Annotated in this window: 54 protein-coding genes, 1 tRNA gene and 1 pseudogene (1 of these 56 running past the window's edge); 20 read left to right on the plus strand and 36 right to left on the minus strand. The window is 52.7% G+C overall.

The window, feature by feature from the left end; translation table 11 throughout:
- Positions 1–5,399, minus strand: a 5,399-nt coding sequence (locus I4V53_RS12375; protein WP_195986006.1) for a GLUG motif-containing protein, incomplete at its 3' end; no start/stop codon positions are given.
- 565 nt (positions 5,400–5,964) lie between these two features.
- On the opposite strand from I4V53_RS12375, the gene I4V53_RS12380 reads away from it, so the two are divergent.
- From I4V53_RS12380 to I4V53_RS12405, 6 genes are all read left to right on the plus strand, one after another.
- On the plus strand, positions 5,965–6,639 hold the full coding sequence (locus I4V53_RS12380) for a response regulator transcription factor (protein WP_195986007.1): 675 nt from the start codon (positions 5,965–5,967) through the stop codon (positions 6,637–6,639).
- 3 nt (positions 6,640–6,642) lie between these two features.
- Positions 6,643–7,650 (plus strand): sensor histidine kinase, encoded by a 1,008-nt coding sequence (locus I4V53_RS12385; protein ID WP_195986008.1) that lies wholly within the window; start codon positions 6,643–6,645, stop codon positions 7,648–7,650.
- A 125-nt stretch (positions 7,651–7,775) separates the two neighbouring features.
- Positions 7,776–8,543, plus strand: coding sequence for an ABC transporter ATP-binding protein (locus tag I4V53_RS12390; RefSeq protein WP_195986009.1), 768 nt, complete (start codon positions 7,776–7,778; stop codon positions 8,541–8,543).
- Positions 8,536–10,515, plus strand: coding sequence for an FtsX-like permease family protein (locus tag I4V53_RS12395; protein ID WP_195986010.1), 1,980 nt, complete (start codon positions 8,536–8,538; stop codon positions 10,513–10,515). The genes I4V53_RS12390 and I4V53_RS12395 overlap by 8 nt, the downstream gene beginning before the upstream one ends.
- Positions 10,516–10,605: 90 nt before the next feature.
- Positions 10,606–11,400 (plus strand): MerR family transcriptional regulator, encoded by a 795-nt coding sequence (locus tag I4V53_RS12400; protein WP_195986011.1) that lies wholly within the window; start codon positions 10,606–10,608, stop codon positions 11,398–11,400.
- Between the two features lie 189 nt (positions 11,401–11,589).
- Positions 11,590–12,000, plus strand: a complete 411-nt coding sequence (locus I4V53_RS12405) for an RrF2 family transcriptional regulator (RefSeq protein ID WP_195986012.1) — start codon at positions 11,590–11,592, stop codon at positions 11,998–12,000.
- Between the two features lie 9 nt (positions 12,001–12,009).
- Here the strand turns inward: I4V53_RS12405 and I4V53_RS12410 are convergent, their stop codons facing one another.
- Positions 12,010–12,600 (minus strand): nitroreductase family protein, encoded by a 591-nt coding sequence (locus I4V53_RS12410; RefSeq protein WP_195986013.1) that lies wholly within the window; start codon positions 12,598–12,600, stop codon positions 12,010–12,012.
- A gap of 247 nt (positions 12,601–12,847) precedes the next feature.
- Positions 12,848–13,516 carry a methyltransferase domain-containing protein gene (locus tag I4V53_RS12415; protein ID WP_195986014.1) on the minus strand — a complete coding sequence of 223 codons (669 nt, stop codon included), beginning with the start codon at positions 13,514–13,516 and terminating at the stop codon, positions 12,848–12,850.
- A gap of 261 nt (positions 13,517–13,777) precedes the next feature.
- Between I4V53_RS12415 and I4V53_RS12420 the strand changes: the two genes are divergently transcribed.
- From I4V53_RS12420 to I4V53_RS12430, 3 genes are all read left to right on the plus strand, one after another.
- On the plus strand, positions 13,778–14,197 hold the full coding sequence (locus tag I4V53_RS12420; RefSeq protein WP_195986015.1) for a YjdF family protein: 420 nt from the start codon (positions 13,778–13,780) through the stop codon (positions 14,195–14,197).
- Between the two features lie 160 nt (positions 14,198–14,357).
- Entirely contained in the window at positions 14,358–14,531 is a 174-nt protein-coding gene (locus I4V53_RS12425) for a hypothetical protein (protein WP_195986016.1), read from the plus strand.
- 13 nt (positions 14,532–14,544) lie between these two features.
- The gene (locus tag I4V53_RS12430; protein ID WP_195986017.1) at positions 14,545–14,790 is read left to right on the plus strand and encodes a spore coat protein; all 246 of its coding nucleotides are present in this window, start codon (positions 14,545–14,547) and stop codon (positions 14,788–14,790) included.
- Between the two features lie 139 nt (positions 14,791–14,929).
- On the opposite strand, the gene hcp is transcribed toward I4V53_RS12430, so the two are convergent.
- Positions 14,930–16,537 (minus strand): hydroxylamine reductase, encoded by a 1,608-nt coding sequence (hcp, locus tag I4V53_RS12435; protein WP_195986018.1) that lies wholly within the window; start codon positions 16,535–16,537, stop codon positions 14,930–14,932.
- Positions 16,538–16,557: 20 nt separating this feature from the next.
- The gene (locus tag I4V53_RS12440) at positions 16,558–17,256 is read right to left on the minus strand and encodes an ATP-binding protein (RefSeq protein ID WP_195986019.1); all 699 of its coding nucleotides are present in this window, start codon (positions 17,254–17,256) and stop codon (positions 16,558–16,560) included.
- Between the two features lie 1,292 nt (positions 17,257–18,548).
- Between I4V53_RS12440 and I4V53_RS12445 the strand changes: the two genes are divergently transcribed.
- Positions 18,549–19,433 carry a DUF4300 family protein gene (locus tag I4V53_RS12445; protein ID WP_195986020.1) on the plus strand — a complete coding sequence of 295 codons (885 nt, stop codon included), beginning with the start codon at positions 18,549–18,551 and terminating at the stop codon, positions 19,431–19,433.
- Between the two features lie 362 nt (positions 19,434–19,795).
- On the opposite strand, the gene I4V53_RS14075 is transcribed toward I4V53_RS12445, so the two are convergent.
- The 6 genes and pseudogenes from I4V53_RS14075 to I4V53_RS14235 all read right to left on the minus strand — a co-directional run bounded on the left by I4V53_RS14075 (position 19,796) and on the right by I4V53_RS14235 (position 25,744).
- A complete protein-coding gene (locus tag I4V53_RS14075) occupies positions 19,796–20,077 on the minus strand; it encodes a response regulator (RefSeq protein ID WP_353616526.1) in 282 nt (93 codons plus the stop codon).
- 211 nt (positions 20,078–20,288) lie between these two features.
- Positions 20,289–21,308: pseudogene (locus I4V53_RS14225) on the minus strand (sensor histidine kinase); the annotation flags it as partial.
- A 225-nt stretch (positions 21,309–21,533) separates the two neighbouring features.
- A complete protein-coding gene (locus I4V53_RS14085; protein WP_286167149.1) occupies positions 21,534–22,616 on the minus strand; it encodes a transporter substrate-binding domain-containing protein in 1,083 nt (360 codons plus the stop codon).
- A 34-nt stretch (positions 22,617–22,650) separates the two neighbouring features.
- Positions 22,651–25,284 (minus strand): hybrid sensor histidine kinase/response regulator, encoded by a 2,634-nt coding sequence (locus tag I4V53_RS12455; protein WP_195986021.1) that lies wholly within the window; start codon positions 25,282–25,284, stop codon positions 22,651–22,653.
- 77 nt (positions 25,285–25,361) lie between these two features.
- On the minus strand, positions 25,362–25,571 hold the full coding sequence (locus I4V53_RS14230) for a response regulator (protein ID WP_195986022.1): 210 nt from the start codon (positions 25,569–25,571) through the stop codon (positions 25,362–25,364).
- Complete coding sequence (locus tag I4V53_RS14235; protein WP_195986023.1) at positions 25,559–25,744, minus strand: response regulator; 186 nt, start codon at positions 25,742–25,744, stop codon at positions 25,559–25,561. The genes I4V53_RS14230 and I4V53_RS14235 overlap by 13 nt, the downstream gene beginning before the upstream one ends.
- Positions 25,745–25,937: 193 nt before the next feature.
- Between I4V53_RS14235 and I4V53_RS12470 the strand changes: the two genes are divergently transcribed.
- Positions 25,938–27,437: a GntR family transcriptional regulator gene (locus tag I4V53_RS12470; protein ID WP_195986024.1), complete on the plus strand. Its 1,500-nt coding sequence runs from the start codon at positions 25,938–25,940 to the stop codon at positions 27,435–27,437.
- 127 nt (positions 27,438–27,564) lie between these two features.
- On the opposite strand, the gene I4V53_RS14240 is transcribed toward I4V53_RS12470, so the two are convergent.
- From I4V53_RS14240 to I4V53_RS12555, 17 genes are all read right to left on the minus strand, one after another.
- Positions 27,565–28,191, minus strand: coding sequence for a hypothetical protein (locus I4V53_RS14240; RefSeq protein WP_353616522.1), 627 nt, complete (start codon positions 28,189–28,191; stop codon positions 27,565–27,567).
- A complete protein-coding gene (locus I4V53_RS12480; RefSeq protein ID WP_195986025.1) occupies positions 28,169–28,354 on the minus strand; it encodes a DUF4241 domain-containing protein in 186 nt (61 codons plus the stop codon). The genes I4V53_RS14240 and I4V53_RS12480 overlap by 23 nt, the downstream gene beginning before the upstream one ends.
- Positions 28,355–28,484: 130 nt before the next feature.
- Positions 28,485–28,853, minus strand: coding sequence for a hypothetical protein (locus I4V53_RS12485; RefSeq protein ID WP_286167150.1), 369 nt, complete (start codon positions 28,851–28,853; stop codon positions 28,485–28,487).
- Positions 28,854–29,299: 446 nt separating this feature from the next.
- A complete protein-coding gene (locus I4V53_RS12490; RefSeq protein ID WP_195986026.1) occupies positions 29,300–29,965 on the minus strand; it encodes an ABC transporter ATP-binding protein in 666 nt (221 codons plus the stop codon).
- Between the two features lie 10 nt (positions 29,966–29,975).
- Complete coding sequence (locus I4V53_RS12495) at positions 29,976–31,361, minus strand: ABC transporter permease (protein WP_195986027.1); 1,386 nt, start codon at positions 31,359–31,361, stop codon at positions 29,976–29,978.
- Positions 31,362–31,440: 79 nt separating this feature from the next.
- On the minus strand, positions 31,441–32,526 hold the full coding sequence (locus I4V53_RS12500) for a sensor histidine kinase (protein WP_195986028.1): 1,086 nt from the start codon (positions 32,524–32,526) through the stop codon (positions 31,441–31,443).
- Entirely contained in the window at positions 32,508–33,185 is a 678-nt protein-coding gene (locus tag I4V53_RS12505) for a response regulator transcription factor (protein WP_195986029.1), read from the minus strand. Before I4V53_RS12505 ends, I4V53_RS12500 begins: the two co-directional genes overlap by 19 nt.
- A 354-nt stretch (positions 33,186–33,539) precedes the next feature.
- A tRNA-Leu gene (locus tag I4V53_RS12510) sits at positions 33,540–33,626 on the minus strand.
- Between the two features lie 256 nt (positions 33,627–33,882).
- On the minus strand, positions 33,883–34,677 hold the full coding sequence (locus I4V53_RS12515; protein WP_195986030.1) for an RnfABCDGE type electron transport complex subunit B: 795 nt from the start codon (positions 34,675–34,677) through the stop codon (positions 33,883–33,885).
- 15 nt (positions 34,678–34,692) lie between these two features.
- Positions 34,693–35,301 (minus strand): electron transport complex protein RnfA, encoded by a 609-nt coding sequence (locus I4V53_RS12520; protein ID WP_207747913.1) that lies wholly within the window; start codon positions 35,299–35,301, stop codon positions 34,693–34,695.
- On the minus strand, positions 35,298–35,987 hold the full coding sequence (rsxE, locus tag I4V53_RS12525) for an electron transport complex subunit RsxE (RefSeq protein ID WP_502709372.1): 690 nt from the start codon (positions 35,985–35,987) through the stop codon (positions 35,298–35,300). Before rsxE ends, I4V53_RS12520 begins: the two co-directional genes overlap by 4 nt.
- On the minus strand, positions 35,984–36,562 hold the full coding sequence (locus I4V53_RS12530; RefSeq protein ID WP_195986032.1) for an RnfABCDGE type electron transport complex subunit G: 579 nt from the start codon (positions 36,560–36,562) through the stop codon (positions 35,984–35,986). The genes rsxE and I4V53_RS12530 overlap by 4 nt, the downstream gene beginning before the upstream one ends.
- Entirely contained in the window at positions 36,559–37,524 is a 966-nt protein-coding gene (locus tag I4V53_RS12535) for an RnfABCDGE type electron transport complex subunit D (protein ID WP_195986033.1), read from the minus strand. The genes I4V53_RS12530 and I4V53_RS12535 overlap by 4 nt, the downstream gene beginning before the upstream one ends.
- A complete protein-coding gene (rsxC, locus tag I4V53_RS12540; protein WP_195986034.1) occupies positions 37,524–38,867 on the minus strand; it encodes an electron transport complex subunit RsxC in 1,344 nt (447 codons plus the stop codon). The genes I4V53_RS12535 and rsxC overlap by 1 nt, the downstream gene beginning before the upstream one ends.
- Before the next feature lie 57 nt (positions 38,868–38,924).
- On the minus strand, positions 38,925–39,470 hold the full coding sequence (locus I4V53_RS12545; protein ID WP_195986035.1) for a Gx transporter family protein: 546 nt from the start codon (positions 39,468–39,470) through the stop codon (positions 38,925–38,927).
- Positions 39,467–39,892 (minus strand): NusG domain II-containing protein, encoded by a 426-nt coding sequence (locus I4V53_RS12550; RefSeq protein ID WP_195986036.1) that lies wholly within the window; start codon positions 39,890–39,892, stop codon positions 39,467–39,469. The genes I4V53_RS12545 and I4V53_RS12550 overlap by 4 nt, the downstream gene beginning before the upstream one ends.
- Positions 39,889–40,944: an FAD:protein FMN transferase gene (locus tag I4V53_RS12555; protein ID WP_195986037.1), complete on the minus strand. Its 1,056-nt coding sequence runs from the start codon at positions 40,942–40,944 to the stop codon at positions 39,889–39,891. Before I4V53_RS12555 ends, I4V53_RS12550 begins: the two co-directional genes overlap by 4 nt.
- Positions 40,945–41,250: 306 nt before the next feature.
- Here I4V53_RS12555 and I4V53_RS12560 point away from each other — a divergent pair, with 306 nt between their 5' ends.
- The 5 genes from I4V53_RS12560 (at position 41,251) to I4V53_RS12580 (ending at position 45,067) form a co-directional block, all read left to right on the plus strand.
- Positions 41,251–41,751 (plus strand): YbaK/EbsC family protein, encoded by a 501-nt coding sequence (locus tag I4V53_RS12560; protein WP_195986038.1) that lies wholly within the window; start codon positions 41,251–41,253, stop codon positions 41,749–41,751.
- A complete protein-coding gene (gene trmB / locus I4V53_RS12565; RefSeq protein ID WP_195986039.1) occupies positions 41,735–42,409 on the plus strand; it encodes a tRNA (guanosine(46)-N7)-methyltransferase TrmB in 675 nt (224 codons plus the stop codon). The genes I4V53_RS12560 and trmB overlap by 17 nt, the downstream gene beginning before the upstream one ends.
- Positions 42,410–42,533: 124 nt before the next feature.
- On the plus strand, positions 42,534–43,538 hold the full coding sequence (locus I4V53_RS12570; protein ID WP_195986063.1) for a methionine ABC transporter ATP-binding protein: 1,005 nt from the start codon (positions 42,534–42,536) through the stop codon (positions 43,536–43,538).
- The gene (locus I4V53_RS12575; RefSeq protein ID WP_195986040.1) at positions 43,528–44,187 is read left to right on the plus strand and encodes a methionine ABC transporter permease; all 660 of its coding nucleotides are present in this window, start codon (positions 43,528–43,530) and stop codon (positions 44,185–44,187) included. The genes I4V53_RS12570 and I4V53_RS12575 overlap by 11 nt, the downstream gene beginning before the upstream one ends.
- A gap of 40 nt (positions 44,188–44,227) precedes the next feature.
- Complete coding sequence (locus tag I4V53_RS12580; RefSeq protein WP_195986041.1) at positions 44,228–45,067, plus strand: MetQ/NlpA family ABC transporter substrate-binding protein; 840 nt, start codon at positions 44,228–44,230, stop codon at positions 45,065–45,067.
- A 74-nt stretch (positions 45,068–45,141) separates the two neighbouring features.
- Here the strand turns inward: I4V53_RS12580 and srtB are convergent, their stop codons facing one another.
- From srtB to I4V53_RS12615, 7 genes are all read right to left on the minus strand, one after another.
- Entirely contained in the window at positions 45,142–46,011 is an 870-nt protein-coding gene (gene srtB, locus I4V53_RS12585) for a class B sortase (RefSeq protein ID WP_195986042.1), read from the minus strand.
- Between the two features lie 32 nt (positions 46,012–46,043).
- Positions 46,044–47,255 (minus strand): AfsR/SARP family transcriptional regulator, encoded by a 1,212-nt coding sequence (locus I4V53_RS12590; RefSeq protein WP_195986043.1) that lies wholly within the window; start codon positions 47,253–47,255, stop codon positions 46,044–46,046.
- A 194-nt stretch (positions 47,256–47,449) separates the two neighbouring features.
- Positions 47,450–47,779: a branched-chain amino acid transporter permease gene (locus I4V53_RS12595; RefSeq protein WP_195986044.1), complete on the minus strand. Its 330-nt coding sequence runs from the start codon at positions 47,777–47,779 to the stop codon at positions 47,450–47,452.
- The gene (locus I4V53_RS12600; RefSeq protein ID WP_353616524.1) at positions 47,773–48,507 is read right to left on the minus strand and encodes an AzlC family ABC transporter permease; all 735 of its coding nucleotides are present in this window, start codon (positions 48,505–48,507) and stop codon (positions 47,773–47,775) included. Before I4V53_RS12600 ends, I4V53_RS12595 begins: the two co-directional genes overlap by 7 nt.
- Positions 48,508–48,519: 12 nt before the next feature.
- On the minus strand, positions 48,520–49,467 hold the full coding sequence (locus I4V53_RS12605; protein WP_195986045.1) for a DUF2207 domain-containing protein: 948 nt from the start codon (positions 49,465–49,467) through the stop codon (positions 48,520–48,522).
- Between the two features lie 25 nt (positions 49,468–49,492).
- A complete protein-coding gene (locus tag I4V53_RS12610; protein WP_195986046.1) occupies positions 49,493–50,818 on the minus strand; it encodes a lipopolysaccharide biosynthesis protein in 1,326 nt (441 codons plus the stop codon).
- Positions 50,819–51,280: 462 nt separating this feature from the next.
- On the minus strand, positions 51,281–51,868 hold the full coding sequence (locus tag I4V53_RS12615) for an ECF transporter S component (RefSeq protein ID WP_195986047.1): 588 nt from the start codon (positions 51,866–51,868) through the stop codon (positions 51,281–51,283).
- A gap of 148 nt (positions 51,869–52,016) precedes the next feature.
- Here I4V53_RS12615 and pdxR point away from each other — a divergent pair, with 148 nt between their 5' ends.
- Together pdxR and pepT are read left to right on the plus strand one after the other, a co-directional pair.
- Positions 52,017–53,393, plus strand: coding sequence for a MocR-like pyridoxine biosynthesis transcription factor PdxR (gene pdxR / locus I4V53_RS12620; RefSeq protein WP_195986048.1), 1,377 nt, complete (start codon positions 52,017–52,019; stop codon positions 53,391–53,393).
- Between the two features lie 77 nt (positions 53,394–53,470).
- Positions 53,471–54,688 carry a peptidase T gene (gene pepT, locus I4V53_RS12625; RefSeq protein ID WP_195986049.1) on the plus strand — a complete coding sequence of 406 codons (1,218 nt, stop codon included), beginning with the start codon at positions 53,471–53,473 and terminating at the stop codon, positions 54,686–54,688.
- 223 nt (positions 54,689–54,911) lie between these two features.
- On the opposite strand, the gene I4V53_RS12630 is transcribed toward pepT, so the two are convergent.
- Positions 54,912–56,279: an aldehyde dehydrogenase gene (locus I4V53_RS12630; protein WP_195986050.1), complete on the minus strand. Its 1,368-nt coding sequence runs from the start codon at positions 56,277–56,279 to the stop codon at positions 54,912–54,914.
- A gap of 184 nt (positions 56,280–56,463) precedes the next feature.
- On the opposite strand from I4V53_RS12630, the gene I4V53_RS12635 reads away from it, so the two are divergent.
- Positions 56,464–56,823 carry a BlaI/MecI/CopY family transcriptional regulator gene (locus tag I4V53_RS12635; RefSeq protein WP_195986051.1) on the plus strand — a complete coding sequence of 120 codons (360 nt, stop codon included), beginning with the start codon at positions 56,464–56,466 and terminating at the stop codon, positions 56,821–56,823.
- Positions 56,824–56,829: 6 nt separating this feature from the next.
- On the plus strand, positions 56,830–57,671 hold the 5' portion of the coding sequence (locus I4V53_RS12640) for a M56 family metallopeptidase (protein WP_195986052.1). The gene runs 784 nt beyond the window's last position; 842 of the gene's 1,626 nt are visible here — the first part of the coding sequence; its start codon is at positions 56,830–56,832; its stop codon lies off the right edge, out of view.

Below are 57,671 nucleotides of genomic sequence, written 5' to 3' on the forward strand. Positions count from 1 at the left end.
AGGCTGTCTCCTACCTTGACGTCTACTTCAAAGCTCGTCTGCAGCAGGCCGCCCACGTTGCTCAGCAGTACTGTGTAATGCACATATTTGTCAACCGGCTGATCTGTGACTTCGTCCACGCCTTCACCGACGCCAACTTCACACAAGACCGGATGACCATTGTTGATTGTAGAATCAAAGCCCCATTTTGCCCAGTTGGAATAACTGGAAGCATTGGTATTCAGCTCCAGGGCAAACGCATGGCTCTTCAGCTCTTCCGCCGTTTTTCCGGTGGACGTATCAGACAGGCTGGGAGAAACAAGTCCGCAGCCAGAAGATGCAGCATTGTTGTAATAGCCGTTGACGATCGCTGTTCCGCCGCCTTCCAGCGTACCGGTCAGGCCGCCGACCCACGTGGAGCCTTCGCCCGCATGGATTGCGCCGGAAGCAAAGCTGTTCTGAAGCCAGCCCTTTTCTCCGCCGCTGCTGCCGCTGATTGTACCGGTCAAACCGCCGATGCGCTTACCGGTTGCCGTAACCGTACCGGTCGCAAAGCTGTTGTTGATCTTCGCCTTCTGCGCATTGCCGACCAGGCCGCCGGTGTGAATATGACTTTCAACGTTTGTATTCGTCGAGGTCACGTCGCCGGTCGCATAGCAGTTGGTAATCTCAGTCTTGCTGTTGCCGCTGTAGCTGCCGACCAGGCCGCCCAGCTTGGCAATGCCCTGCACCGGGATTTCCGCATAGCAGTTCTTCAGGGTGGTACCAAGCGCAACGCCCGTCAGACCGCCGATTTCGCTGCCGGTGCCAACGACCTTGCTGTCCGCATTGGCCGCCTTGACACCACAGCCGATGAGAGTGGTTTCATTGGCGTAACCGATCAGGCCACCAACATAGGTCTTGCCATTTACGCTGACGACTTCCACCGTCAGGTTCCGGATCATCGTGCCTTCCGTGAAGCCGAAGAGTCCGGCATACATTGCATCGCCGGTATCCACCTTCAAACCGCGGATGGTCTTGTTGTTACCGTCAATGATACCGCCAAACCGATTGCTGCGTTCTGTGCCGATCGGCGTCCAGGTTTCCGCATAGTCGGAAAGATCAATATCGTTGACAATCTTAAAGTACTTGGGAGAATAGGTGCTGGACAGATTCCGGATTGCATTCAGTTCTTTCGCCGTGGTAATCATGTACGGATCTTCCTCCGTACCGGAGCCCTTCGGCATACCGGCCGGCGTCATTGTGATATGTGCGTCTCCGTACTTGGTCGGGTCATCCACAGAGGTCGCCCGGACGATAAAGATATCGTACGGCTCGTTCTCATCGACTGTCAGCAAACCATTTTCATCAATGGTCGTCTTGCTGTTCTGATGAGCGCCGACAATGCTCCAGGTGACGTTCTGCGTCACATTGGTTCCCTCTACGGTCGCCAGGAACTGCTCTGTTGTGCCCTTCTCGATTTTCTCGCTTGGATGGGTCACCTTGACGACGGTTACTTCCGGCTGAACTTCGCCGATTGTAATTCCCAGCGCTTTCGGGCTGCCGGACGGATACAATACTGCGTCTCCGGAGGCCGGAGCCAGATCCAGTGCGATCGGCGTAATCGTCTGATCGAGCGGAACGCTGCGGACAATATCCGGCAGATTATAGGCGCCTGTTACATCAAAGCCCGCCGCTTTGAGTTCGATTTCATTATGCTTGAATCCATTGTACTTGGTGCCGTCCAACTCAGTCAGATAGGTCGGATAGAAGCTCTTGCCGCTGGGAAGACGGATTTCCAACCGGAGATACGGATCCGGCGTGGGCTTTCCGTCAATGTAAGGCGGCTGGTACTTCTTCCACTGCACCGTTGCCGTTTTACCCTCTTCCAATCCGAGGGTGAACGCCTTTTCACCGTTGACAACAAAGTCATAATAGGCCTTGGGAGGCGGCACTCTCTTCAAAGTAAAGGTGATGACCGGCGCACCGGTTACGATCTTACCGTTAATTTTGATCTTGCCATCCAGCGTGTATTCCGCTGTGGCAGTCTGGACCGCCGGGTTGAGCAGATAGGCATCGGATGGGCTGACCGCCGTGATGGTCTTCGCCGGATCGCCCAAGTACAGGGTTTCCGTCGCCGTGCTGACCACTTCGTTATTCAGGGTGTACTGAATTGAGACTTCCTTCGTCTGTTCCGGGACATCGACTGTAAAGCTGACAGAGGACGGAATAGCAATGTCGTTTCCATCCGCGTCTCTGGTCACATTAATTGTTGTATAGGTCTTCCCGCTCAGTTTTGCGCCCTGATCCTTGTACTCGGGAATATCATTCAGCGTCGCGCCAACATAAAACTCACTGTCATAAAGACCCGCTACTCTCTGAACGGTTCCAAGGGTTTCACCGTTCTGATCCACGTATTGGACACTGAAGGGAACATCCGGCGACTTGCTGTTCGTCTGAATATCTGTTTCCGCCGGGGTTTCCGCCGTCGGGGAAAGGGTATATTCCGCCGGGTCCGGAATGGCACGGACCTTCTGCAATCCACCGACCACTTGTTTGTCGCCGCTGACCGGCATCGCAACCACCGGCGCAATTGCCGCTGCATCAAATGTAAGGTCGTTCCGCAGCATGGAACCGTTGATCGTCGGCACATAGCCGTTCTGCTCCTGAACCCATTCCCACTTGACAACCGCAGTCTCTCCTACAGGAACAATCAGGTTCATACAATTCTTCAAAAGATACGGATGGAAGATATACGCACGGGTTTCACCAGACGGTGTTGTCAGGCCCAGAACCGCATCCTCCAAAGCTTTCTTGGCATCGTCAACCTGCTGCTGGGTCGCATCGTTGTTTGCCAGCACCAGTCCGGCGGCTTCCAGCGCCGTGACAAACGCCTGCCAGGAAGACTGTGTATACCCGCCCTGCTCTTTGTCCTTATGAATGTTATAGAGCTCCTGCAGCGCATCCTTATTCACAGAAGGCGGCGTCGGCTCATCTGTGGCATACACATTGATTTCCTGCGCGCTGCCAAAGCTGTTGGCCGGATCTCCGTAGGTCGTCAGGCTTCTCAGACGAATCTTGTTTGCCTGCACCGGTGTTTCAGGCACAATCGTCTTGAGTACCGCGTCGTTCGCCCAAGTGCCATTTGCCACCTGCGTCCACGCACTGTCGGGCGTATCCGCAACCGAGGTCGCATCGTTGTTCACTTCCAGGACATACTGGCCAAAACGTCCGTTGGGGCTGCCGCCGGAAGTTCTGGGCTGGTACTCCACTTTTGCCACATAGTAAGATTCGGACAAATCATTGCTCAGGCCCCACGCAATCCAGTGATTGGGCTGAATATTCAGTGTCCAGTGGGAATGCCACCAGGTATCCTGTTTACCGTCAAAGGCCCATCTCGCAGGGCCGTCTCCGGAGGAACTGCTGGTGGTGTGCTCGCTGTCCGCTACAACTGTCGCGGCCATCGGCGCCTGATCCAGTTTGGTATACGAAATGGCAACCAGCGCGTCGATCGCAGCCTGCAGCGCATCATACGCCGCCAGATACTCCGCCGCCGTTGCAAAGCCGTTCTCCTGAACGGTACGGGCCGCATCCAGCTCATCCTGCAGCGCCGCGAGGGACTCAGCCGTATAATCGCCGCTCAGCAATGCTTCCGCCTGGTCACAGAGCTGGCCCAAAATGGCCTGTTCGTACGTTGCATCGTCGTCCGCCAGATAAGAAATAACCGGGCGCACATTTTTCACATCGTTGTCCACATTGCCAAACTGTGCGATGCGGATATAATCCCCTGCCGCAACTTCCGCAACCGTCAGATCGGCCGTTGCCGTGGTGGTCGGAGAATCATTCTTAACTGTATAGGTGCGCAGGATTTCTTCCACCGCGCTCTGGGTTCCCTTGGAAATCTGCACCGGCGCCTCATTGGGTTTGGTCGCCGTGATTTCGGTCTCAAAGGAAATACGGATGCGGCCGGCCTGCGGCGCTTTCCATGCATACGCTACGCCGTCATAGCTGGAGTTGGCGCCAAACAGGGATACCATGATATCCTGTCCGATTTTGCCCCAATCCGAACTGCTGCCAAAAGTCGTCTCCGCCCAGGCCGACTCGGACGTATTCCAGTTGGTAAAATCTGTCCAGCTCTTGTCCGCCTTGACCCTCTTCTGATAGAACCAGACCGGGCCGTCGTTATTGCCGTCCGTCTTCCACTCGCTGTAATGCGAATAGGATTCCAGCTCCGGACCGGGCTCTGCCGATTCAAAGTTTTCTCCCACGCCGAAAAGCGCCGGGAAGCCATTTTCATTGTACGTCCAATCGATCCAGCTTACGTCCACGGACGCATCGTTCAATTCCTCTACAAAGGCCTCGCTCTGCATCTCCTCTATGGACTTCGGGGTCAGATCTACGGGCTCCTCACATTTTTGCACTTGATTGAATCCGTTTTCAATTGCGTCATTATAATAGTTGACGCCCGCGCCGGTGCCTTCTCCAAAGAGATATGCAACCGCGCCCGCGCCGCCTTCCTGCACGGCGCCTGCAAAATAGCAGTTTTCCACCGTACCGGCATGCTTATAGCCCGTAGAGCCGACATTGTCGCTCTTCATGGAACCGACCAGGCCGCCGACAAACTGAGAACTGCTGCCATTTGTGCTGATGTTGCCTGTCGCAAAGCAGTTGAACATGCTCGCGCCGTTCAGCGCGCCGACCAGGCCGCCCGCGCTGCTGCTTCCGCTGCGCACATTGCCCGTGGTGAAGCAATTCTTGATTGCATCCTCCGTGCCGTATTCCATGTTGGTTTTTTCGCCGTTATAAGCGCCTACCAGACCGCCGACCGGGCTGCAGCTGACATCGCCCAGCACATCGATAGATGTGAAGCAGCCGTCGATCACCGTGCGGTGCGCTTCTCCGACCAAGCCGCCAAGGTTGGTATTTGTAGCGGAAATGTAGCTGTCTTCATCCATTCCCACCACGCCGCAGTTCAAAATAGCGCCGCCGACCGCATAGCCGGCGATGCCGCCCACCAGGTTATGACCGCTGATGAAGTCTACCTCCACCAACAGATTGCTGACGGACGCATCTCTCATGTAGCCGAACAGGCCCAGCCTGTCCGCATAGCGGTCGTCCTGTGTCAACCCGCTGATGGTGTAATTGGCTCCGTCAAAGGTGCCTTTAAATTCGGCGTCCATTTTGCCGATGGGCTCCCAGTTACCTTCCGGCAGAGTCAGACTTTTGCCCAAACGGTAAGACGCCTCCAGATCATTGCGGATCGCACGCAGCTGCGCGACCGTTGTGATCTCATACGGGTCTTCCACCGTTCCGGCTCCGCCCGCAAAGGCGGATGCTCCCGTGTCTTTTGCCGCGAACGCCATGGTGCCTGTAAAGGTACTCAAGAGCAATGTCAACGACAGAAACAACGACAGAAGCTTTGTTGAACGTTTTTGTCTCATTTCTTTCCTTTACCTCCTTCTTCGTATTTCCAAGATATCCTTCCGGCAGACATCTGTGTCCGCCAATTTTCCCTTCCCGCGCCATCCCTCCTTCTTAACGACTGCATTGTACATTAAAATCTATTCAAATTGAACGCTTATTTACAAACCCACGGTCCAGTATTTGTCAATTTACAATGGTTTTCCATTCAATTTACAGATAAGTTTTGTAGTATTTATATCCTTTGTATTATAACATTATATGGAAATTTTTATCAAGCATTGTCCATGGGGTGCGGACGAAAATGACAATTAATTCCTCAATCATGCACCATAGTTCCGCTACTGAATGAAATCATTTACCAGCCTTATCCTTACATGGCGTAATATTTAAAACACACCAAAACTGTTTCCATTTTTCTGGAAAAAGTCAAAATACATCAATATGGATAAAACGATCATTTCAGCATACGACTTTCGGCACCCTCCCGCTTTTCAGAACAGATAAATTATTGTAGAGAGGCGCAATCCATGTTATGATGAAACCTGCTGTAAAACATTATAGAATTGAGGATGTGCACCGCTTATGTATAAAATTATGATTGTGGAAGACGATCTCACCATTGCCGGCGTTCTGTCCCGCCATTTGGAAAAGTGGAGTTACCGGGTACAAACCGTCACGGACTTTGGAACGGTTTTAAAGCAATTTCAGGACAACCAGCCGCACCTGGTTCTTCTGGACATCTCCCTGCCGTTCTTCAACGGATACCATTGGTGCACGGAAATACGCAAAATCAGCCAGGCGCCCATTATTTTTATTTCTTCTTCAAAGGACAACATGAGCCTTGTAATGGCAATCAACCTGGGCGCGGACGATTTTATCGCCAAGCCGTTTGATCTGGATATTGTGACCGCAAAGGTCCAGGCCGTCCTGCGGCGCGCTTATTCCTTCGGAGCGGATTTCAATATTGTGGAACATAACGGCATGGTGTTTAATCTGGGGGACGCGACGATTTCCTACCAGGGACAGCAGGTGGAACTCACCAAAAACGAGTTTAAAATCATGCAGGTATTGCTGGAAAACCGGGGCAACACCGTACCGCGCGAGCACCTGATGCAAAAGCTCTGGGAAACGGAAAGTTTCATCGACGACAACACCCTGACGGTCAACATGACGCGCCTGCGCAAAAAGCTGGAGGGCATTGGGCTGGCGCATCTGATCCTCACCAAAAAAGGCATGGGTTATCTGGTGGAGGCATAGAACATGGGAAGAGAATTTTTAACCGACATTCTGGGATATATCCAGAGGCATTGGAAAACGCTTTTCCTGTTTCTCCTGTTTATCACGGTCCTTTTCGTCGTGTATGGCCTGTACGGGCTGCCTTGGGGGCCGGCCTTCTACACGGCGCTTTTATTCACTGCAGTCCTGATCCTGTTCAGCTTCTGGGATTTCCGGCATTACCGGCAGAGGCAGCAGCACCTGTATTTTCTACGCAAGCAGGCGCCCACTCACCTGGGTGCGCTCCCCATTGCGGCGGACCGGCAGGAACGCGCTTATCAGGAGCTTTTGCACCTGCTGGAAAAGCGCTGCCAGGACGCGGAAGAACGCTCGCGCCAGTCGGCTGAAACCGCCAAAGAGTATTATACGCTCTGGTCCCATCAGATTAAAACGCCCCTTGCCGCCATGCGGCTGCTTCTGCGCGAGGAAATGCCGGACCGCAGCGCGCTGGAACAGGAGCTTTTCAAAACCGAACAATATGTGGAAATGGTATTGCAATATCAGCGTTTGGGAAAAGGCCCGATGGACTTACTGTTTCAGGAATACTCGCTGGATTTTTTAATCCGGCAGGCCATCAAAAAAACTGCCACGCTCTTTATCCACAAAAAGATTGCTCTACATTTTGCAACCGTTTCCTGCCGGGTAATCACTGACGAAAAGTGGCTGGTTTTTATCCTGGAACAGCTGCTGACCAACGCCGTCAAATATACGCCGAAGGGTTCTGTCTCCATCTATTTACAGCCGGATGCGCCCGCAACGCTTGTCATTGAAGACACCGGTATCGGCATCCGCCCGGAGGACCTGCCCCGGGTTTTTGAATGGGGCTATACCGGCTATAACGGACGATTGGACAAGCGTTCTACCGGCGTTGGGCTGAGCCTCTGCCGCCAGGCACTGGCCATGCTGGGGCATTCCATTCAGATCACCTCTGAGGTGGGAAAAGGGACGCGGGTATTCCTGGACCTCTCCCGCGAAACGCTGGAGGTCGAGTAACCTTACAGCAATGTAAGAAACCAGCCGAAAACGTAAGCCAATCCGATGGATGAACGGTCCGACCTTTTTTATACTATAGGAGAAGTTCCCAACAACATCGATCGTTCTAAAAGGAGGCGCTTATCATGACCCTTTTACAGGTCAATCATTTAAAGAAAATTTATGCCAGCCGCATGGGCGGCAGCCTGGTGCAGGCTTTGACAGACGTCAATTTTTCCGTGGAGGAAGGCGAATTCGTCGCAATCATGGGCGAATCGGGTTCCGGAAAAACCACCCTGCTGAATATTCTGGCGGCGCTCGACAAGCCGACCGGCGGTGAAGTGCTGCTCAACGGCAACAACATCGCGGCCATTCCAGAAGGGCAGATGGCGGCGTTCCGGCGCAGCCACATGGGTTTTGTCTTTCAGGATTTCAATCTCCTCGATACCTTTTCCCTGAAAGACAATATTTTCCTTCCTCTGGTCCTGGCCCGCAAGGAATACCGGGAGATGGAAAAACGCATCGAGCCCATCGCACAGAGGCTCGGCATCAGTGAGCTGCTGAACAAATACCCCTACGAGATTTCCGGCGGACAGAAGCAGCGCGCGGCCGTTGCCCGCGCTTTAATCACACAGCCCAATATCGTCTTTGCCGACGAGCCGACCGGCGCGCTGGACTCCAAAGCGACGGAAAGCCTTCTGCGGGTTTTTGAAGAGATCAACCGGGAGGGCCAGACCATCCTGATGGTCACCCACAGCACGCGCGCCGCAAGCCACGCGGGACGCGTCCTGTTTATCAAAGACGGCCTGGTCTACCACCAGATCTACCGCGGCGGCCAGAGCAACGGCGAGCTGTACCAGAAAATTTCCGATACGCTGACGGTGCTTGCAACAGGGGGCGAACTGCATGAGTAAGTTATTCTATTCGCGCCTTGCTTTTACAAACATAAAGAAAAACAAAAGCATCTATCTGCCCTACCTGATGGCCAGCACCCTGATCGTCGGCTTGTGCTACATCCTGCGTTCCGTTACTATCATGGTCGAACAGAGCGGCGCAAAGGGCGCGGATTATATGTCCTTTATATTGGGGTTCAGCTTCTGGATCTTCGCCACAATCGCCATTCTGATCCTTCTGTACATCAACAGCTTCGTGATGAAGCGGAGAAAAAAGGAATTCGGGCTGTACAGTATCCTGGGAATGGAAAAACGGCACATTTCCATTGTGATCTTCTTTGAGGTGCTGTTTACCGGCCTGCTGAGCCTCGTCGTCGGTATCCTGGGCGGCGCGCTGCTGAGCCAGCTGATGTTCCTCCTGCTGCTCTATATCGTCGGTATTCCCTCCCCTCTCACCTTCAGCATCCCGCTGGACGCTGTCTCTATGACCATCGTGCTCTTCTTGTATATCTTTGCATTTATCCTGTTGTACGACATTGTCAGCATCTGCCGCACCAATCCAATCGACCTGCTGCACAGCAGCAAGGAAGGCGAACGGGAACCGAAGGCCCGCTGGCTGCTTGCGCTGGGCGGCGTCCTGACCCTGGGCGGCGGCTATGTTCTGGCGTGCATCGTGGGAAACCCGGCAGACGCACTGCTCATGTTTTTCCCCTGCGTCATGCTGGTCATCATCGGTACGTACCTGCTGTTTATCGCCGGCAGCATCGCTGTCCTGAAGCTGATGCGCAAAAATCGCAAATTCTATTATAAGCCGCAGAATTTTATCTCCGTTTCCGGCATGATCTACCGGATGAAACAAAATGCGGCCGGATTGGCGACCATCTGTATTTTATCCACCTGTGTGCTGACAACGCTTTCCTTTACGGTCAGCCTGTTTATCGGGGAAGAGGATACGCTCCGCTCCCAGTTTCCCCGGCAAATTCATGTGACTTGCACGGATGCGGACAAAGCCAGCGGCGCTTTAATGAATCAGGCCGCGCAGGACTACGCAAAATTCTACGGCTTTACGGTTGAAAATCCGTTTGGATATGCTGCGCTGGAATTCACCACTGTGAAAGACGGCAATCACTTTCAAAGTTCCGCCGATGATTTTTCAGGGCAATATTACAGCATCTCCTGCATCCCGCTGAGCGATTACAACCAGGCCAGTGGTTCCAACGAATCGCTTGCCCCTGATGAGGTCCTGTATTATGATTCCGACCTCACAGAGGAAATGGACAGCATCCAGATTGGAAACCTGACCTACCGGGTCAAAAAGGCCATCCCCTCTCCCGACCTTTTCAACAACACCATCGGCATGTCAAGGGCGACTGTCATTATGCCCTCACTGGACGAAGTAAACCGGCTTCTGGCAGATATAAACGGCAGCAGCGCTTCCTATCAGCGCATCACCCGCTATCATTACTATTTTGACGTGCAGGGCGACCAGAATCAGCTTCCCGCGTTTTATGAAAACCTGCGCGATGGGTTCAACAAGACCGTGCCGCATCTCTCTTTTATTAAAAACATTGACGATACGCGCGATGACTTTTATCAGCTTTACGGCAGCTTCCTGTTTGTGGGCGTCTTTTTTGTCGTGCTGTTTTTGATCGCTACCGTGCTGATCATTTACTATAAGCAGATCACGGAGGGCTTCGACGACCACGACCGCTTCCAGATCATGCAGAAGGTCGGCATGAGCGATAAGGAAGTCCGCCGCACCATCCAGAAGCAGGTATTGATGGTCTTCTTTCTGCCGCTGGGTATGGCGGTGCTGCATATGATCGTCGCTTACCCCGTTCTGTGCAAGATCATGACGGCATTCAGCATGACGGACACCACGCCGTTTTTCATCTGCACCATTGTCACCATTCTTCTGTTCGCCATCCTGTATTTCATCGTGTATCAACGGACGGCCCGCACCTATTACCGCATTGTGCAGAATATGAATTAAAAGAATCTGTTAAACCCTCTTGACCTTGACACTGTGTGAAGGTATATCCTTATGATAGAACCGGTTCAGAAAAGTAAAAGGAGGTTTGTCATGCTCACCATCGGCGAATTTTCTGCTCTTGGGCACATTTCAACGCGCATGCTGCGGCATTATGATGCGATTGGTCTGCTCCGTCCCGCCCATATCGGCGCGGAAAACGGTTACCGCTATTACGACCCGGCCCAGCTTTCCAGCCTCAAACAGATCGAAACGCTGAAAAACTATGGCTTTACTCTTGTGGAAATCGCCGGACTGCTGCCTCTTCCTCAAAAGGAGCTGGCACAGCGGATTTACGCGCGCAGGGTCCACGCTTATAAAGAGCTGAACGATATGCGCCGGTCGATTCGTCTGATGGAGGATGACATCATCCGTATGGAGGGAATCGGTATGGCAATGGAAAAATACGCGGTTATTGTAATGGAAGTACCGGAGCAAAAGGTCTTTGGCATTCGCAAAACCATCTCCATCAGCGAGGTGCATGAATTGTTCGCCCAGCTGCACCGTGAGATGGAGGCGCGCGGATACAAGCGCACCGGGGCGACACAGCTCATCTGTCACAGCGAGACATTTTCCTATGAAAGCATGGATGTGGAGGCACAGGCGGTTGTCAACACGGACGGACCGGATATCCAGACTGTCCCGGCAATGACCTGCGTTGCAACCACGCACATCGGTCCGTATGAAACAACCGCATGTGCATATGAAGCGCTCCGTTCCTGGTTCGCACAGCATCCGGAATACCAGGTGTGCGGTCCGGCAATCGAACGCTATCTGAAAGACGAGGGAATGGTAAACAGCCCGGAAGAATTGGAAACCGGCATCCTGTTCCCTGTAAAACGGATTTAACAATCCCCAAAGATTACAACAAACAAAATGGTTCCCCCTCCATATATGCATAGAGAGGGAACCATCTGTTTTTTTACGCTTTTTTACCAATCCCATCTATTTCTTTTTGGACAATATCATATTGACAGAATTTGGGGAACTGGCTATACTTTTGTCAAAATGAATTACTCAGAAAGATAGGTGGAAAGATTGCTGATTACAAGGGAAATGGATTACGCCCTGCGGATTCTCCGCACACTGTCCAACGGAGAACCGGCAGACGCAGAAAAAATCTATCAAAAAGAAATTATTCCCGCTCCATTTGGAGAAACTGTTCTCAAAAAGCTGGAAAAAGGCGGATTGATTCAAATTTCGAACGACACACCGGAATACTGCCGTTTAAACGTCGACCTGAAGACCGTGACTCTGTACGACCTGATGACGGCGGTAGGAGCAGAAACACAAATCAATGCCTGCATGAAACCAGGGCATCTATGCGAATGGCGCATAACACATCGTACAGAATGCGCCGTCCACAACCGCTTAGTCCACATCCAAAAGGCTTTGGATGACGAACTGCGCGCACATACTCTGTATCAGATGCTTCTGGGGGACGGTTGACCGTCGGCCCTAAATTCTCCAATCCACAAGCTCCGTCAGTTGTTTTCTCGGCCTTGGCGGCGGCGCTTCGTCCGGTACGCCCAGCGCCATGGCGGCAAGCAATTCTCCTCCCGTGTGCAGCCAGCTGCAAAGCTCCGGATAGGCAAAATAGGTATCGCAGATCCATAAGCTTCCCAGTCCCAGCTCCGTCGCCTCCAGGGTCATGTTTTCCATGGCGGCTCCAACAGACTGCGCATTGCAGATTTCATAAATACGCTCTTCCGCTGTAAGCGGGCGGAAAAGATCCAGCCCCAGAGGATTGACGACAAAGATCACCACAGGCGCCTGTCTCATAATTTGCAGCGTATACTCGGCTCCGCTCAAATGCTGCCTGCTCCCCGGCAGGATCGCCTCTGCTTTTTCCCGCAGCAAGCCCTCCTGCATGGCCAAAAGCGCCTCCTCCTTTGCTGTTCCGGCTGCCACGATAAACTTCCACGGCTGCCTGTTTTTGGAGGACGGCGCCAGCATTCCCGCGCGCAAAATTTGCTCGACGGTTTCCTTTGCTATCATATCTCCCTTGTATTTTCTAACGCTTCTTCGCTGTAAAATAGCAGAAATCATTTCATACTCCTTCCTTCATTTTAAACTATTGGATATTGCAAAACAAAAAACGCTGTCCTGTGCCGTTTCTTTCTCTCGGAAAAAACGGCACAGGTTTTTTTATTGCATCAGGAAAATCGTTAGATTTTCCCCCATGAATATAACAAAAACGCATTTCTGCTGGGTTAACCGAAGTATACCCGCAACTGGAATAACACAGCTCTTTTTTATTGTGCTCTCACGCTATCCAAACGGAAAATGCTAAAAATTATTTTATCCCCAGGAATCCCGCCTGCATGCCGGAAAGCCACAGCAGCTCCGCCTCTCGAAAACCGCAGCTTTTTATGGCATCAAGCTGTTCCGACAGAGTAATCGGGAAATACGCTTTGCCATACCTTGCAATATGCCGTTCACATTCTTCCCGATCCTTCCCTTGCTGTAATTCATAAGTTTTCCATCGGTCCAGATAGAGCCGCTGCAAAAAACCGCTGTTTGGCGCAAAGTTTTCGAAGCTTATGAAAATGCCGCCCACTTTTAAGGCCTTCCAGCATTTTTGAAGCGACTTTATTCGTTCTTCCTTCTGTAAATAATGATTGACCTGTATGGCGGTCACAACGTCAAACTCGTTGTCATAGTCCATTTCCCGCATATCCGCGACCTGGAATTCCGCGCATGGCAAAGCAAAGCGGGCACGCGCGATTTGAATCATTTCAGATGAGGAATCCAAGCACACAAATCTTTTCAGATGGATTTTCTTAAACGCCAATTCCGCCATTTTTCCCGTGCCGCATCCCACGTCCAGCCATGATAGCGCCCCTGTTTGGCAGGCCTGCACCGCATCGGCTGTTTGCCTGTAAAATTCCTCATAGTACGGGAGCGTACGCCGGATTTCCTCGTCGTATTCCGCCGCAGGAAATACGGAGCCATGATTTACCACGTCTTATCCCCCTGTCCACTTTTGATTGATTTGTTAATTATAGCAAATGATGGAATATCCGGCAATCAAAACAGATCAAAAAGCCGCATATCTAATCCTGACAATAGCTTGACACCCTCCGGAATTCCTGTAAAATAAGAATCGCAAAGATAAAAACACATTCCGGTTGGTAGTCCGGAAGCAACAAGCTGTTGTCAGTAACCTGCCTCCTTTGGTTGTCCGTTCTTTGCGGCGCAGAACACATTAAAGGAGGAATCACTTATGGGCAAAATTGCGTCTAAGCTCACCGTCCTGTTTGAGGACCCCTTCTGGATCGGTCTTTATGAGCGGGAGGATTCCGGCAAGTACGAAGTCAGCAAAATCACGTTTGGAGCAGAGCCAAAAGAGTATCAGGTTTACGATTTTATGCTGAAGAACTGGAAGACGCTCCGATTCAGTCCGTCCGTAGAAGCTGCCGCGCTTGTTGAAAAACAGGTGAATCCCAAGCGCATGCAGCGCCTTGCAAAACAGCAGACGGAACGCACCGGCATTGGAACCAAAGCGCAGCAGGCATTAAAGCTGCAGCAGGAACAGGGGAAAACAGCGCGCAAAGTTCGATCCCGGGAACAGCGGGAAGCCGAGAAAGAGCGGCAATTTACCCTGCGGCAGGAAAAACGCAAAGAGAAGCACAGGGGACACTAACGCAAAATTTTTCAAATCGGGCCGTTGCAGATTTGTTCTTTGGAACCTCGTCTGCAACGGCCTCTTTTTACAACAATATTTCTTCAATATATTTATAAAAAGTGCGACTTAACGCATAACGGAACCGTTTCTTCCTCATAATACCTGTGAGGTGATGATAATGACTTCAAAAGAACTCTTGTATGTTGAAGACGCACTGGGACACGAAAAATATTTTCAAACCAAGTGCAAAGAAGTGGCTGGCCAATTGCAGGACGCCGAGCTAAAAGCGTATGTAGAACAGATGGAAAAAAAGCATCAGCAGCTTTTCCAAAACTTCTACGGATTGCTGTAAGGAGGGAACGAACATGGATGACAAAAATCTGATGGAAAATATCCTCCTGCTGGAAAAGGGCGTCTGCGACCTGTTTATGCATGGGGCGATCGAATCCGGCACGGATCAGGTACACCAGGCCTTCTGCACCGCACTGGATGATTCCTTGTGCATGCAGGACACCATCTACAACAAGATGATGGCAAAAGGCTGGTATACCACCGAGCAAGTGGAGCAGAACAAAATCAGTAACGTGAAGCAGAAATTTCTTGCTCAGTAAACAGGCCATGCAAAAACGCAGACTGCTTAAAGCAGTCTGCGTTTTTTATCTATTCATCCAAAGATCCTAAGATTCATTCGCCGGATCAGCTCATGAGCAGGCAATGCTGCTTTCCAGCTCTCTTTATCAGACATGCTGTTTAGCAGATGGAATGGGACAGCATTTTCTTTAGATCTTCTTCTACAGAAGTAATCGGTGTGAGCGCATACTTTTCCACGAGGATTTTCAAAACGCCCGGAGAGAGAAACGCTGGCAGCGTCGGCCCGATACGGATATTTTTCACACCCAAGTACAGGAGCGAAAGCAAGATACAGACCGCCTTCTGCTCATACCAGGAAAGCACCAGAGAGAGCGGCAGCTCGTTAACGCCACATCCAAACGCTTCCGAAAGGGCCAGTGCCACTTTTATTGCTCCAAACGCGTCATTGCACTGTCCTACATCCATCAGCCGCGGAAGCCCGCCGATCTCTCCCAGCTCCAAGTCGTTAAAGCGGTATTTACCGCAGGCCAGCGTTAAAATTACGGTATCTGCCGGAGCCTGTTTCACCAGTTCCGTATAATAATTGCGGCCGGCCCGGGCTCCGTCACAGCCGCCAACCAGGAAAAAGTGCCGTATCGCACCGGTCTTCACTGCGTTTACCACCTGGTCCGCCACCGATAAAATGGTTCCGTGCCCATAACCGGTCGTCACCTGCGTGCCGCCATTTATTCCTGCCATCGGATGTTCTTCCCGATAGCCGCCCAATGCAAGCGCTTTCTCAATCACAGGTGTGAAATCCTTTTCCTCCCCAATGTGGACCATTTCCGGATAAGCTACTACTTCCGTGGTAAAGACACGGTCGGCATAGCATGCTTTTGGGGGCATCAGGCAGTTGGTCGTAAAGAGAACCGGCGCGGGAATATGGTCAAATTCCTTTTGCTGGTTCTGCCAGGCAGTTCCAAAATTCCCTTTCAGGTGTTTGTACGCCCGCAGTTTTGGGTACCCGTGAGCGGGAAGCATTTCCCCATGGGTATAAACATGGATTCCCTTGTTTTCCGTCTGCTCCAGCAGAAGCTGTAAACAACGCAGATCATGGCCGGAAACAACGATAAACGGCCCTTTTTCAATTGCCAAAGGAACGGTAGCAGGAGTCGGCATTCCATACATTTCCGTATTTGCCCGATCCAGCAATTCCATACAGCGCAGGTTGATCCGCCCACACTCCAACACGCGCGCAAGAAGGTCGTCCGTATCAAATGCTTCTCCCACTGCAAAAAGTCCACGGTAAAAAAATCCATTTACTTCCTCATCCGTATAACCGAGCACCAGAGCATGATATGCATAAGCAGCCATTCCGCGCAATCCAAACAGCAGCAGGGACTTCAGCGATTTGATATCCGCATCCGGCTCTCCCCAAAGCCGGGACATATCATAGTCATCGTTGCGCAGACAGGGACTCGTACAGGCGCTGCATCTCGGAATCAACTTGCCCTTTTCTTCATGGACCGTTTTAATCTGTTTTTGTAGCGCTGTTTCATCAAAACTGACGTTGGTGAGTGTGGCAAACAATCCTTCTATCATAGCCCGGTGGGTCGACTCTGTCGCCTGGTTGCCGTCTGACGCGCGGGCCAATCCAATCAGCGCACCGGTCAATTCATCCTGTAAAGCGGACACTTCCGCGCTTTTGCCGCAGACGCCCGCTTTTCCCGTGCATCCTGTACAACCTGCTGTCTGCTCGCATTGATAACAATACATTTTCTCTTTCATTGGTAAATCCTCCATCCTATCTATTCGGAAAGAATCCGTCCGTCGGTAGAAACCACTACAACATGCCACGGCAAAAACTTTCCACTTGCTTGAAGCGCATTTTTAACCGCGTTTTCAATTCCTCCGCAACAGGGAACTTCCATTCGCACAACAGTGACGCTGTGTATGTTATTTTGCATGATAATATCCGTTAACTTCTCCGCATAGTCTCCCTCGTCCAGCTTCGGGCAACCGATCAGCGTTACCCGGCCCCGCATAAACTTTTGATGGAATCCTCCATATGCGTAAGCAGTACAATCAGCAGCGATTAACAAGTCCGCCCCATCAAAATAAGGAGCATTGACCGGAACCAGCTTGATTTGTACCGGCCATTGAGAAAGCATACTGCCGGATTCCACCGGCCCTGGGACCGATTCGGTCTGTCGGATAATTTGTTTACTCTGGGTGCCAGGGCAGCCACAGGGTAACGGTTTGGAAACACTTTTTTCCTTGGCCGCCTGTACTGCCGCATGATCATACGCAGGCGCTTCGCGTTCCTCAAACGTGATCGCTCCCGTGGGGCAAACGGGCAGGCAATCACCCAAACCATCGCAGTAATCCTCCCGCAGCAGCTTCGCTTTGCCGTCTGCCATGCCGATCGCGCCTTCGTGGCATGCCGCCGCGCAAAGACCACACCCATTACATTTTTCTTCATTAATGTGAATCATTCTACGTTTCACGCCTCTGTCCTCCCAAATTTCAGTTCTTTTCCATCTTTACCGTACTTTTCCGTTTTCTGACTATTGTTTCTATGCGAATGTTCCATATAGCCGTTCGGGAAAGCTGCGTCCTCAAAAAGTCATATTGGCGAATATGTGTCTTTGGCATCGCATTCGCAATGCTTCTGCCTTTTCTTCTCAGCTGTAATTGCCCTGTTTTTCTGAACTTATCGTACTATATGGGAATCTGTTTGTATGTTGTTTTTACAACGAAAGAACAAAATTTAAAAGGACTGCATAATTCCTATTGCAAGATACGAACGGATTTGCCGTTTTGTAAAAACATTTCAGCGGTTGTTGGAGGATAAGCCTACGTGATATCTGTGTCATAGTGAAACCAAATAAAAAAGCCAAGATAAAACAGATACATAACTGCATCGGTTTTTCTTGGCTTTTCTGGGATGTGTTGACAAAACAGATCCCCAGCTGAACACAGCCACAACAGACTCCCGGCTTCTGAACTGTACCAGGATCAAAGGACAGTTGCTGGAGACCCGCCGGTTCAGATGCCGATCGTCTACCGCCCGCGCTGATGACGTCAGCCGCTTGAGGGGCCGTAATACCCGGCCCGCAGCCCAGTAGGTACATCCACGGTCAGGACCACAATGAGTTTCATCGCCAAATCGGTTGCAAAGCACCGCCGCAGAAGCCGCCGGATGCGGGCCTCCAGCTCCTAGACCACTCGGGCGTACCGGTCAGGTCTACGGCCGAGTGGGCGGCGTTCTTTTCGCTGCCTGTGGGTGTGGGCAGTTCTCCAAAAACACGGCTCGCCAGCACAAACATTTCAAGCCGGGTGGCCTGTTTCTCCTTATCAAAGCCCTCAAGGACCGCTTTGCGGTCTGCCTTGGGGTTATAGCAGTCCCGCCCCGGGGGCTGGGGCTGCGCAGACAGTCAGCGTCAGGGCCAAGGTCAGCGCCGTCGCCGTCAGTTCTGTAAAAAGCCTTGTTTCCATAAAAATATCCTTTCTTTTTCCGCGACACAGTAGGGCAGCGCGGGGTACTGTGATTAGAGATTACCACATCCTTTGTTAGATTATTGTCAGGGCTGGCGACTACTGCCAAACCATCTGCTGTGGGCCTCTGAATAGGCGGGAATAGAAATCCGAAGGGGCTGTCCGGCTTTCTATTGACCGCTATGGTTAAATCACAAATTCAACAGGATGCTTTTATTTGATCTAATTAAAACAGAAAACTTTTCATACCTCAGTGACATCTAAATAATGTATTCATTATTTTTATTGTGAGGTAGTTCTAATGAAAAAAACAGTTATACTGCTTTCCACACTTCTTATGGCGCTGGCCCTAATATCCTGTCAAGATGCCGGCACCTCTGGCACTCCTCCGCTTCCGGATGCTTCTTCATCATCCTCCGCCAACACAGCGCTTATGTCCTACTCTAATCTGAAGGACGACGCTTCCAAAGTCGAGGTAAGACAGTTTCTGGAGTCTGCCGGCATCAATACCGGGTATGTAGACAGCCTCTTTGCCGCCGTTGACGATTACAATACTTTGGACGCTTCCCTTTCTCAGAATATCGGATTTGTTGAGGCGTCTCTTCAAGACCCTGAGTATTCAGGTATTGAGTGGCCGGGCGACCGGGACTACTATGACGCCAACTGCCGCGTTACCGCCTTCGCGCTGATGCGTGACCTGATTACCGCCGTACAGCCGCAGACGGCGGACAGCTTTGCCGCCTATGACCAGGAGATCATTGGGCAGAATCCCTGGTATCAGTTGAATGACGCCGAACAGGGAAATTTCTTCGCCCTGATCGACGCCGTGGCGGTGGAACCAACCACTGATTTCAACGTGGTCCGGGAAGGCTTTTTGAAAGAATGGCAGACCCGCGGCATCACGTTCTCATCGGGCCCCGTTTCCCTCATAAGCGTTATCGTCCACAGCGAACTGGACAACATTGCCTTTATCGGTCACTGCGGCGTGCTTGTGGACAATGGAACGCAGCTGCTCTTTTTGGAAAAGTATGGCCCGGCGCAACCCTATCAGGCTACACTGCTCAAAGACCGGGGCGAACTTAAAACCTACCTGATGTCCCGATTCCAAAACTTCTATACGGAAGGTGTTTCCGCTAAACCTTTTCTCCTTGAGAATGACAGCGTATTCCCCGGCCAGGTCGGCTAACTGCGAACCCCCCACTATGACGAACGGGAGCATGCGTTTGTATCAGACAGCCATCTGTGCTGCACTTTGAAAAAATGAAGGCAGGAGAAAAATGGCGTACGTCTGCAAGAATTGCCACTATAAATTGGAACAAGCCACGTTGGAGGTGGAGCAGCGCCCGGACTGCGGGAAGCACTACTGCATCAGACCCGCTACAGCGGCGGAATCTGTGGCATATCAAAATCGGAAACAGGAACATTTAAGGAAAAATACCCCCTGATGCATCCTTACATCAGGGGGTATTTTATCGTTGTCCATTCCCTCTTATCAAATGAAAAGGGCGAAATTTTAAACTCCATTTCATATCGGTATCCCTGCATACATCACTGGGAAACACTACTGTGCAGCAGATCATACAGCAGGCGGTAGAGATAGCTCACGTCCAGCAGCTTGGGGACAAAGCCGTTCATTCCGGAGGCCATCGCCGCGTCCACATCCTCCTTAAAGGTGTTGGCGGTCATGGCTACGATCGGGACGGTGGCCGCGTCCGGGCGCTCCAGAGCCCGGATGGCGCGGGTGGCCTCCAGACCGTTCATCCCGGGCATTTGAATGTCCATCAGAATTACCTGGAATTCGCTCGGCTGGCTTTCTGTAAAGCGCTCCAGCGCCTGGCTTCCGTCTACGCTCCAGCGCCTGGCTTCCGTCTACGCTCCGGCACACTCTTGCCCCTTGAATCTCCAAAAGCTGGGCCGCGATCTCGGCGTTGAGGTTGTTGTCCTCCGCCAGGAGGATATTGACGCCGCACAGCAGTTTTCCCTCCGGCTGCCCATCCTGTCCGTTCAGAAATTCGTCATCAGAGCTGTCCAGCGGCAGGGTGACCGTGAAGTAGAACTCGCTTCCCTGGCCGGGAGCACTCCTGACCCGCAGCTCACCGCCCATCTTCTGGACGATGCTGCTGATGATGGGCAGACCCAAACCGGTCCCCTGGCTCTTGGCGCGGCTGGTGCCCACCTGTTCAAAGCTCCCGAAGATGCGCTTCTGGTCCTCCAGCGTGATGCCTGCCCCGGTATCCCGTAACCGGAAGGTGAAGACGGCCTCTATGCTGTTCCCGGCCTCCTCCGTTACCGTCAGGAAGACCGCCCCTCCTGACGGAGTAAACTTAAATGCATTGGAGAGCAGATTGGTGAGTACTTGCCGCAGGCGAATGACATCGCCCGTGAGGCCGCTGTGCGTAATCTCCTTTTCCAACGTGTACTTGAGGCCCCGCCGCCGGGCCTCGGGTTCCATCATGGCCTGGATCTCGCCCAGTATGCGCTCCATAGAGAAGGGTTCACTGTCGATTCGGCTCATGTCCAAGATGTCGTTGATGAGATCCAGCATATAGTGGGAGGAGGCCCGGAGCTTCATCAGGTTCTCCCGCACGTCGGACGGGACTCCCTCCTTCATACTGGTGAGGTCCGTAAGGCCCACCACGGCGTTCATGGGTGTACGCAGTTCGTGGCTCATGCGGGAGAGGAACTCCCCCTTGGCCCGGCTTTCCGCCTCGGCCTTTTCCAGATTGCTCTGCATGACGGCGGCCCGCATCCGGGACCGGTAGACCCACAGCACCACCGCTACCAGGGCTAAAAGGAACACCGTCAGCACGGCTATGAAGGTCAGGGGATTGGCGTAAATGAGCTCCATCAGCGAAAGCCGGCTGTTCCCGATGGAAACCATGTTCCGATCCAAAATCGTAGAGCGCTCCTTGGTGGAGAGGCTGTTGATGGCCTTGTTAAGGATAGTCAGCAGGTTGGGGTCGGCGGGCCTGCTCAGCGCGAAACTGAGGTCACTGCGATCGTTGACCGGGGTCACCGGCACCAGGTTGGAGAAGTGGTAGCGCTGGATATCCCACTCCATGCGGCTGGCCAAGCCGTAGGAAAAGTCCGCCTTGCCCTCGTTCACCGCACGGAGAACGTCGGTGACGGTGGGATAGGTCCGCACCTCAGCGGCTATGATCCCGGTGGGCAGCGGCTGCCCCTCGACAACGGCGCAAACCAGATCGTTGTCCGGATAGGTGGACGCCTTGTTGCGCACCACGATGTTATTCAGATCCGCGTAGGACGATGTAAGGGTCAGCCCCTGCTATACCGACTCTTCCTCGCTCCCCAAGTAGAAGCCCAGCAACTCCGCTTTCCCCTCCTGAACCATGCGCACCGCGTCGCTGTAACTGTCCGTGGTGACGTATGTGAAGGTAAGCCCCATAAATTCGGACATCGCGGCGAGGGTATCCGGCACGATCCCATTATGGAGCGTGTCCGCCTCACTGAGGCAAAACAGGGGATGGTAGCTCCCGGGCACCGCCACGGTTACGGTGTCCCGGCCCTGAACATACTCCCGCTCCGCCTCGTTGAGCTGAATGTCGATGGCGCTCCGGTCCTGAAAGTGCGCCGCATACCGCTCCGGGCTGAAGTTCGGGTTGGAGTCCGCGATCTTCTCCAGGGCCATGTTCAGCCCGTCCAGAATCTCCTGATCGCCCACATGGGTCACGATATAGTAGGGCTGCGAGTCGAAGGAGGCGACGGTGCGGAAGTCGATTGGATTTTCGAACCCATTCCCCAGCAGCAGATCCACCTCGCCGTTTTTCAGATAGGGGTAAAGTTTCCCGTTCTCTGGGAGCTGCTCATAGGAATAGATTCGGAGCTCACAGTTCAGATTGTGCATGGACAGGAACTCCTGCAGCCGCCGGATGTTTTCCACTGCCCGCTCATACACGCCGATGGTCTTGCCGTTAAGGCTCCGCAAATCATAGCTGTTGATGCTGCCGTCGTCCCGGCGGGCCATGAGTATTGATTTGCTGTATCCGATGTTGTAATCCGGGTAGGCAAAGTATTCCTCAAAGCCGGGGGAGTAGTAGTTGCCCCCCATCAGGTCGTACTTACCATCCAGGAACTCGCCAATCATGTGGTCGCCGTCGGCGTCGATGTACTCGTACTCCCAGCCGGTGTACTTGGCGATCTCGTTGAGGTAGTCCACCACCAGGCCATGGCGGCTGCCGTCCGCCGCCGTCTCAGTGAGTCCCGCCACCTCGGGGAAAGGGACCTGGAGCACGCGGGGTTCCTGCTCCGCCGCCAGTGCGCCGGTACACAGCACGGCAGTCAGAAACGCCGTCAGGAGTGCGGCGGTCCCCCGCCTGATCCAGTTTTTCGGCCGTTTTCCCATAGTCATCTATAACTCCTTTAAGCGGATCGGGGGCGTCCGTTTATTCGTGACCACCCCTGCGGATACAATCCGCAAGCGTTTTGCAAAGCTGCGCCACATCCAGCGGCTTGCTGACGTGGGCGTTCATCCCCGAAGCCAGTGCTGCGGAAATATCGTCGCTGAACGCATTTGCCGTTGTGGCGATGATGGGGATGGTATGGGCCAGGGGGTGCTTTGACGCACGAATACACCTGGTGGCCTCATGTCCGTCCATGACTGGCATCTGTACATCCATCAAAATGGCGTCGTAGTCTCCCGGCTTGGAGGCAAGGAAGGCGTCCAGCGCCTGCTGGCCGTCTTCCACACAGTCCACGGTAGCCCCGCTCATGCGCAGCAGCGTCGCCGCGATCTCCTCATTGAGGGCGTTGTCCTCTGCCATCAGCAGGTGGAAGCCCTCCAGAGGCTTGCCGTCAGGTTTTTGTTTTCCGGTATCGGCCGGCTGTCCCTTGTGCTCCAGCGCTGCCCTGATCGTGGCATAGACGGAGGAGCGGTAAAGGGGTTTGGGAAGGAAACCGTTGACGCCCGCAGCCCGGGCCTCCTTCTCCACTTCGGAAATATCGTAGGCTGAGATCATCACGATGGGGACGTCGTCTCCCACCTCCCGGCGGATGCGGCGGGTCACCTCTACGCCATCCATATCGGGCATCTTCCAGTCAATGAGGCACAGGTCGATGTCCCGCCCCGCCCTATGTGTCTTCTTCACCAGTTCCACGCCCTCGGCGCCGGACAGGCGCCATTCCGCGCCGATCTTGATCTTTTCCAGCAGAACGGCCGTCTGTTCGCAGACCTGCTGCTCGTCGTCCACAATCAGAGCCCGAAGCCTCTGCTGTGCAAAATCAGGCTCCGGTATGCTGTTCTCTTTCCCCTTTTGGAACGGCAGGTCCACGATACAGGTGGTACCCACGTTGGGTTCGCTCTCGATCTGGATCTGGCCGCCCATCAGCGCAACCAGGTTTTTCGTAATGGACATGCCAAGTCCCGTGCCGCCAAAGCGTTTCGAGATGGAGGCGTCCGCCTGTTCAAAGGGCTGGAAGATGCGTTCCGCGGCCTCCTTCGTCATGCCGATCCCGGTATCGGAGAGAATAAAACGGAGAACGTCGGTGGTGTTTCCGATCTTATGCCTGGAAACATTCAGGCGGATGCTGCCGCCCGGCGCGGTGAACTTCACCGCATTGGAGCTGAGGTTCAAAAGAATCTGGTTGAGCCGCAGGGAGTCGCCGATAAAGACGGTATCCTCTCCAAAGCCCTCCATGGTTTCCCTGAATTCAATTTCCTTTCCCTTGGCCTGGGCATAAACGGTGGAGACAAACCCGTTGACGACCTCAAAAATGTCAAAGGACTCGTTTTGCAGCACCATCTTGCTGCTCTCAATTTTGGACATATCCAGCACGTCGTTGATCAGCATCAGCAGGTGCTTGGAGGAGAAGGTGATCTTCGCCAGGCAGTCCTCCACTCTGGCGGGGTCCTTGACGGAAGCGGCCGCAATCGTGGTCATGCCGATGATGGCGTTAAGCGGCGTGCGGATCTCATGGCTCATACGGGACAGGAACTCGCTTTTGGCCATATTGGCACGCTCTGCGGTCAGCATGGCTTCCTGCAGGACCTGACGGGACCGGACCTCCTCGGTGCGGTCGGAAAACACGGTGATAAGCTGCGGAGTGGTGATATCTTCCACCCGGTAGACCCGGATCAGCATCCAGCGTTTTTCCTTGTTGGGTTTGGTATACTCTACCAGCTTTTCAAGGGGTGAGGCGGTCAGGGGATCGCCGACCCGCTCCCGGAAGTCCTGCGTGTCCTCCTCACTCAGGCCCTGATAGAGGTTTTCCACATCCGTCATCTGAATCCCCAATATCCGCTCCACATTTAGCCCGCGGTAGCTGATGGTCCCGGTGTTGGCGTCCCGGATGATGAACGCGTCGTCGATGCTCAGCGACAAGTTGTCAAACAGCTTGCTGCGGTAAACAAGCTCCTTCCTCTGGTGGTGCAGGACAAACTGGGAGACCAGCAACACGGCCACCATCAGGCCCATCAGTACAATAGAAGCGATCAGATTGGATTGCCGCAGCGCATTCGCCGTCTCTCCATAGCCCACCTTTTTCGCCTGGGCGGTGTTGATTATTTCTTCCGTCTGATGAAGCGCCTCGTCATAGAGCGGCTGCAGATGTTTCTGCGCGTAAGCCTCAATATCCTCCGCCGTAGTATCCGGCCGGGCGCAGAAGTCCAGATAATCCGCCTGTTCCGTCTGCAAAAGTGCCAGCGTATCCTTTAATGCCTGCACGTCTTCCGCGTCGCCCAAATACAGCTTCTCAATTTGGGCCACCGGGGTATCCAGCAGACGATCCAACTCCTCCAGGCTGACCCTAGCAAAGTCCACATCGTCGACACTGGAGTAGCGCTCCAGCCGCCCGGTTCGAAGGCTCATTTCAGAGACGTAGAGCTTCACATCCCCAGCGGAGATCACCACCTCAAAGGGATGGTCCGAAATGATCTCCGTCTGCGCCGCCAGACTGGCGGAGTTATTGATGGTCATAGCCAGATAGCAGAGCATCAGCAGGATGAGGATCACCGTACTGATGACGCTCAACCGCTGGCTCCGGATCACGGACCGCTCTTTTTCTTTCACAGTTTTTTGCATCACTTTTAACTCCTCGTTTTCCGGCCGGGCGCTTGCCTTCTTAAATCTTTGCCACCCAAACATTTTTTCATCGGCTTTTATGGCTCCAAAACCTTGCTGAGTGTTGCTTTCCGCACGGCCATGCCAATGGGCTTGGCCACGTGGGCGGTCATACCCGCATCCGCGGCGGTCCGGACGTCCTCCGCAAAGGCGTTGGCCGTAAGCGCAATGATGGGAATGGTTTTTGCATCGGGCCGCGCCAAGGCGCGGATGGCGCGGGACGCCTCATATCCATTCATAACTGGCATAACGATATCCAGCAGGATGAGGGGAAAATCCCCCGTATACTGCCGCAGGCAAGGGCCTTCTGTCCGTTTTCCGCTTCCACAACGTCGTAATCCGGCCTCAATATCTCACACAGAAGGCTGCGGTTGAGCGCGTTGTCCTCCACTACCAGAATCTTCTTTTTCGCGGTCATCACACTTTGACACCCCTTTTGTCTCTCATGCGGCAAGTATTAATTGTTCAGATACATATTTATCAATAAGTATAGCAAATAGAAAGGGAAATAGCAACCTTGCGTCGAAAATGAGAAGGTTGTAGAAATCCAGCCCGAAAAATGCTATACTACACTTATCATAAGTCGGATTCCCAGGAAAAATGGAGGGCCTGTTTTGGAAAACGGAACGGAATTACACAAGGTTATCTACAATGTTTTTCTGACCCAGATACAATTTGGCGCCTACCGCTTCGGGGAAAAGCTCCCCACCATGGAGGAGACCAGCGCACGGCTTCATGTATCGATCGATACCGTCCGTACCGCGTACCTGAAGCTCAAGGAGGATGGCTATATTTCTCTTTCCAAAAACGTAGGCGCCACGGTAAAAGTGAGCTATGATGATCGGGAGACAGAACGGTTTATCCAGACATTCTTTTCCATGCGCAAAAACGCGATGATCGACCTGGCAAACTCCATGGGTCCTCTGTTTGGCAATGCCCAGTGGATCGGTCTGAAACATGCTTCCACAGAAACGATGCAGGCGATGGAATCGCTTTTAGGGGAAGAGGTTACTTCGGCGCCTTATGCGATGCTGGAGCACCTCAACCAGAAATACTGCTCCCTTGGAAATTCTCTTCTCATGCGCCTCGTCTGGCAAACCTTCATGTTTTTACATGATCCCTTTTTCAGCATAAAAGAGAATTTGCGGTATTTCGATCAATCCGCCGACTATCTGCCGGAGGTTCTGACCCTTTGCCGGAACGGAGACTGGCCCGCGCTGCGCGTTACGGCGGATCAAATGATGGAGCGATTATCCTTGGCCCTCAGCCAGTTCTATGCGTCCAGAATCACCATGACTTCCCAGGAATACGAAACCACCTTTGCCTGGAGTTCCTACAAAAAAAGCCAACTTTGTTATACCTTCGCCATGGAGCTTCTGATCGCAATCAATCGGGGGGTATATCCGGCCGGAAGCCTGCTTCCTTCCCAAAAGGAGCTTGCAAAGCAGAAAGGCGTTTCCCTGAGCACAGTCCGTAGGGCGCTTGAGCTTCTTGGCAGCATCGGCGCCATCAAGGCCGCCAAATATGTAGGTACACAAATCCTGCCGTTTGACAAAGCCACTGAGAACAGCGATTTTACCAAGCCTGTTCTCCAACGCCGGCTTTTGAATATGGTGGAAGGGCTGCAGGTATTCGCCCTGTCCTGCAGGGAAGTATCCCTGCAGACATTTTCTTCACTTGATGCCGCTTCTGTCGATAAGCTGTGCAAAGCACTAAAAAAACATAAACAATGGCGGCGCGGCGAGACCCTGTCCTATTTTGTACTGGATCTGATAGCAAAACACGCTCCCTATCAGACGATACGAATCGTTTACTCTGAGCTGCTGCTGCAGAACTTTTGGGGCTATTCGCTCCGGGGCATGAAGGGAAGCCAAGAGGCCATCAACGCCATCTATGATCCCTATTATGACGAGTTCATCGAAACTCTGGAAAAAACGGATTTCCCCCGGTTCTCCGCCAAGCTGGAGGAGCTGATGCTCTATGAACTTCACAGCAATGTGAATATTTTATCCCGGCTCAGGATTCCGGAAACAGAAAACATTTTGATTCCTGACAAGAGCAGCTTCCGTACCGACGAAGGAAGACTGCCGCCGGACCGCTGCGTATGCTCCTGAGTGGGGAAAAGCGGTACGGAAAGTATAGCTGCCGTTATGAAGATACCGGCCTTAAAAAAGCTGGGAGATGAAAAACGTCTCCCAGCTTTTGCTGTCCTGTATTAACTGCCGGAGGCGCTCTGATTAATCACACAGGTTGGCGGTCAGATAGAAGCTGCTGTCTTCGGCGAAAGCCAGAGCGGTTCCCTCGGCGGAGTCCGATTTCACAAGGGCGAGGATGTCCAGGACCCCCATCCACGCCAAAGCCGGAATAGGGGACCGGGGCGCTCACGCCGGTGACGTCAGAGCAGTAGACGGCGTTGGTCTGGTAATTTGTAATCAGATAGAGCAGGTAGTTATCGCCGTCCTTCCGGACTGCGGCGCCGTTGGTCCCAACTTTTCCAATAGCTGAAATCGGGGTGAGGGAGAGCTCTTTGCCGGTTTCGGCGTCCAGAACGGCCAGTTGGACCTCGCCCTCCTGCTCCCAGATGGTGACGCCTACATAGACATAGCCGCGGCCGTCCACGGCCACTCCCTTGCAGAAGCCGGGCTGGCTGTATCCCTGGTTCTGATAATACCAGACGTCCTCCCCGGTCTGCGCGTCGGTACGCATATCCCGGCCATCCACCCGGGTAAGGCCTTCGGGGACACTGCGGATCAGCGCGTCCCTTTCCTGGTCTTTTTTCGCCAGCTTGTATTCCGTGCTGTACATATCGTGGGACAGCTCCAGCCGCGCCCGGCGGCCTTCCCAGTTAATGACCCGGGTTTTGATCATAAAGGTCCGCTTCAAAACCGGATTGGAACAAGGGAATATGGTATTCCGTGCCGGGGATGCTCCAGTTCAGCCAATCGCCGCCACTACGCTGAAACTCCGGGTGGACCTTGTAATTTTCGGCAAACAGGGCGGCAAAGTAATCGTCATACTGATTAGGGAGCATGGCCCGATGTCCATCACTACCAGCTGTTTGCCAGCGATCTCGGATAATTCAAAATATGTATTTAAATCCACAGGACAAACGGTCTTTTCTTTCACCTGTTTGTATAAGTCAAACCATCCTCAAATGTGAACTAGTTGGTTTTACCTTCTCCCCGAATTTTCATATTTTTCCGTTCTTCCAGTTCTTCAATCTGCCTCATTAAACAGTCCGAAAAAGTCCCATCGATCGGTGTAACTTCTCCTGTCATATAATAGTCGAGAAGTACAATTTTACTGTTATTATCAAAACAGAATATTTTATCGCCATTCCCTACAATGGACAAGAACGGAATAAAATCGGTAAAACCCTCATTGTGCAACTCTTTCGTTTTTACACGAATATCAAGAAACTCAGGTATTTCATTGGCAATTCCATAGACTATAATTCCACGGCAAAATGACCAAAACGAGCCCACATCATACTGTTTAGCCCGTGGCCATCTTTCTTCTCGCACTTCCATATAAAGTCCGCCTAACAGGGACATGGTAAATTTCCTAAAATCAGCAGGAAGATTTATTTCATATTGATTTGCAGAGCAAAAAGAACACCGCTGACACGGTTTCTCATTGCTTACCAGATTCAGTAACAGAAAAAGATCCTAAACCCGCCAAACGGGCTTAGGATCCTTTACAAAATGAGAAGCGTTGACAAAAAAGATACCCAGTAAAAATTGAATCCATCATCTACTAACATAAAATTAGGTGTTCAATTCCTCGATCAAACGATTTGTAATGCCTGTTCGATTGAATTATTAAAATTGTAGTCATAACCATCAGATAAGGGGGTTTGATTCGTTCTTATAGAGGTCTGCTACAGACAAGCATCCAATGACGCATTGCTAAAACAAGAGACCGAGATTTGGAATCTCCAAGTTTTTGGTTCCAAGTCTCGACCTCTATTGATACATTACTTTACAAAAACCAGCCTTCCGGCATTGAGCCCCCACAGCTCATCGCCGCAGTTGGCAACAGCTTTAGAATGAGTGACCACAATGACGCATTTGTTTTCTTCGTGGGCCAGTCTCTGTAAAATGTCCAGAATCGTCGCTTCCGTGTCACTGTCCAGATTGCCGGTCGGTTCGTCTGCAATAATAACGGGAGGATTATGAGAGATCGCCCGGGCAATGCCCACCCGCTGCTGTTCGCCTCCGGAGAGCTTGAGGATTTTGCGGTCGGCTAGCTCCCGGCTGATTCCTACGCTTTCCAGCAGACTATAGGCGGTTTCCTTTTTGTTTTTCTTTTTTATGCCGGATATGTTTATGGACAGCACGATATTTTCAACAGCCGTTGCATTGGTAAGCAGGTTGTACCCCTGAAAGACGACGCCGATGCTTTTCGCGCGGTATTCGTCCCGGTCAAGCGCCTTCATGTCCTGTCCCTGATAAGAAATCGTACCCTCCGTACACAGATCAAGCCCGGAAAGCAATGAGAGCACCGTGCTTTTACCCGCGCCGGATTTTCCCATAATCATGTATAGAGTGCCGGCTTCAAAGGATGCATCAATTTCTTTGAGTATCTTTTTTGTGGTTTCCGCATACTGGTAGGATACTTTATCTAAATTCAAAACGCTCATATTATGCACCTCAATCTCTTTCCGACAGAATTTTCATGGGCTCGTATTTCGTGATGAAGACAATGCCCGCAACGCTGGACACGCCCGCAAGCAACAGGGCAATCAGGGAAATTTCAGCAACTGCTGTTCCTGTCAAATGGATTTCCACCTCAGAAAGCGGTTTTTTCGCTTCTTCACCCAAGTCTACCCAATCTCCTGCTTCCTGGTGCTTTTGATCTGCAGACGTTATCTGGCTTTCCATTAAGGCATTGGCAACCGGCGGAGCTGTAAGCGCTCCGATACCAAGTCCCAAAATTAGGCAGGCGGCTGTAATTACCACCATTTCGAAGAGAATCCCCAACAAAACTTTGCCTTTTTTCATACCCATGGCACGCAGCACGCCCACCTCATATTTTCGTTCCCTGATAGACATGGTGGACAGCATGATGAGAATGACGGAACCCAACACCAGCACCACAATCATAAAAATCATCGTGATATTTTGCATCCCTTCCATAGGTTCCACAATCCGATTATAGGTGTTCTCGTTTGCAGTCACCTTGTAATAATCCGGCATCCCTTTATCACGAAGCTCCTTCTGGAACGCTTCCAGCTGATCCGGATCTTTCAAATAATACGTGGCCCGGATATTGACTAACTGATCACCGGAGCCGCTGAGCTCATTGATTTTCATGGAGGTAAAAATATCCAGCGTGGTAATGAGTTCGTTGCTGCGGTTTGTCATGGCGCCGATCGTGTGCTGTTCCGGGAGGTTATCCTCATAAATGCCGCAGACGGTCAGGGGTTCGGTAACGGGTGTCTCCGTATCGTAGGGGGACGAAATCTTTTTGATCGTGATGGCAGAGCCTATTTCCAAGTTGTTAAGCTTTGCCAGCTCCTGGCTGATAATCACCTCACCCGTGCCGGACGCCATCTTTCCCTCCACGATTTTTCGCACACCCTGGCTGAATTCCTCGTCGATTTCGGGGTCGGAAAACCCTTTCAGCAAAGCATTGGGTCTCGCTGACGGCTTCGGTGACTGTCCTCCCTGTCCATTTCTATCTGTTTCCGCCCCTTCCATGTCGCCCTCGCCCACTCCTTTGATATTGGTCATGAAAAGGGAATGGGTGGCGACAAACACTTTCTTTTGTAAAAGCTCGGATTCTCCAAACCGGAGATGCTCTTCGGCAGTTATTTGCCGGGGATTATCCACGCCTTTCAACTTCTCTGAGTCATAATAAATAAACACTTCTGCCCCGAATTTGGATTTATAATCGTTGATAACGGCTTTCGTCGTACTGTTTATGATAATGGAAATCACCGTAGTCAGGATGATGACGAAAAGGATAATCGCTAATAGAATATTTCTGCCCCTGTTCCGAGCAATATTTTTGAGCGCGTTGTGTAGAATGTACATGTTGTTTGCTCCTTTCTGTTTCTTGATAGGAACAGTATAGCAAACCAAATGTTAAGTGAATGCTCAGTTCAAAAACATTTTAACCGACACATGGAAAAGAAAGATAGAAAGTGGACCCTTTTCCCAACTCGCTTTCTACCGCCGCATAACCGCCGCAGAGATCGCACACATGGGAAACCAGGCTAAGTCCGATTCCGTAGCCGTCTTTTTTGAGGGGGCTGACGCGGTACCAATGGTCAAATATTTTCCTTTGTTCCTCTTCACAAATCCCAATGCCGTGGTCGCTTACACTTATAATCACGCAATTGTGCCGGTTTTTGACCGTAACCTCCACCGGCCCGCCCTGCCCGTATTTCAATGCGTTATCCAAAAGATTGCTGACAGCGCGGGCAATCCAGCGTTCTTTCCCCATAATGGCGGGTTCGACGTCTTCGTCATAGTCAAAGGTGACAGCTTTCGATACATTCCGGTAAAGGTCGCAGACCTCTGCGCATACTAAGATTACATTTACTTCCGTCTTCTCAGCGAAATTCTCATTTTCGCTGAGGGTAAGGACATCATCAATACTGTCTGTTACATGGTCTAGGCATTCCAGGTCGTGTTTGTTTTGACGCAGTTCCAGGTTTTGCCGCAAAATGGCAATCGTGTTTTTCTGTTCATGGGATAAATAGTGATACAGGCGCTTAAAGTCTTCCATATGAGCTGCGGTTTTCTCTCGGATTGTCCGGAGCGACTCTGAAAACTCCGGCTGATCCCCTATGGAATCGCCGATATCTGCTACCTGTCCAAGACGTTGCGCGATCTGTCTCACGGTGTGAGTGTGAAACCGTTTTAGCACCACCCAAAGCAGGAACGAAGACAAAACAACAAACACACTGAAGCCGATTGAAATAGGCAACAGCCGGGATTGAAGAACCGGAGAAAACTGTTCATAAATATACGAGACGGGCGCGATTTTTCCGAAGTCTAAAGAGGAGAGGCTTTGCTTGTAGGCGTAAATTGATTCCTGTTGAGTCAATAAATACACGTTCTTGCTGGAGATAGGGGTAGCGGGCATCTCCTGGTAGGAATACCGAAGCCAAAGGACGGCGGCGAGGAATACCGCTGACACCAAAATAGCATAACAGAGAACGATCAAACCGATTTTCAGATTAACTCGACGCATAGCTGATACCCCTTTCCCCGAATATTTTGCAGGAGCGGTTTTCCACTGGCCTGCGTCAGCTCTTTCCGCAGCATAGTCAAGTGGACGCGCAAAACGGAAGAGCTCGGGTCCAGCCGTTCATCGTAAATGTGTTCGGCAATTTCTTCCATGGACACGACCGCTGGATGCCGCATAGCCAGATATTCCAAAATGTCAAATTCCTTGGCAGCAAGAACAACAGGCGTTCCGTTATATTCAACTGTACGTGAGGCAGGATTGACCGTCAGAGCGCCCACGCAGAGGCGCGGATTGGTGCGTCCATGAAAGCGGCGGACGACAGCCTGTATCCGCGCCCGCAGTTCGAGAAGCTGAAAAGGCTTTGTGATGTAATCGTCCGCGCCTAAATCAAGGCCCAAGGCGCGTTCTTTGATTTCATCCCTTGCGGTGATGATCAGCACGGGGACCGCCACGTCCGACTCCCGCAAAAAGCGCAGGATTTCCAGCCCGTCCCTGTCTGGCAGGTTGAGATCCAGCAGTACGGCGTCATAACTGCCGGCATAGGCTTTTTCTTCGCCCTCCAGACCGGCATATGCGGTATCCACTTGAAAGCCTGCTTTTTCAAGACCTATCTTCATGGAATCACAGAGTTCCATATTGTCTTCTATAATTAAAAGTCTCATTTATCTTTTCTTCCTTTTACAACATAATACTGTATTTAATATACAATAACGTGGTTATACGGGTTCAATATGTTATAGGATACAGAGGCTACATGATTAAAACAAAAAGCTCCAAATCCCCATAAATTGTGGAGCCTTGGAGCTAAGAAGGTAACCTTTTATAGCGTTAATCACTATTTATTTAAATATAGCACATAATCCGAACCCATCGCCAACAGGTACAATCTGTCGGCGATGGGTTCGGATTATGTGTGTTTGAGAAACATTGACAAAAAAGATACCCGTTTTCAGCGCGAGCGCTTCACTCCGAGCAAAAGAAAAGAGTCCGAACGCGAATCGCGTCCAGACTCAGTCTGGTGCCGGTGGTGGGACTCGAACCCACACACCCTTGCGGATAACAGATTTTGAGTCTGTCTCGTCTGCCAATTCCGACACACCGGCAAATTTGGCTTCTCTCAAAAATATGGCAGACTACTCATTCCGCTGATTTTGGAGAAGCCCAAAGAAACGCATAAGCATTAAATTCGTGATAAGCCGGGGATAAATCATCGTTGAAACTTGAGTCCCTTACGTCTGCCAATTCCATCACACTGGCGAAGGAACTGCAAATTATTATACAATAAACTCCACCAAAAAGCAACTGGTTTTTTAAAAAAGCATGCGCCAACTTTGCTATTTCAATCAGAACCGCACGATATCACATTTCCATCATGGTAATACAATGGCGCGGGCACGCTTCCGCACATCTGCCGCAGCCAATGCACTTTTCCGGGTCCACTGTTGCATTAAAGTGGTCCACCTTGATTGCTCCCACCTCGCAGGACTTCTGGCATTTCATGCAGCCGATGCAGCCAACCTTACAAATTTTGTTGGTCATCGCACCGCGGTCACAGTTGCCACAGAGCACTACCGCCTGCTTCTTTGTGGGAACCAGCGTAATCAACCCTTTCGGACAGGCCTTTACGCACGTGGAACAGCCCTTACAGCGGGACGGTTCAATATGCGCCATGCCGTTGCAAATGTCGATCGCGCCGTACTGGCAGGCACGCAGGCAATCGCCCAATCCCATGCAGCCATAGCGGCAGCTGGAAATACCGCCCGCCAGTTGTGCCGCAGCCGAACAGCTCTGTATGCCTTCATATTCCATTTTATCGGTCGTGTTATCATAACTGCCCAGGCAGTTGACCACCGCAACCTTCGCTTCCACGCCAGCGTCCGCAAGGCCAAGATACCCAGATACCGCTTTGGATACCGCCGCGCCGCCCGGCGCGCACAGACCAACCGGCGCTTCTCCATGCGCCAGCGCCTTTGCATAGCCGGAGCAGCCCGAATAGCCGCAGGCGCCGCAGTTGGCGCCCGGCAGCATCTCCGCGATTGCTTCCGCCTTTTCATCCTTTGGTACCGCCATCACAATTGAGGCAATTGCCAAGCCAAGGCCCGCAATCAGGCCGATACCCGCCACAATCAACACGGGAAATAAAATTTCATTCATGTTCTTTCCCTCCCATTAACCCAGAAGGCCGTCGACAAGACCCTGGAACCCTAGGAAGGACACCGCCACAAGGGACGCCGCAATCAGGGTAATGGGCAGGCCTTTGAGAAATTCCGGAATATCGTTTGTCTCCAGGCGCTCACGCACACCGGCAAACAACACCATCGCCACCAGGAAGCCGATACCGGAACCAAATGCATTGACCAGCGACTGCAAATAACCGAAGGTCGGATCCGCCGCGCCTTTTTCAATCACCAGCATGGTTACGCCCAAAACAGCGCAGTTAGTGGTAATCAGCGGCAGGTAAATCCCCAACGCATTGTAGAGCGGCGGCATAAATTTGCGCAGAGCGATTTCGATCAGCTGCACCAGCGCCGCGATGATCAGGATAAACACGATGGTCTGCAGATATTCCAGACTATTGGGAACCAGAACGTAGGTATAGATCGGCCAGGTGACCGCCGTCGCGATCACCATGACGAAGGTAACCGCCACGCTCATCCCGGTCGCCGTATTCAGCTTTTTGGAAACGCCGAGAAACGGACAGATGCCAAGGAACTTATTCAATACATAGTTTTCCGTCAGAATGGCCGCCAAAAAGATGGCTACAAGGCTTTTGATCATTTTTCAGCAGCCTCCTTTTCCTTGATTTTTGAACAGCTTGCCGCAAGCGGACAGCCCTGGCAGCCCAGCTCGGCTTTCCGGCCGCCCTCGCCTGCCATCTTGTTTGCGATGGCAATCAGAATTCCAAACACAAAGAAGCCGCCGGGAGGCAGAATAAATACAATAATCGGATCGATGATCCCCGCTGTGATGGGAAATCCAAACAGGGTTCCCGCGCCAAAGAATTCGCGGATCATTCCCATGACCAGCAGCGTCGCCGTAAAGCCGACGCCCATGCCAAGCCCGTCCACGATGGAGGGCAGAATTTTATTCTTACTCGCAAACATCTCCGCGCGGCCAAGAATAATGCAGTTTACCACAATCAGCGGCAGGAAGATGCCCAGCGCCGTATCAAGCTCCGGGGAATACGCTTTGACCAGCATCTGTACCACGGAGACAAAGCCCGCGATTACCGTGATGAAGGCCGGGATGCGGACCTTATCCGGAATGACCTTGCGGAGCAGGGAAATCACCGCATTGGAACAAACCAACACAAAAGTGGTCGCAAGACCCATGCCGATGGCGTTGCTCGCGGAGGTGCTGACCGCCAGCGTCGCACAGCAGCCCAGCACAAGACGAAGCACCGGGTTTTCTTTAATGATGCCCTTGGTAAATTCTTTTAAAAGCGATCTTTTTTCCATCCTCATGCACCGCCTTTCACTGTCTGATACAGAGCGACGGCGCTGTTCACCGCATCCGTCACGCCCTGGCTGGTAATCGTCGCGCCGGTCATCGCCATAATTTCGCCGTCCTGTTTTTCGCCGGATTTAATCACGGAGAACTGGCCGGATTCCGGGATCGCCTGATGGTACTGCGCGCGAAAATCCTCTTTCTGCGCGTTCATACCGAGGCCGGGCGTGTCATTGATGCTCAGGAGCTCCACGCCGGTGACCGCACCGTCCGCCTGGATACCGGTCATCACCTGGATCTGACCGCCATAGGAGCTGGCGGTCGTCGTAAAGACGTAGCCGGCGATTTCCCCGCCGTTTTTCCCGATGTAGTAGCTGACCTCTTCTCCCTCTGCGCCGGTTGCTTTCGCCTCTTCAAATTCCGTCACACCGGGCAGCACCAGCTCGCGGGAGGTTCTGGCCGCCTCCTGTTTCTGCCGCTCAATCTGATCTTTGGTCAGCAGATTGGTTCCCGCCAGAAGCGCGGTTACCACCAAACAGATCACCGTCAGCATCACAGCAGGGCGGATAATTTCTTTTGGATTCAGTTTCATCCCTGCGCGCCCTCCTTCTTTTCCTTTTTCACGCCGAAGGGCCGCGGGCGCGTCATCCGCTCAATCAGCGGCACCAGAATATTCATAATAATAATGGAGAAAGACACGCCTTCCGGCAGTGAACCAAACATACGGATCAGCATGGTCAGGACGCCGCAGCCAACAGCAAACACGATTCGTCCTTTAAAATTGATCGGGGAGGTCGTGTAATCGGTCGCCATAAAAATCGCGCCGAGCAGCAGGCCTCCGGACAGCAGGTCCAGAATTACATCGCGACCCGCAACCAGGGAGATCACGGAAACCGTGCCGAGATAGCACAGCGGAATGACCGGGCTGATGACTTTGCGGGCCACCAGATAAATGCCGCCCAAGAGCAGGGCGACCGCACAGGTTTCACCCAGGCAGCCCGCACGGGCGCCCAGCAGCATATCGAGATGGCTGGGAATCTGGTCCACCGCGCCCTGCTTGAGCAAACCGAGCGGGGAAGCCGTCGTGACCGCGTCCGGATGGGCGCTGCGGTACCAGAAGGGCACCACCCAATTGCTCATCTTCGCCGGGAAGGACGCCATCAGCACAATGCGCGCCGTCAGCGCCGGGTTCACAAAGTTCTGGCCGATGCCGCCGAACATCTGCTTGACCACCACAATGGCAACCACGCTGCCGAATACGGCAATCACCGGGCTGATCGTCACCGGCAGGTTGAACGCCAACAGCAGACCCGTCACGACGGCGCTCAGGTCGAGAATGGTATTGTCGCGCTTCATCACCTTGCGGGAAAGAAACTCACACAGCACACAGGATACCACACAGGTCAAGATCAGAAGCAGCGCCTGCAATCCAAAGATAAAGCAGGAGGCAATCGCCGCCGGAATCAGGGCGATGATCACATCCAGCATGATTTTCTGCGTGGTCGTCCCGCTTTTTAAATGCGGGGACGCCGATACAATCAACTTCGTATCCATTACTTCTTCCCTCCTGCGTTTCGGATCAATGCCTTGCCGAGACGGACAGCCTGTACCAGCGGACGGCCCGCCGGGCAGTTATACGCGCAGGTGCCGCATTCCATACAGTCCATGATGCTGTATTCCTGCAGCTCCTCCACCATCTTTTTCTCCGCATACTTTTCCAGCATGGTCGGCACCAGCTTCATCGGGCACCCGCTGACGCAGCGTCCACAGCGGATACAGGCGGTTGGCTCAAGACTACGCGCCTCTTTTTCATCCAGGCAGATGATGCCGTTGTTTTGCTTAATGATGGGCAGGCTGTCGTCCGTGATGGCGATGCCCATCATCGGACCGCCCATCAGGACCTTCTTGGGAGGGACTTTATAGCCGCCGCAGAAGCGGATCACCTCTTCAATCGGCGTGCCGATCGGCACAATGACATTCTTGGGGTACTGCACGGCGGAGCCGTCGATCGTCACGCGCTTTTTGACCAGCGGCATGCCGGTTTTCAGATAATCCGCCAAAAACGCGACAGACGTGATATTCATAACCACGCAGCCGACGTCCGCCGGGAGCTTGCCCATGGGCACTTCCCGGTCTGTGCAGGACTTAATGAGAACCTTCTCCGCGCCCTGCGGGTAACTGGCCTTCAGCGGGAGGACCCGCACATGGTTTTCCGGATCTCTCTTGTCGTCATAGGCGATTTTGTTCAGCGTTTCGATGACGTCGGGTTTGTTGTTTTCGACCGCGATGATTACGCGTTCAATACCCAGCATCTCCTTCACCGCGTAAACGCCGGAAAGCACTGCCCAAGAATTTTCAATGGCTTCCCGATGGTCAGCCGTTATGTAGGGTTCGCACTCCGCGGCGTTGATGATCAGCGTATCGATATTCTTATCCTTTGGCACGTTCAGCTTGACGTGCGCCGGAAAGCCCGCGCCGCCCAAACCGACCAGACCGGATTCCCGGACCGCCTGGATAAACTCTTCCTTCGTATTGACCTCCGGCGGCTTGACCTCCGGCGAGACCGTCATTTCCCCATCGGAATCAATGACCAGAGCATCCACATACTGCCCGCCGGAAAGCATCACCTGCTTCACGGCGCTCACCTTGCCGGAAACACTGGCATGAATCGGCGCACTGACAAACGCGGTGCTGTCCGCGATCTTCTGCCCCACCTGCACAAGGTCGCCCACCTTGACCGTCGGCACACACGGCGCACCCAAATGCTGCTGCATCGGGATCAGCACCTGCGCGGGAGGCGGCATGACGGCGGATTCCATCTGCGCCGTGTTCTTTCTGTGCGGCACGTGCGCGCCGCCGTGCGAATGAAATGGCTTTTCCGGAAACGTTAATTCCATTATTTTCCCTCCATTTTTTCAGAGTTCCTTTATTAAATAGTAAACGGCAAACGCCCGTTAAAAACCGGCGCCCTCATTGCCGGGACCCAATCTATCCAAAAACGGCATAACCGCACGGAGCACCAGACCCGTTAAAATGCCGGAGACTACGCCAAAGACGATCAGCCAGGGAATATACCACGCAACAGCGGGCGTTGTCAGCAGCGCCGCCACACAGAGCTGCGCCGCATTGTGGGAAAGCGCCCCCGCGACGCCCAGCCCCACCATGCCGAAGGGTTCCCCCTTTTTATGTAACAGGAGCCACATCACCAGCGTACTGAGCACGCCGCCGGAAAGGCTCATCAGCATGGCTGTCACCCCGCGGGTCATTCCCGCAAACAGGCCTTTGATTACCGCGATGCACAGCGCAGGTCCCAGCCCCACCGCACCGGCCGCATACATGGTCGCCAAATTTGAAATGCCGAGCTTTGCCCCGGGAGGCAGCACGGGAATCGGCGGCAGCATGCCTTCCAGCGCGGAGAGCGCCAGCGCCAGCGCCGCCAGCAGCCCGTTAAACGCCACGAAGCGGGTACTGCGGGAAAGATTCAGCCTGTCTTTTTTCATGGCCCCTTCCCCCATTGCACCGCACCGGTATACGCGTCAAAGGCCTGTTCGCCGCCCGCCGCTTCCAGACGGACGGAAACCCGCGCAGGCAGGCAAACCGCCGCCTGGCCCGCGCGGGTCAGCTTCCCGGCACGCACACAGACCTGGTCAGGACAATCGGAATGCTGAAACGCGACCGCCCCCGGTTCCACCGCAAGCGTCACACGGTACGGACCGCCCAAATCAAGAATTTCCTCCTGTGTCTGTTGCTCCAGATCAATCCGGTACAATACGTTCCCTTCCTGCTCCACAACCGCAACCAGTCCCCGCGACGGCTGCAGCTGGAACCACGCAAACGCCGCAGCAGCCAGCAGAACAGCACAGACGATTAAAACCAAATCCTGCTTCCGGAAGGTACGCACCGTTTCCCTGCGCCCGCTCATTCTGCCAACGCGTATGCGTCCGATCCCATCTGGAACGCATCCTTCAGATTTTCTGTAACGGTCACGCGGTGATCCTGGTCGATGAACACGCCGCCCGCCCCGTATTCCTCCAACAGCGCTCTGCCCTGTTCCAATCCCAGGACAAAGGCCGCTGTGGAGAGCGCGTCGCTCATCGCGCCGTTTTGATACACTACCGTTACAGAAACCAGGCCGTTGTCCGCCGGATACCCGGTTTTGGGATCCAGCAAGTGATGATAGGTACGCCCATCCTCTTCAAAGGTTTTTTCATACGATCCGGAGGTGGATACAAAGCCCTCTTCCAAATCCAGCGTACCCATTTCAACCGCCTGATCGGCCCCGCTGTCCGGGTCCCGAATCGCGAGCCGCCAGACGCCGCCGCCGGGCTTTGTCCCGTATAGGCCGATACTGCCGCCCACCGCCGCCACGCCGGCTTTTGCGCCGGCCTCCTGATAGGCCCGCACCATCTGGTCGCAGGCGGCGCCCTTTCCGATGGCGCCGAGATCAACCGCCGCGCCGCGAATTTTAATTGACGCTTTCGATTGTTCCGTATCTACGCGGACATTGCGGTAATCCACAAACAGCAGGAACCGCTGCAGCTCCGCGTCGCCGGGAAAATGCTGGTTTTCCCCACCAAAATCCCAGAGGGAGCTGATCGGCAGGATGGTCGGTTCAAATGCGCCGTTGGAGCGCTCCGCAACATCCAGGGCGTCCTGCAAAATCGACGCCGTTTCCGGCGCAATGTCGATCCAGTCCGTACCGGCGGCAGCGTTTAAGCGTGCGACATCGGAGCTTTCCACACGCCAGGAAATCCTGTTCTCCAGTTCCTGCACCACACCGTTTGCCTTTTGTGCGGCCTGCTCGCCGTTTTCTCCGTACACCGTCTGCTGCACATAGGTCCCCATCGCAAACGACGTGCTGGTAAACGGTTTCTCCTGCAGAGCACTCGTTTGATTCCATAAAAACACCAGCGCTGCGATGATCAAAAGCAGAACAACCATCAGGCCGGACGCGACTTTTTTACTTTTATCCATGTATGCCTCCATTGTGATCAAACCGGCTGCCTCAATTGCTTTCCTAGTATAGCACAACTGTTATCCCATCGCAAATTAAACGGGCATTTTTTGTCCGAATTTTTAACTTTTTGGTCGCATTTGGGCGGCTGATCTATTTCACAAAATCTCAACCAGAAAGCGTAAATCCGGAAAAAACTTTTTGTTGCAATACACAAAATATTCTGCAAGTATTTTTCATTCTCCTTTCGTATGGTATACTTAAATTTAATATCCGTCATATTCGGTAAAACACCGGCTTTTTCAGCCGGTTTGGGAGGAAGAAACATGTCGATTGAAGCAGTCAAGGAATACCTGCGGCCGTTTGGCGTTGCGGACCGTGTACAGGAATTCGACGTCTCCAGCGCTACAGTGGAGCTGGCCGCACAGGCAGTGGGCGTAGAACCCGCCCGCATCGCCAAAACCATCTCTTTGAAAGCGGACGAAGGCTGCATCCTGGTGGTCGCCGCCGGTGATGCAAAAATAGATAACAGCAAATTCAAAGCGGAGTTTCATATGAAAGCAAAGATGCTCTCCGCCGACGAGGTGCTTCCGCTGACCGGCTATCCGGTGGGCGGCGTATGCCCCTTCGGCAATCCGGCTACGGCAAAGGTCTACTGCGACGAATCTCTGCGGCGCTTTTCTACGGTATTTCCCGCCTGCGGCACCGCGAACTCCGCCATTGAACTGTCCTGTGAAGAATTGGAGCACTGCTCCCACAGCCTGAAATGGGTGGACGTCTGCAAAAACTGGGAAGCAGGAGGAACACAGCATGCGGATGCGCAATAAGCCCTGGGCCACACCAGAGCTGAACGCCTGCCCGTTTTTTGTGCGTCAGGCCGAGCCGGTCGCGGGCAAATGGCAGGACTGGTTTGCTCATAAAGAGCCCATCCATCTGGAGCTGGGCTGCGGCAAGGGGTGGTACATCGCGGGGCTTGCTCCGCAAAACCCGGCGATCAATTACATCGGCGTCGATCTCAAGGACGTCGTGCTCGCCCCCGCCAAGCGGATTATTGAAGCCGCTTATGCGGAAGCCGGACGCCCTGTGGATAACGTTGCCCTGACCGCTCACAATGTCGAGCAAATCTGCAACATTATTAAGCCGGAGGACAATGTGCAGCGCGTCTGTATCAATTTTTGCAATCCATGGCCGCGCGCCAAACACCACAAGCGCCGCCTGACGCATCCGCGCCAGCTGAACAGTTACCGGCAGTTTTTGCAGCCGGAGGGGGAACTTTGGTTCAAAACGGACGACGACGCGCTGTTTGCGGACACGCTGGAGTATCTGGAAGAGGGCGGCTTTACCCTGGTCCGCCGGACAGACGACCTGCACGCCGCTCCGGGCTTTTTCACGCAGGACGCCCCCACAGAGCACGAGCGGATGTTTACGGAAAAAGGCATTCCGATCAAGGCGCTTGTGGCGCGCATGTGTGAAAAGAATTCTTGACAAGCATGCAAAAGAAAGCTATAATTCCCAGTAAATTAATTAGATTTATTTTGCGGCAGGACCGTTTATTCTTTCGACTATACTATTATAGAAAAAGGAGGGCGCAGATGTGGCTGAAAAACCTATGATCCAGATACGGTCACTCAGTAAAACCTTTCAAACCAAAAATGCGGAAGTGCACGCCCTGCGGAATATCGATCTCCAGATCGAAAAGGGAGATATTTTTGGCATTATCGGCATGAGCGGCGCCGGTAAGAGCACGCTGGTGCGCTGCATGAACATGCTGGAAAAACCCACAGAAGGCTCTGTCCTCCTGGACGGTTTGGACCTTGCCAAGCTGAGCGACGCGCAGCTGCGACAGGCGCGCCATTCCATCGGCATGATTTTCCAGCAGTTTAATCTGTTGATGCAGCGGACGGCGGAGGGAAATATCCGCTTCCCCCTGGAAATTTCCGGCGTGGATAAAGATACGGCAAAAAAGCGCGCAAAAGAACTGCTGGATCTGGTTGGCCTGACCGATAAGGCAGATGCCTATCCGTCCCAGCTGTCCGGCGGGCAGAAGCAGCGCATCGCCATTGCGCGGGCGCTTGCCACCAATCCGAAGGTTCTGCTCTGCGACGAGGCAACCTCCGCGCTGGACCCGAACACCACCTCTTCCATTCTGGCGCTGCTCAAGGATATTAACAGACGTCTGGGCATCACCATTGTCATTATTACGCATGAAATGAGCGTGATAGAAGAGATTTGCAACCGTGTGGCGATCATCAGCGACAGCCGGATCGCTGAATCCGGCAGCGTGGCAGAGATTTTTTCTCATCCGAAAACGGAAGCGGCGCAGCGTCTGGTCTTCCCGGAGGGAAAGCATACGACGGAACATTTTACCGGCAGGCGCTCGGTGCGCATCGTGTTCGACGGCACTTCGTCCTTTGAGCCGGTCATTGCCAATATGGTACTGGCATTTCAGTCTCCTGTGAACATCATGTTTGCAGATACCAAAAATATAGAAGGCAAGGCGTTTGGGCAAATGGTGCTCCAACTGCCGGAAAACCAGATGCTTGCAGATAAAATGATGTCCTACCTGGACAGCCGCGGTTTAACGGTGGAGGAGGTGAGCGGAAATGTGGGATGAAGCCATGCTTTGGATGCTGCTGCAGGGCATTGGTGAAACCCTGTATATGACCCTGGTCTCCACATTGTTCGCTTACGTGATCGGACTGCCGCTCGGCATCGCTCTGGTCGTATTTGCAAAGGACGGGATCCGCCCGCATCCGGTGCTGTACAAGATATTGGACGTCATTGTGAACCTCACACGTTCCATTCCCTTTATTATTTTGTTGATGGCAATTATCCCGTTCACTCGCTGGGTCGTCGGCACCACGCTCGGTTCCACTGCGGCGATCGTGCCGCTGACGCTCTCCGCGACGCCGTTTGTGGCCCGCTTGGTGGAAAGCTCCATCCAGGAGGTGGACATCGGCGTCATTGAAGCCTCCCAGTCGATGGGTGCGTCCACTCTGCAGATCATCTGGAAGGTCATGCTGCCGGAGGCCCGGCCTTCCCTGATTGTCAACTGCGCGATTGCCTCCGTCACGATTCTCGGCTATACGGCCATGGCGGGCATCGTCGGCGCGGGCGGACTGGGCGACATCGCCATCCGATTCGGCTACTACCGTTATGAGGACGAAGTGATGTTCGTCACTGTTGTGCTCATTATTGTAGTCGTGCAAATCCTGCAGGGTATTATTATGAATATCGCCAAGCATTCCGACCGGCGCAAATAAGCTTAATGGTCTGTTTTAGACCAACGAAAGGATGATCTTTATGAAAAAAATCATTGCGTTTTTATTGACAGCCGTTCTCTCTGTTTCCTTATTGGCAGGATGCCAGCAGGAGGGCAACACTGCCTCCGGCGGCGCGGCCGCGGGCGGAGAAAACAAGGTAATCACCGTCGGCGCGTCCCCGGCTCCGCATGCAGAAATCCTGAAAATTGCCGGCGAGGTCCTGAAGGACGAGGGCTACGAACTGAAAATCATTGAATTTTCCGATTATGTGCAGCCTAATCTGGCGCTGCAGGACGGCAATCTGGACGCCAACTATTTTCAGCACAAACCCTATCTGGACGACTTCAACGTAGAGAATAAGACCGATCTGGTTTCCATCGGGGCCATTCACTACGAGCCGTTCGGCGTATACGCGGGTAAAACCGCTTCTTTGGCGGATCTCGCAGACGGCGCGACCATTGCCGTTCCGAACGACACCACCAACGAGGCCCGCGCGCTGCTGCTCCTGCAGGATCAGGGATTGATTAAAGTAAAGGATGACGCCGGTCTGGCTGCCACACCGAAGGATATTGCAGAGAATCCGAAGAACCTCAAGTTCAAGGAAATTGAAGCGGCACAGCTGGTCCGTGCGCTTCCCGACGTCGACGTCGCCGTTATCAACGGCAACTATGCAATCGACGGCGGCTTGAAGGTCAGCGACGCACTGGCCGTGGAAGCCAGCGATTCCGTCGCCGCAGCCACCTATGCAAATGTCGTCGCCATCCGCAAAGGCGATGAAAACCGCGAGGATCTCAAAGCGCTGCTCAATGCCCTGAAGAGCGACAAGGTTCGCCAGTACATCAATGACACCTACGAAGGCGCGGTCCTTCCGGCTGAATAAACCTGCGCCGTGTAAAAAGTAAAAAAGTCCGGGAAGCGAACAGGCTTCCCGGACTTTTTTGTTTTATGATGTATTCAGGTTCCATACTTTTGTATCCAGCAGTCCGGATATACCGGATGCGGGTTGTACGCCGCACGATCCAACGCCACCGTCGGTTCCTCCCCATCGCGCACGCGCCGCGCCATCACCACTGTGCGGAATTCCTCAAACTCATAGGAACAGGTGGAAAGCGTCAATATCTGGTCTTCCGTATCCACATCCACTGGAATACTTAAAAGAGAGCGGCTTTTGGCCTGCTCCAGAAAATCCGCATATGCGCTTTCCTCATCAAACGCCGGCTGCGTATAGAGGAAAAGCTCCCCCTGCTCCGGCAATGTATTAATCCTGAAAACGGAAAAAACCTTCCACTTGCCCGCTTTGCCCTCTATATCGAAATCTATCACCGGGGCGCTCTTATAAAAATCCAGGTCGGTATACTGCAGAATCGCCGCAAACATCTGCCCGTCCGTCATATTGTGTCCATACAACGTAAGATTGGGCGTTTCTTCCGGCGGTGTACAGCGCGCATCCAGGAAAACACAGCCATATTTGGAATACTTTTTATCATACCCGCGCCGCAGATAATACTCCGGGCTTTGCAGGCCGGACTGCATCACCGGATAGTCCACGACGGTGTTGGGGATTTTGATCCACCCAATCACATCGCTGTTCTTCTCTTTCAGCGCGGCGTATCCATTTTCCTTCTGCTCCTCTTCCGCATCCGGTAGAACGGCTTTGCCCGGCACGCCGGAAGGTGTCTCCGCGTGATAGTACATCTCCTGCACTGATTCAATTGCACCGCGGTTTTGATTGGGAAGAATCAGCAGCTCATACGCTATAAAACCTGTGGAAAGCAAAAAAACACAGAGTGCGGCGGCAAAGATTCTCTTACGCATCTTTCTCATATACACGCCTCCACTCTGTATCTTTTGACGGATCAATCCTGACGCAAACTGACCACCTGTTCCGTCAGGTGAATTTCTTTCCTGCGGTACCTGCTTTCAAAAACGGAATGAATCCGCTCCGAAATGATCTGCGCGTTATCTTTGCTGGTAACTGCCAATCCCAAAATAAACTGAGACGGACTGAACCTTGCGACAATATCGTTTTTACGTAGGGTATCCAGAATGCAGTCCTTCAGGATTTCCATCACATTCTTTAACTTTTCCAACGGCGGGCACTCTCCATTTTTGTCAACCACCGTGAGCAAAACCAGAATTTCTTCCCGGCCGCTGCGTTCCTGCATACGCATCTGCACACGGCAAATTTCCCGGAAGACAGGGAATTCACAAAAGAACGCCCGGTTCCCATCGCCATCCGATTTCAACAGCTCCCGTTTGATTTCAAATAAATCCGTTTCTACACTATGGATTCCCTTCAAAATCTCATCGTACACCATACGGATGGAGTTAGAAAGCCCAACACCCAATTCCCGGTTAAAGGATTCCGCCATACTCTCATAATGTACCAGTGCTTTTGCGTTTTGATCCGTGCTGACATAGGCTTTCAACAAAACGCGGTGAATGTCTTCCTGAAACGGACAGTGCTGAATCGCCTGCTCACAGACCGGGATAATCAGGTTATACATTTCCGTCTCATTATATAAACGGCACAGACGCAGAACACAATTGACATAAAGACTTTCATAATAGCCGCGTTTTGAAAAGATCCATTCTTCCTCCGCCAGATTCGGAAGAAACTCTCCGCGGTAGAGGGAAATGGCCTGCGCATAGCGTGCGATGCGGCTTTCCAACGTCTCGGAATCATCGCGGCCGTAATTCGACAGCAGCACCATCGTATCCGTATCCAGTTCGCAGGGTATATCTGTATTCCAGGCATATGCACCTTGCGCATACCGGATATATTCTGTGTCCTCATCGCCATTTAAATCTTCCAAAAGCATTCTCGCGCGGTATACCAGATTTTTCAAAGAATTTGCCGGATCGATGCACTCGTCGCCATTTCGCCACAAAAGCTCAATCAATTGATTCTGGGAAAGATATTTACCGCGCTCCGTCAGCAAAATACCGATCAACAGCCATATTTTCTTAGAACGATTTCCCTTTTTGACAATCTCGCTGCTTCCCCGGCGAATCGAGAATTCTCCCAACATGTGGATATATAGTTTTTCATGATCCTGTCGTTCCATAGCCCTCACCTTTCTTTGTCCCATATCCCCAGCTGGAATCTCCGCCTACTCCATTTAGCAGGCACACGGGTATATTTATTTTATTTTATCACAAACGACTTAAAACATCAATTCAAACCGCAGAATTATCAGTTTTATTCCGAATCTTCTATAAATTTTAGAAGTTCTGTTATTTCCTTTTAGAATCCAGCTGATTAGAAAACAAACTGAATCAGAGCCATATAAAGAATCGTGCCGGCCCCGATGCTCAACAATGTATTTTTCTTCCAGACGTGCAGCGCCACCACTGCGGCAACTGCAATCAGCTCCGGCAATCCATATGGCCACGCCTGCACCGACACGCCTTTGAGACAATATACAACCAGCATTGCGACAATCGCATATGGCAAAACCCGGCCCAGGTACAGAACCCATGCGGGCTTCTCCGCTTTTCCAGGGAAAAGGGCAAACGGCAGCAACCTTGTCAAAAAGGTGACGGCCGCAATCACAACAATCACCAAAATAGTTTCCTGTGCGCTCAGCAAATCGGTTCCTCCTCTTCTCCGCAATCCAACCTCTTACGAAAGCCGATCAAAAACACTGTCATTCCAATCATCGACGGCAATATAAAATTGGATGGCCCAAAAAAGAGCAGGCACACAACAGAACATACCAATCCCGCGAGCGCGGGAATATGGCTTTTTGCCTCACGCCATTGATTGACAAAAATCACGACGAACAGAGCCGTCATTGCAAAGTCGATTCCCTGTGTGTTAAAGGTAAACGCCGCACCCAGCAATCCGCCGGCTATAGAACCGATCACCCAGTAAGCCTGATTGAATAAGGAAATAAAAAACAGAAACCAGTTGCGGTCCACGCCCTCCGGCGGCTGTGCGGAACACAGCAGAGAAAAAGTCTCATCCGTCAGGGAAAAAATCATGTACGGCTTCTTGCGCCCCATATCCTGGAACTTTTCCAGCATGGAAATCCCGTAAAAGATATGGCGTATGTTGACCATCAGCGTCATAAAAGCGACCTGTATCAATCGTACGCCGGGAACCAGCAGGCTGACCGCCACAAACTGCATGGACCCGGCATAAACCAGAAAGCTCATGAGCGCGGCCCAGCCGAACCCATACCCTTTGCTCTCCAGCAGGATGCCGAACGCCGCTCCCAAAAAGAGGTATCCTACCATTACGGGGACGGTACAGGGAAGCGCCGCGCGGCACGCCGCTTTCAGTACGCCTTTTTGTTTTGTTTCTCCCGCTCGCAACGCGGCCCCTCCTTACGCATGTTTCTTTTTACGATGGGAAAAGAAAATAATCAGAGCCGCGCCAACCAGCAGTACCGCCGGAACCGCGGTCTGGATGACCCGATCTTTCTTCGCTTCCCGCGCCGCGTTGGCCGGGTCTTTGTCCGGATCGTTCTCCTCTGTCAGAATTTCCCGGTAAGCGTCCCGGCCTGTTTTGTATTCCTCTGCCGCTGTGGGGAACAAATAGAGCGGAGCCGTCACGCGGATGGAAATCGGATGGTGCTCCGGGACCTCTTCAATCCGCATGCTCACCAGCTCCCCGCTTTCAACGATGATCTCCGGGTTTTCCTGGTCGTGCGTCCAGGCTTTGACCTCTTTGCGCTCCGCTCCGTACGGCAGGATCACATAGCCGGTAAAAAGCTTCGCGTCATAGGGAATATCGTTGCCAATCATTTCCCAATTGAACTCCATAATGTCATTGTGGAACTGCACAGCGCCTTTTACTGTGTAGAGAACTTTAATTGTTGTAGTGGCATTCCAATTTTCAAAATAAACGGACAGATCGTAGCCGGAACCTGTTTCCTCCATCATATACTCGCGCTCTTTGCGCACCACATCGTTAATGTCGTATTTACGTTCCAATGTCTGGCTACCCATTTTAACACTGATATTGGAAATTTCGTAGTTATCCGACTTTCTGATCGTGCGGTCAAACTGCGTCATCTTCTGATAATTTTTACAGGAAAACGTCCAGTACTCCGTGACGTTGACCGTGCCGTCCGGCAGAAGCTCCGCCTCCACCTTTTCCGATTGGCAGGTAAAGCCCTCGATGGCCCATTCCATTGCCATCTTCTGATTGTTCAATATCTTTTCGCCCAGCGCTTTGAGCTCATCTGAAACCTCTTCATCCTCGGCAAACGCAACCGCCGTACAGGACAGAGCTACAAGCAGCGCCAACAGCAGGGAAAGGATTTTTTTCATCTTTTCTCTCTCCTTTTAGCATTGGTTATTTTTTGAAAATCTGTGCAACCGTGCGGATTTCTTCTCCATTGGGAATCAGCAGCCGGTAAAACGGCGTTTTGGTAAACACACAGAAAATGATCATGGAAGTCAGTCCCTGCACCGTCAGAGAGACCGAGGTAGCCAGCGCAATGCCGTTGACGCCCATCAGGGGAATCAAATAGAGCACCAGCGCCAGGTTGACAATGATGCCGATGATCGTCGGCAGAATGTTCAGCTCCGGTTTGCCGTACGCGGCAATCGAGTTCGCCAATACCTTTGCGTAGCAGATAAAGATGGAACCGATGATCAGGTACCGCAGCGGCGCAATGGCGTCCACGTATTTTGGAAATACGATCGGCACGAATATCTGCGCGACAACGACCAGCAGCACCGCGCACACGATTGTAATGTAAGTGACCACCTTACAGGACATCAACGTCAGCCGGACCTTGTCCTCTTTTTCCCGCATCGCCGCAATGCGGCTCATGATGACCTGGCTGACCGCGTCCGGCAGCAGCCAAACCTGCTGCATCATGGTGACGGCGGCGTTGTAAATACCAAAGGTAGAAAGCGAATATACCGCGTTGACAATATAGGAACCCAAATAGGAATTAATATATGTCATCACATTGGAAACATGGGATTTCAGGCTGTAACGGAACATCGCGCTGGTCTGCACTGGCAGGTCGTCCTCCGGAGCGGGGGCCGGTTCCTTGCCATTCCAGCGGATGATGCTGTAGATGGCGAAAGCGATCATCAGAATCTGGATTCCGATCATGGATGTGACCAGCAGCCACGCACTGGGAAATACCAGCATGGAAAACATAAATGCCGTCAGCAAAATCTTTTGCAGCAGATTGATTGTATTAAACGATTTAAACTTATTTTCCCCGCGCAGAATCGCCAGGCAGACGTTCAGCAGAAAGGAAAACAATCCGTAAACAACCGCCGCCCAGCAATAAAACACCGTGCTGCCGGGAAAAAAGATTTCCTTCATAAACACGACGGCCGCCGCGCCCGCCGCCAAAATCAGCACAGACATTGCAACCGTCAGTTTACGTATGGACGAAACCGTATTTTTAATTTTAAACCGGGAAACAAAATAAATCATGGCGGCGTTGATGCTGAAGCCAAACAGAGTAAATAATCCGTTGCCGACCAACTGCACCTGATTGTACTGCCCCTTTACACTGGGGTCCAGAACGCCCAAAACAAAAAAGGCCGAGATGATGGAGAGCAGGGACCCAATTGCGTTTGTGCCAAAGGTGTTGATGCTGTCCCTTACAATATCACTGCGGACCTTTTTCGGCTTTTTTTCCGTGTCCTTCATTTTGCAAATGCTCCTATCCCGGGGCAATCCCCGCATAAGCTATTTAAAAACCATAAAATTTATTATACCATAAAACGGCGAAATCTCCATCACAACGGAACAATGTTCTCCCAGACGTTAAAATCTCTGATTTTGATCACGCCGTGCGATTATTCAATCCTATCTTTTACACAAAACAACTAGGAGCGCACCACCATTTTGCTGGTTTAATTCAATGTTCGCTCAGGCATCAAAATCTCCGATTTTGGTCACACCGTGCGGTTATTATTCCCTTAAGAGGCGCAGCCTCCATCACAACGGAACAATGTTCGCTCAGGCGTCAAAATCTCTGATTTTGGTTACGCCGTGCGGTTATTATAGCATCCCGGCGCAATGTTTCACAAGGGATTTTCTGGATTTCTTCTTCTTTTACGCAAAAACGCGCCCTACGGCGAACCGTAGAGCGCGTTTTTATCTTTCTTTTTAGCTGTGGCGCAACCTGCCTCCAACGGGAAGGTGCGCGCGGTCCAGCGCCTTCCGAATTGCGAAGAAGAACGGCACCGCAATTACATCGGCGATAATCGCATTGGTCAGCGTTGCGCCGAGCTTTGTCGTCATGGCAATCAACGCCGCCTCCGGTGCGGAACCCAACAAAATCAGCTTGAGCGCAGAGTAACCAAGATACAATACACAGTATACCAGCGAACCGCTGACCGCGCCGGTGATGACACGGGAAAGCTTCTGCGCGGTTTTGTCCCCGCCCCAGGCAATCAGGCCGCACACAAACGCCATCAAAAATTTAAACAGCAGCGTGGTGGGCGCACTGTCTGCCCAACCGCCGATCAGGTCAAAAATACAGGAACCGATTCCTGCAGCCAATCCGCCGTAAACCGGGCCGAGCAGCAAACCCGCCAGGATACAGAACACATTGGCAAAACCGATCATGGTTTTATCCGGACCCACCGGAATCTGCACCTTAAAAAACATGGTCGCCACCAGCACCAGCGCCGCCATCAGACCGGTCAACGCCAAGTTGACGGTGGTTCCGCGTTTGTTTCCATAAAAATTCATAAAGCAGTTCCCCCTCTGGAATGTTCTGGCAACCGCTGCAGCCGCTTGCGTTTGCCTTTCATTGTGTTATATAATACCTCTGAACTGTTCATTTAGAAATGCACAGTTTATAAAAATAATATCAGGACAGTTTAAAGGAGGCCACTCCATGACATACGATTATCTGACCTTGAACCCCAACTCCGGAACGCCGCTCTACCAGCAGCTGTATGCTTCCATCCGACAGTCAATTGAAAACGGACACTTTCCCAAAGGCGAAAAGCTGCCGTCCATTCGCAAGCTATCCGAGGACTTGCACCTAAGCCGCACCACAGTGGAGACGGCCTACCAACAGCTTTGTGTGGAAGGCTATGTCAAAACCCGTCCACAGAGCGGCTTTTTCGTCGCTACCGGAACGGTTTCCCTTCCGCGTACCACCGCCGGATCCGTCTTTTCGGTTGCCGCTCCCAGCGCGGCGCCGCAGTACCGCTATCAATTCGGCACAGACTCTGTAGACAGCAGCTGTACGGACATCAAAATCTGGCGGCGGCATATCCGCGACGTACTGAACCGGCAGGAGATTATCGCCTCCTACGGAGACCCGCAGGGAGAGCCGGCTCTGCGCGCCGCGCTCTCCGTCTACAGCTTCGGCGTACGCGGCGTAACGGCTAAACCGGAACAGATCGTCGTAGGCGCGGGTACGCAGCCGCTCTTATATTTGCTGTGCGGCCTGTTAAAAGAAAAGCGAGTCGCGATCGATGAGCGCGGATTCCCACAGGCGGAGCGCGTCTTTGCGGACTGCGGGTTTCAAGTCCTGCGTCTGCCGGCGGACGGAGATGGTATCCGCACGGACGCATTGGAGCAAAGCGGTGTGAAGGCGGTGCTGGTGCGCCCCTCCCACAGCGTCCAAAACGGCACCGCCATGCCGATGAGCCGCCGGTATGCATTGCTGGAATGGGCCAAAGCAAACAGCGCCGTCATCCTTGAAGACGATTATAACGGCGAGCTTCGCTATAATGCCCGCCCAATCCCCGCCATGCAGGGCATTGGGGACGGCGGAAATGTCATCTATCTCGGTTCCTTTTCCAAACTGCTGCTGCCCTCCGTCCGCATCGGCTACATGGCTCTCCCGCCCGCCTTTCTTGCAAATTATCAAAAATGTTCCAAAGACTATAACCAGACAGCTTCCAAAATTGAACAGCTGGCTTTGAGCGGCTACGTGAAAAGCGGCCAGCTGGAGCGGCATCTCCGCCGCCTGCGCAAACTCTATGCAGCCAAAAGTGAAACCCTGATCCGCGCCGTCAAACAGGCGTTTGGAAAAAAATGCAGGGTCTTTTTGCGGGAAACCGCCCTCTGCCTGGTCGTTTCTCTTCCTTGCCGGGCCTCCTCTGAAGCACTCTACCAAGCCGCGCAGCAAAGCGGTGTGCGCGTGCTGCCCGCCAAGGAGCCGGGCAGCGTCACGCTCGGCTTTGCGGGCATTCCTCTGGAGGAAATCCAACCGGCTGTGGAGCTCCTGAAAACCGCCTGGGCGCCTTTATTTTCATAAATCCTCCATTGTACTTTGCCTCAAATTGTCGTATCATGGAGAAAAGAATCTCTTTATTATGAAAGGATGTTGACATCATGAGAGCTTACGAACGGCTGTTAAAATACGTTGCCTATCATACCACCTCCGACGAAAACGCACCGGAGGACAAATGCCCCACCACGGACCGGCAAAGACTGCTGGGCCAGGCGCTGGCGGAAGAGCTGCGCGCCCTGGGGCTGACCAACGCGCATATGGACGATTACGGCTATGTCTACGGCACACTTCCGGCCAACTGTGAAACGGACCGACCCGTTCTGGGCCTGATCGCGCATATGGACACCGCTCCCGCCGCAAGCGGGGAAAATGTCCGGCCCCGCATTGTGGAGCAATACGACGGCGGCGAGATCATCTTGAATGCGGAAAAGAACGTCGTCATGCGGCCAAAGGAATTCCCCAGCCTGCTCGACTACAAGGGTCAGGACCTGATTGTCACAGACGGCACAACGCTGCTGGGCGGCGATGACAAAGCGGGCATCGCAGAAATATTCACCGCTCTGGAACGTCTGATCCAGGAAAATATTCCGCACGGAACCATCAAGGTTGGTATTACACCGGACGAGGAAACCGGGCGTGGAGCAGACCACTTTGACGTCAGGGGATTCGGCGCGGACTATGCCTATACGGTAGACGGCGGCAAACTGGGAGAGATCGAGTATGAAAATTTCAACGCGGCGGATGCAAAGGTCACCGTCAACGGCGTCAGCGTGCATCCCGGCGATTCCAAACTGAAGATGAAAAACGCCATCCTGATGGCGATGGAATTCCACTCCATGCTCCCGGTCTTTGAAAACCCAGCGTTTACAGAGGGATACGAAGGCTTCAGCCATTTGGAAGGCATTCAGGGGCATGAAGAGCAGACCTGTCTGCATTACATCATCCGCGATCATGACCGCGAAAAATTCGAGCTGAAAAAAGCCCGCTTCCAGAAGATCGCCGATTACCTGAACGAAAAATACGACGCCGGTACCATCGTCCTGAAAATGGTGGACTCGTATTACAACATGAAGGAACAAATCGAGCCGCATATCTTCCTGATTCGGGACGCGGAACGGGCGATGCGCGAGGCAGGGGTGGAACCGCTGGTCATCCCTATCCGCGGCGGCACAGACGGCGCACGCCTGTCCTATATGGGCCTGCCCTGCCCCAACCTCTCCACGGGCGGGCACAATTTCCACGGGCGGTTTGAGTATATTCCTGTACAGAGCATGGACCGTATGGTGGACGTGCTTCTCAATCTTGTGCGGGTAAAATAAGCGCTTTTGCAGCCGTATCCTGCGGGATGCGGCTCTCTTTTTGCGCCATTCTGCAATTCCAATAGAAAGCTTGTGCAATCCCTTCAGGTCTTACGTTTTTATTAAATACACGTTTTCCAAGGAATATATTATAATCTGCCAATTACAAAAAACAGGCTTATTCCTCCCGCCTTCCGCGAGAAGAATAAGCCTGAATTCTTGTGTAAGAAAATATTTTGATTTTTTATCGAAGCAACAGGCGCACAAGTTTCTTTTTGTACGGCTCAGCCGGGAAGTACCGCACCGGAACCTCCAGACGGCTCGGACGCTTTAAAACGCTTTTATAGTGGCTGAATGCGTCAAAACTGTATTTGCCGTGATAAGCGCCCATACCGCTGTTCCCCACACCGCCAAAGCTCAGGTACGGCGAGGCCAGATGCACTACCGTATCGTTGACGCAGCCCCCGCCAAAGGAAACCTCCCGCATGACGCGGCACTCGGCGGATCGATCCGTTGTGAACAGGTACAACGCCAGCGGCTTTTCCCGCCCCTGTACAAACCGGATCGCTTCCTCCAGGTTGGTATAGGTCAGGACAGGCAGGATCGGCCCAAAGATTTCCTCCTGCATTACAGGCGATTCCGGAGAAACCGATCCCAACAGCGTGGGCGCAATGCGGTCCACCCCGTTGTCTTCGCCGCCGGCCAGGATCGTTTGCTTCTCCAAAAGCCCTTTCAAACGTTGAAAATGCTTCTCATTGATGATTTTAGGGTAATCCGGATTTTCCAGCGGTACAGGTCCGTAAAACAGACGGATAAACTGTTTCATGTAGGCCACCAGCTGATTTTTCACATCGCGGTGTACCAGCAGGTAGTCCGGCGCAACGCAGGTCTGCCCCGCATTGAGAAACTTTCCAAACACAATGCGCTTTGCCGCCATTTTAATGTTGGCGGTTTGATCCACAAGACAAGGGCTTTTTCCTCCCAGCTCCAGCGTGACCGGCGTCAAATACTTCGCCGCGCGTTCCATCACCAGGCGGCCGACCGTCACGCCGCCGGTAAAAAAGATTTTATCAAACCGTTGATCCAACAGCGCTTCGTTTTCTTCCCGTCCGCCCTGCACAACCGCCACATAGCTTTGTGGAAAGCAGGCCCGGAGCAATATCTCCAGCACCTTCGCCGTATGAGGCGCATAGGCGGAAGGTTTGAGCACTACGGTATTTCCCGCAGCGATCGCACCGATCAATGGCTCCATGCTGAGCAGGAACGGATAGTTCCATGGCGCCATCACCAGCGCCACACCGTATGGCTCCGGAAAGCGAACGCTTTTTGCCGGCATCTGCGCCAGCGGCGTGGGAACCGGCTGCATTTTGGCCCATTTTTCCAAATGCGCCATCGCATAACGAAGTTCGCTGAGAACAAGCCCCACCTCCGTCATATAGCTTTCAAAATCGGATTTATTCAGGTCCGCACGCAGTGCGCGGCAAATCTGCCGTTCCCGTGCTGCGATTTCATTGTACAGTTTATTGAGCGCTACCAGGCGAAACGCAACCTGCCTGGTTCTTCCTTCTTCAAAAAAAGCGCGCTGGCAGCTGACCAGCCCCCGTACCTCCATTTTCATACCTCCCTGCCCGTCCGTTTTCTCATATTATAAAAGCTGAATTTTGCGGGCGCAAGCAAATTTTGTAGGATGCAAAAATATTCTGTATCATTTTATGAAAACCGCTTGACATTCATGTTCTATTACAGTAGAATGCATATAGATTCTATTACAATAGAACAGAAAGGACGGAGCAACTATGGAAGTAAAATTATTCGACTCAGAGCGCCGCATTATGGAGTGCCTGTGGGACGCCGGCGATCTCCCCGCAAAAGAGCTGGCCGCCCGTTTGGGCGCACAGGTCGGGTGGAGCAAAACGACTACATATACCGTCATCAAAAAGTGTATCGATAAAAACGCCGTGCAGCGAACCGACCCTGGCTTTCTCTGCCATGCGCTGGTCAGCCGGGAGGACGTCCGCGAACAGGAAACCAACGAGCTGATCCAGCGCAACTACGGCGGTTCCGCCGATCTGCTGGTGGCTTCGCTGCTGGGGCGCAAAAAGCTTTCCTCCAATGAAATTTCCAACTTAAAAAAATTGATTGAGGAATTGGAGTGATGGAACATGCTGTCTCTTCTGGAAATGAGCGTTTACGGCGGCATTTTTATCGTGGCAATCGTCATTCTGCGGGCGCTGGCAATTCATCATCTGCCCAAGGCCGCCTTTCTGGTATTGTGGGCTGCCGCGCTCTGCCGTCTGCTGCTTCCATTTGATTTTCCCTCTCCCGCCAGTATCTATCGCACAGTAGAACCCATCGGCGACATCGTGCGCCGTCCCGGCGTCCTGCAGGGCAATACTGCCCTTGCTGCGGAAGCCCCTGCCGGCATTCTTCCCCTGTCAATTCTCTGGTTCGCCCTGTCCGTATTGTTCGCGGGTTTCTTTATCTTCTCCCACCTGCGTTCCCGCCGCGAGTACAGGGCGTCCCTGCCGCTGGAACATCCCTATGTCAAAAGCTGGCTGGAGGCGCATCGCCTGCGCCGTCCGGTACAGGTCCGTTACTCCGATCAGATTGAAACGCCCCTCACGTATGGGATCCTCTGGCCCGTTATCCTTCTGCCAAAATCGCTGGACTGGTCCGACGAAGTACAACTCTCGTATATATTGGCACACGAAATGGCCCATATCCGCCGGTTTGACGCGCTGAGCAAGTGGCTGCTGGCCGCCGCTTTATGCATTCACTGGTTTAACCCGCTGGTTTGGGTGATGTATGTGCTGGCCAACCGGGACCTGGAGCTTTCCTGCGACGCATCTGTCGTCCGTCAGCACGGCATGCAGTCCCGCGCGCCGTACGCGCTCACTTTAGTCGATCTGGAGGAACACCGTTCGCATTTTGCTCCCCTTTCCAGCAGCTTCAGTAAAAATGCGATGAAGGAACGGATCACCGCCATCATGAAGTCCCGGAAAAC

Origin of the sequence: Clostridium sp. D33t1_170424_F3 (assembly GCF_015667585.1) — a bacterium.
In the GTDB taxonomy this organism is placed as follows: domain Bacteria; phylum Bacillota; class Clostridia; order Oscillospirales; family Acutalibacteraceae; genus Anaeromassilibacillus.

Coding starts and splice junctions, on each gene's coding strand:
- rsxE (WP_502709372.1), bottom strand. CDS start 35,987: ATGAGGATGGAAAAAAGATCGCTTTTAAAAGAATTTACCAAGGGCATC.
- I4V53_RS12495 (WP_195986027.1), bottom strand. CDS start 31,361: ATGTACATTCTACACAACGCGCTCAAAAATATTGCTCGGAACAGGGGC.
- I4V53_RS12500 (WP_195986028.1), bottom strand. CDS start 32,526: ATGCGTCGAGTTAATCTGAAAATCGGTTTGATCGTTCTCTGTTATGCT.
- I4V53_RS12505 (WP_195986029.1), bottom strand. CDS start 33,185: ATGAGACTTTTAATTATAGAAGACAATATGGAACTCTGTGATTCCATG.
- I4V53_RS14085 (WP_286167149.1), bottom strand. CDS start 22,616: ATGACTATGGGAAAACGGCCGAAAAACTGGATCAGGCGGGGGACCGCC.
- I4V53_RS12380 (WP_195986007.1), top strand. CDS start 5,965: ATGTATAAAATTATGATTGTGGAAGACGATCTCACCATTGCCGGCGTT.
- I4V53_RS12560 (WP_195986038.1), top strand. CDS start 41,251: ATGTCGATTGAAGCAGTCAAGGAATACCTGCGGCCGTTTGGCGTTGCG.
- I4V53_RS12400 (WP_195986011.1), top strand. CDS start 10,606: ATGCTCACCATCGGCGAATTTTCTGCTCTTGGGCACATTTCAACGCGC.
- I4V53_RS12480 (WP_195986025.1), bottom strand. CDS start 28,354: ATGCTCCCTAATCAGTATGACGATTACTTTGCCGCCCTGTTTGCCGAA.
- I4V53_RS12425 (WP_195986016.1), top strand. CDS start 14,358: ATGACTTCAAAAGAACTCTTGTATGTTGAAGACGCACTGGGACACGAA.
- I4V53_RS12590 (WP_195986043.1), bottom strand. CDS start 47,255: ATGGAACGACAGGATCATGAAAAACTATATATCCACATGTTGGGAGAA.
- I4V53_RS12550 (WP_195986036.1), bottom strand. CDS start 39,892: ATGAGCGGGCGCAGGGAAACGGTGCGTACCTTCCGGAAGCAGGATTTG.
- I4V53_RS12410 (WP_195986013.1), bottom strand. CDS start 12,600: ATGATTTCTGCTATTTTACAGCGAAGAAGCGTTAGAAAATACAAGGGA.
- srtB (WP_195986042.1), bottom strand. CDS start 46,011: ATGAGAAAGATGCGTAAGAGAATCTTTGCCGCCGCACTCTGTGTTTTT.
- I4V53_RS12430 (WP_195986017.1), top strand. CDS start 14,545: ATGGATGACAAAAATCTGATGGAAAATATCCTCCTGCTGGAAAAGGGC.
- I4V53_RS14240 (WP_353616522.1), bottom strand. CDS start 28,191: ATGATCAAAACCCGGGTCATTAACTGGGAAGGCCGCCGGGCGCGGCTG.
- I4V53_RS12420 (WP_195986015.1), top strand. CDS start 13,778: ATGGGCAAAATTGCGTCTAAGCTCACCGTCCTGTTTGAGGACCCCTTC.
- I4V53_RS12570 (WP_195986063.1), top strand. CDS start 42,534: ATGATCCAGATACGGTCACTCAGTAAAACCTTTCAAACCAAAAATGCG.
- I4V53_RS12580 (WP_195986041.1), top strand. CDS start 44,228: ATGAAAAAAATCATTGCGTTTTTATTGACAGCCGTTCTCTCTGTTTCC.
- I4V53_RS12390 (WP_195986009.1), top strand. CDS start 7,776: ATGACCCTTTTACAGGTCAATCATTTAAAGAAAATTTATGCCAGCCGC.
- I4V53_RS12385 (WP_195986008.1), top strand. CDS start 6,643: ATGGGAAGAGAATTTTTAACCGACATTCTGGGATATATCCAGAGGCAT.
- I4V53_RS14230 (WP_195986022.1), bottom strand. CDS start 25,571: ATGCCAGTTATGAATGGATATGAGGCGTCCCGCGCCATCCGCGCCTTG.
- pepT (WP_195986049.1), top strand. CDS start 53,471: ATGAGAGCTTACGAACGGCTGTTAAAATACGTTGCCTATCATACCACC.
- trmB (WP_195986039.1), top strand. CDS start 41,735: ATGCGGATGCGCAATAAGCCCTGGGCCACACCAGAGCTGAACGCCTGC.
- I4V53_RS12490 (WP_195986026.1), bottom strand. CDS start 29,965: ATGAGCGTTTTGAATTTAGATAAAGTATCCTACCAGTATGCGGAAACC.
- I4V53_RS12575 (WP_195986040.1), top strand. CDS start 43,528: ATGTGGGATGAAGCCATGCTTTGGATGCTGCTGCAGGGCATTGGTGAA.
- I4V53_RS12635 (WP_195986051.1), top strand. CDS start 56,464: ATGGAAGTAAAATTATTCGACTCAGAGCGCCGCATTATGGAGTGCCTG.
- I4V53_RS12395 (WP_195986010.1), top strand. CDS start 8,536: ATGAGTAAGTTATTCTATTCGCGCCTTGCTTTTACAAACATAAAGAAA.
- I4V53_RS12530 (WP_195986032.1), bottom strand. CDS start 36,562: ATGAAACTGAATCCAAAAGAAATTATCCGCCCTGCTGTGATGCTGACG.
- pdxR (WP_195986048.1), top strand. CDS start 52,017: ATGACATACGATTATCTGACCTTGAACCCCAACTCCGGAACGCCGCTC.
- I4V53_RS12605 (WP_195986045.1), bottom strand. CDS start 49,467: ATGAAAAAAATCCTTTCCCTGCTGTTGGCGCTGCTTGTAGCTCTGTCC.
- I4V53_RS12520 (WP_207747913.1), bottom strand. CDS start 35,301: ATGATCAAAAGCCTTGTAGCCATCTTTTTGGCGGCCATTCTGACGGAA.
- I4V53_RS12555 (WP_195986037.1), bottom strand. CDS start 40,944: ATGGATAAAAGTAAAAAAGTCGCGTCCGGCCTGATGGTTGTTCTGCTT.
- hcp (WP_195986018.1), bottom strand. CDS start 16,537: ATGAAAGAGAAAATGTATTGTTATCAATGCGAGCAGACAGCAGGTTGT.
- I4V53_RS12545 (WP_195986035.1), bottom strand. CDS start 39,470: ATGAAAAAAGACAGGCTGAATCTTTCCCGCAGTACCCGCTTCGTGGCG.
- I4V53_RS12615 (WP_195986047.1), bottom strand. CDS start 51,868: ATGAATTTTTATGGAAACAAACGCGGAACCACCGTCAACTTGGCGTTG.
- I4V53_RS12610 (WP_195986046.1), bottom strand. CDS start 50,818: ATGAAGGACACGGAAAAAAAGCCGAAAAAGGTCCGCAGTGATATTGTA.
- I4V53_RS12455 (WP_195986021.1), bottom strand. CDS start 25,284: ATGCAAAAAACTGTGAAAGAAAAAGAGCGGTCCGTGATCCGGAGCCAG.
- rsxC (WP_195986034.1), bottom strand. CDS start 38,867: ATGGAATTAACGTTTCCGGAAAAGCCATTTCATTCGCACGGCGGCGCG.
- I4V53_RS12485 (WP_286167150.1), bottom strand. CDS start 28,853: ATGGAAGTGCGAGAAGAAAGATGGCCACGGGCTAAACAGTATGATGTG.
- I4V53_RS12535 (WP_195986033.1), bottom strand. CDS start 37,524: ATGGATACGAAGTTGATTGTATCGGCGTCCCCGCATTTAAAAAGCGGG.
- I4V53_RS12445 (WP_195986020.1), top strand. CDS start 18,549: ATGAAAAAAACAGTTATACTGCTTTCCACACTTCTTATGGCGCTGGCC.
- I4V53_RS12630 (WP_195986050.1), bottom strand. CDS start 56,279: ATGGAGGTACGGGGGCTGGTCAGCTGCCAGCGCGCTTTTTTTGAAGAA.
- I4V53_RS12515 (WP_195986030.1), bottom strand. CDS start 34,677: ATGAATGAAATTTTATTTCCCGTGTTGATTGTGGCGGGTATCGGCCTG.